General features: G+C 40.2%; 39 protein-coding genes and 1 pseudogene. 17 read left to right on the top strand and 23 right to left on the bottom strand.

Annotation, left to right across the window (positions count from 1 at the left end):
- Window positions 1–233 precede the first annotated feature (233 nt).
- The 7 genes from IG80_RS0108470 (at window position 234) to IG80_RS15140 (ending at window position 12,849) form a co-directional block, all read left to right on the top strand.
- Window positions 234–3,122, top strand: a complete 2,889-nt coding sequence (locus IG80_RS0108470; protein WP_198027325.1) for a leucine-rich repeat domain-containing protein — start codon at window positions 234–236, stop codon at window positions 3,120–3,122.
- 42 nt (window positions 3,123–3,164) lie between these two features.
- Complete coding sequence (locus tag IG80_RS0108465; protein ID WP_032113643.1) at window positions 3,165–5,459, top strand: leucine-rich repeat domain-containing protein; 2,295 nt, start codon at window positions 3,165–3,167, stop codon at window positions 5,457–5,459.
- 97 nt (window positions 5,460–5,556) lie between these two features.
- The gene (locus IG80_RS0108460; RefSeq protein WP_032113642.1) at window positions 5,557–8,271 is read left to right on the top strand and encodes a hypothetical protein; all 2,715 of its coding nucleotides are present in this window, start codon (window positions 5,557–5,559) and stop codon (window positions 8,269–8,271) included.
- Window positions 8,272–8,287: 16 nt separating this feature from the next.
- Window positions 8,288–10,972, top strand: a complete 2,685-nt coding sequence (locus IG80_RS0108455) for a leucine-rich repeat domain-containing protein (RefSeq protein WP_232224379.1) — start codon at window positions 8,288–8,290, stop codon at window positions 10,970–10,972.
- Window positions 10,973–11,007: 35 nt separating this feature from the next.
- On the top strand, window positions 11,008–12,474 hold the full coding sequence (locus IG80_RS0108450) for a hypothetical protein (RefSeq protein WP_032113640.1): 1,467 nt from the start codon (window positions 11,008–11,010) through the stop codon (window positions 12,472–12,474).
- Window positions 12,471–12,647 (top strand): hypothetical protein, encoded by a 177-nt coding sequence (locus IG80_RS16265; RefSeq protein WP_156962137.1) that lies wholly within the window; start codon window positions 12,471–12,473, stop codon window positions 12,645–12,647. The genes IG80_RS0108450 and IG80_RS16265 overlap by 4 nt, the downstream gene beginning before the upstream one ends.
- A gap of 55 nt (window positions 12,648–12,702) precedes the next feature.
- Window positions 12,703–12,849: a hypothetical protein gene (locus tag IG80_RS15140; protein WP_156962136.1), complete on the top strand. Its 147-nt coding sequence runs from the start codon at window positions 12,703–12,705 to the stop codon at window positions 12,847–12,849.
- A gap of 165 nt (window positions 12,850–13,014) precedes the next feature.
- Here the strand turns inward: IG80_RS15140 and IG80_RS0108445 are convergent, their stop codons facing one another.
- Complete coding sequence (locus IG80_RS0108445) at window positions 13,015–13,839, bottom strand: SDR family NAD(P)-dependent oxidoreductase (protein WP_052046278.1); 825 nt, start codon at window positions 13,837–13,839, stop codon at window positions 13,015–13,017.
- A gap of 171 nt (window positions 13,840–14,010) precedes the next feature.
- Here IG80_RS0108445 and IG80_RS0108440 point away from each other — a divergent pair, with 171 nt between their 5' ends.
- The gene (locus IG80_RS0108440; protein WP_032113639.1) at window positions 14,011–14,904 is read left to right on the top strand and encodes a LysR family transcriptional regulator; all 894 of its coding nucleotides are present in this window, start codon (window positions 14,011–14,013) and stop codon (window positions 14,902–14,904) included.
- Window positions 14,905–15,118: 214 nt separating this feature from the next.
- Here IG80_RS0108440 and IG80_RS0108435 read toward each other — a convergent pair whose 3' ends face one another.
- From IG80_RS0108435 to traU, 3 genes and pseudogenes are all read right to left on the bottom strand, one after another.
- On the bottom strand, window positions 15,119–15,919 hold the full coding sequence (locus IG80_RS0108435; RefSeq protein WP_032113638.1) for a hypothetical protein: 801 nt from the start codon (window positions 15,917–15,919) through the stop codon (window positions 15,119–15,121).
- Window positions 15,916–16,211 (bottom strand): annotated as a pseudogene (locus IG80_RS16840) (TrbC family F-type conjugative pilus assembly protein). The gene IG80_RS0108435 and the pseudogene IG80_RS16840 overlap by 4 nt, the downstream one beginning before the upstream one ends.
- A 284-nt stretch (window positions 16,212–16,495) precedes the next feature.
- Entirely contained in the window at window positions 16,496–17,488 is a 993-nt protein-coding gene (gene traU, locus IG80_RS0108420; protein WP_032113635.1) for a conjugal transfer pilus assembly protein TraU, read from the bottom strand.
- A gap of 44 nt (window positions 17,489–17,532) precedes the next feature.
- Here traU and relB point away from each other — a divergent pair, with 44 nt between their 5' ends.
- Window positions 17,533–17,757 (top strand): type II toxin-antitoxin system RelB family antitoxin, encoded by a 225-nt coding sequence (gene relB / locus IG80_RS0108415; RefSeq protein ID WP_032113634.1) that lies wholly within the window; start codon window positions 17,533–17,535, stop codon window positions 17,755–17,757.
- Window positions 17,744–18,025: a type II toxin-antitoxin system RelE family toxin gene (locus IG80_RS0108410; RefSeq protein ID WP_232224378.1), complete on the top strand. Its 282-nt coding sequence runs from the start codon at window positions 17,744–17,746 to the stop codon at window positions 18,023–18,025. Before relB ends, IG80_RS0108410 begins: the two co-directional genes overlap by 14 nt.
- Window position 18,026: 1 nt before the next feature.
- Here IG80_RS0108410 and traW read toward each other — a convergent pair whose 3' ends face one another.
- From traW to IG80_RS0108395, 3 genes are read right to left on the bottom strand one after another with little or no spacing between them, the layout of a single operon-like run.
- Entirely contained in the window at window positions 18,027–18,632 is a 606-nt protein-coding gene (traW, locus tag IG80_RS0108405) for a type-F conjugative transfer system protein TraW (RefSeq protein WP_232224381.1), read from the bottom strand.
- 4 nt (window positions 18,633–18,636) lie between these two features.
- Window positions 18,637–19,686 (bottom strand): TraG/VirB4 family ATPase, encoded by a 1,050-nt coding sequence (locus IG80_RS0108400; RefSeq protein ID WP_052046276.1) that lies wholly within the window; start codon window positions 19,684–19,686, stop codon window positions 18,637–18,639.
- Between the two features lie 11 nt (window positions 19,687–19,697).
- Window positions 19,698–20,321 (bottom strand): recombinase family protein, encoded by a 624-nt coding sequence (locus IG80_RS0108395; RefSeq protein ID WP_032113579.1) that lies wholly within the window; start codon window positions 20,319–20,321, stop codon window positions 19,698–19,700.
- Window positions 20,322–20,459: 138 nt separating this feature from the next.
- Between IG80_RS0108395 and IG80_RS0108390 the strand changes: the two genes are divergently transcribed.
- From IG80_RS0108390 to IG80_RS0108380, 3 genes are all read left to right on the top strand, one after another.
- Window positions 20,460–23,477 (top strand): Tn3 family transposase, encoded by a 3,018-nt coding sequence (locus tag IG80_RS0108390; protein ID WP_032113580.1) that lies wholly within the window; start codon window positions 20,460–20,462, stop codon window positions 23,475–23,477.
- A 129-nt stretch (window positions 23,478–23,606) separates the two neighbouring features.
- Window positions 23,607–24,452, top strand: a complete 846-nt coding sequence (locus IG80_RS0108385; RefSeq protein ID WP_052046275.1) for an alpha/beta fold hydrolase — start codon at window positions 23,607–23,609, stop codon at window positions 24,450–24,452.
- Window positions 24,453–24,701: 249 nt separating this feature from the next.
- Window positions 24,702–25,865 carry a WH2 domain-containing protein gene (locus IG80_RS0108380; RefSeq protein ID WP_032113633.1) on the top strand — a complete coding sequence of 388 codons (1,164 nt, stop codon included), beginning with the start codon at window positions 24,702–24,704 and terminating at the stop codon, window positions 25,863–25,865.
- 254 nt (window positions 25,866–26,119) lie between these two features.
- On the opposite strand, the gene IG80_RS0108375 is transcribed toward IG80_RS0108380, so the two are convergent.
- The 7 genes from IG80_RS0108375 to IG80_RS0108345 all read right to left on the bottom strand — a co-directional run bounded on the left by IG80_RS0108375 (window position 26,120) and on the right by IG80_RS0108345 (window position 32,027).
- Window positions 26,120–27,250, bottom strand: coding sequence for a Fic family protein (locus tag IG80_RS0108375; protein ID WP_032113632.1), 1,131 nt, complete (start codon window positions 27,248–27,250; stop codon window positions 26,120–26,122).
- 218 nt (window positions 27,251–27,468) lie between these two features.
- Window positions 27,469–28,215: an IS21-like element helper ATPase IstB gene (gene istB, locus IG80_RS0108370; RefSeq protein ID WP_032113631.1), complete on the bottom strand. Its 747-nt coding sequence runs from the start codon at window positions 28,213–28,215 to the stop codon at window positions 27,469–27,471.
- Window positions 28,208–29,686: an IS21 family transposase gene (gene istA / locus IG80_RS0108365; protein ID WP_198027322.1), complete on the bottom strand. Its 1,479-nt coding sequence runs from the start codon at window positions 29,684–29,686 to the stop codon at window positions 28,208–28,210. The genes istB and istA overlap by 8 nt, the downstream gene beginning before the upstream one ends.
- A gap of 237 nt (window positions 29,687–29,923) precedes the next feature.
- Entirely contained in the window at window positions 29,924–30,259 is a 336-nt protein-coding gene (locus IG80_RS0108360; protein WP_032113629.1) for a hypothetical protein, read from the bottom strand.
- 16 nt (window positions 30,260–30,275) lie between these two features.
- Window positions 30,276–30,599, bottom strand: a complete 324-nt coding sequence (locus tag IG80_RS0108355) for an HU family DNA-binding protein (RefSeq protein ID WP_032113628.1) — start codon at window positions 30,597–30,599, stop codon at window positions 30,276–30,278.
- A 129-nt stretch (window positions 30,600–30,728) separates the two neighbouring features.
- The gene (locus IG80_RS13390; protein WP_052046274.1) at window positions 30,729–31,337 is read right to left on the bottom strand and encodes a ProQ/FINO family protein; all 609 of its coding nucleotides are present in this window, start codon (window positions 31,335–31,337) and stop codon (window positions 30,729–30,731) included.
- A 78-nt stretch (window positions 31,338–31,415) separates the two neighbouring features.
- Entirely contained in the window at window positions 31,416–32,027 is a 612-nt protein-coding gene (locus IG80_RS0108345) for a phospholipase D family nuclease (protein ID WP_232224377.1), read from the bottom strand.
- Window positions 32,028–32,297: 270 nt separating this feature from the next.
- Here IG80_RS0108345 and IG80_RS0108340 point away from each other — a divergent pair, with 270 nt between their 5' ends.
- Window positions 32,298–33,422 carry a Fic family protein gene (locus tag IG80_RS0108340; protein ID WP_032113627.1) on the top strand — a complete coding sequence of 375 codons (1,125 nt, stop codon included), beginning with the start codon at window positions 32,298–32,300 and terminating at the stop codon, window positions 33,420–33,422.
- 201 nt (window positions 33,423–33,623) lie between these two features.
- Here IG80_RS0108340 and IG80_RS0108335 read toward each other — a convergent pair whose 3' ends face one another.
- The 4 genes from IG80_RS0108335 to IG80_RS0108320 form a co-directional block, all read right to left on the bottom strand.
- The gene (locus tag IG80_RS0108335; RefSeq protein ID WP_032113626.1) at window positions 33,624–41,306 is read right to left on the bottom strand and encodes a hypothetical protein; all 7,683 of its coding nucleotides are present in this window, start codon (window positions 41,304–41,306) and stop codon (window positions 33,624–33,626) included.
- Window positions 41,307–41,391: 85 nt separating this feature from the next.
- Complete coding sequence (locus IG80_RS0108330; RefSeq protein WP_198027321.1) at window positions 41,392–42,111, bottom strand: hypothetical protein; 720 nt, start codon at window positions 42,109–42,111, stop codon at window positions 41,392–41,394.
- An 86-nt stretch (window positions 42,112–42,197) separates the two neighbouring features.
- Window positions 42,198–43,739, bottom strand: coding sequence for a right-handed parallel beta-helix repeat-containing protein (locus IG80_RS0108325; protein WP_032113624.1), 1,542 nt, complete (start codon window positions 43,737–43,739; stop codon window positions 42,198–42,200).
- 2 nt (window positions 43,740–43,741) lie between these two features.
- Window positions 43,742–47,395 carry a fibronectin type III domain-containing protein gene (locus tag IG80_RS0108320; RefSeq protein ID WP_032113623.1) on the bottom strand — a complete coding sequence of 1,218 codons (3,654 nt, stop codon included), beginning with the start codon at window positions 47,393–47,395 and terminating at the stop codon, window positions 43,742–43,744.
- Window positions 47,396–48,039: 644 nt separating this feature from the next.
- Here IG80_RS0108320 and IG80_RS16585 point away from each other — a divergent pair.
- Window positions 48,040–48,606 carry an alpha/beta hydrolase gene (locus IG80_RS16585; RefSeq protein ID WP_198027320.1) on the top strand — a complete coding sequence of 189 codons (567 nt, stop codon included), beginning with the start codon at window positions 48,040–48,042 and terminating at the stop codon, window positions 48,604–48,606.
- A gap of 10 nt (window positions 48,607–48,616) precedes the next feature.
- Window positions 48,617–49,018 (top strand): alpha/beta hydrolase, encoded by a 402-nt coding sequence (locus tag IG80_RS16580; RefSeq protein ID WP_198027319.1) that lies wholly within the window; start codon window positions 48,617–48,619, stop codon window positions 49,016–49,018.
- Between the two features lie 843 nt (window positions 49,019–49,861).
- On the opposite strand, the gene IG80_RS0108310 is transcribed toward IG80_RS16580, so the two are convergent.
- The 5 genes from IG80_RS0108310 to IG80_RS0108290 form a co-directional block, all read right to left on the bottom strand.
- Entirely contained in the window at window positions 49,862–50,203 is a 342-nt protein-coding gene (locus IG80_RS0108310; protein ID WP_032113622.1) for a hypothetical protein, read from the bottom strand.
- Window positions 50,200–50,841 (bottom strand): hypothetical protein, encoded by a 642-nt coding sequence (locus tag IG80_RS0108305; RefSeq protein ID WP_032113621.1) that lies wholly within the window; start codon window positions 50,839–50,841, stop codon window positions 50,200–50,202. The genes IG80_RS0108310 and IG80_RS0108305 overlap by 4 nt, the downstream gene beginning before the upstream one ends.
- A gap of 587 nt (window positions 50,842–51,428) precedes the next feature.
- Window positions 51,429–51,716 (bottom strand): GapR family DNA-binding domain-containing protein, encoded by a 288-nt coding sequence (locus IG80_RS0108300; RefSeq protein WP_084756311.1) that lies wholly within the window; start codon window positions 51,714–51,716, stop codon window positions 51,429–51,431.
- A gap of 33 nt (window positions 51,717–51,749) precedes the next feature.
- The gene (locus IG80_RS0108295; protein ID WP_032113587.1) at window positions 51,750–52,070 is read right to left on the bottom strand and encodes a conjugal transfer protein TraD; all 321 of its coding nucleotides are present in this window, start codon (window positions 52,068–52,070) and stop codon (window positions 51,750–51,752) included.
- Window positions 52,063–52,419: a hypothetical protein gene (locus IG80_RS0108290; protein WP_032113588.1), complete on the bottom strand. Its 357-nt coding sequence runs from the start codon at window positions 52,417–52,419 to the stop codon at window positions 52,063–52,065. Before IG80_RS0108290 ends, IG80_RS0108295 begins: the two co-directional genes overlap by 8 nt.
- 182 nt (window positions 52,420–52,601) lie before the next feature.
- Between IG80_RS0108290 and IG80_RS0108285 the strand changes: the two genes are divergently transcribed.
- Window positions 52,602–57,671 (top strand): AAA family ATPase (locus IG80_RS0108285; protein WP_156962134.1); only part of this gene is annotated, 5,070 nt, incomplete at its 3' end.

The following is a 57,671-nucleotide window of genomic DNA, read 5'->3' as shown; positions in this document are numbered from 1 at the left end:
AATAAGTCCAGTAATTGTAAAATAATGTGATATTTAAGGATTACTAGTTCTTTTGCTTGTTGTTTTTCTGCTTAAGATAGTTAAAAAAATTAAATATCTCCTTACTTCCCCTTTACCAATAAAGCATCTCTAAAAAAGCTATACTCATAAATCTAAGCTTTTAAGCACGTTCAGGCAAAAGGCTGCGTAAGAAATAGTGAATGTATATTTTGAGAAACAATGGGAGAACAAACATGCAGACCTGGAGCAAGGTTGGAAAATGGACAAAAAGGTTCAGCTTAGTAATGTTATTAGGGGCTCTTCCCGTTTGTGCGATGGAAAAGCCAGATGACTGGGAAGAAAAAGTAAATAGTCTTTTTACTGTTATAGGGCCAAACTCTGAGCTGTCCCAAAATACAGTTAAGCTTAATGATTACCCCTTAGCTAATAGAGGAGAGCAATTGGCTGGTGCATTAAGTCGTAACTCTAACTTAAGCCGTTTAGAATTGTCTCGCACCGGCTTAAAAGGAGACCAGCTTCATTTGCTTTTACAAGGCCTTATAAACCATCCAACTCTTTCCACTCTTCTGCTGGCAAAAAATAAAATTACGGATGCCAGTACAGCTTCTCTATTTAGGTTTTTATTAAAGAATAAGAGCTTAGGTTATTTGGATTTAGAAGATAATAAACTGACGCATAAAGGAATAGGAATCACACCTGAAGGAAAAATCTCAGAGGAAGTGCCGACATTATTAGCTGCTTTTCCGACTAATGAGAGTTTAGTTTGCTTGAAATTAGCAGGCAATTACATAAGTGACGTAGCTTTAGAGGCAGTAAAGTCATTTATGCTAAGGCAAGCAGAAAAAAGTTTAACTTTACGACGTGCTGGCCAACAAATCCAAGATCCCCATCATAAACCGCTTAAAAGCTTGATAACTAAATACCTGCATTCTCTTATTAATCGCAGCTCATACCCTAAAGCTGAGTTGCTGCTTGTTGATAAGCGCATAAGTGAGTTTGAGACAGCAAAAATAAGGTTAAAGGATAAGGAATTCTCTAAAAGAGTTACCCAAATCCTAAGGCTTTTGGCTGAAGTAGATCCTGAAACTCAGCATAGTTTAGATTTGAGGAGGTTGCTTAGTTTAAGTCTTGGTATGCCAGATAGTGAGTGTTTAGATATTTCTTATGGTAACCTTTTAAAAGAAGAAGCTTTTCCTATATTAACTCAAGCATTGCAAGGCAATACCATTCTTGAAACGCTGATTATTCGTGGTCAGCTGCTTGGCCATGACAAGGGGATAAAATTTTTAGAAAGTTTAAAAAATCATCCTAAGTTAGGCAAATTATCTTTAGCCAGGGCTGGCTTGCAAGGATCTACTCATGTTTTTTCTTTGATAGAGCTTTTCCCTACCTGGTCAAACTTAAAAGTATTATGTCTGTTTGGAAATGACCTTTGTGATCAAGGTGCGTTAGCTATTGGTCAATGGTTGGAACAAAACCCCCCATTGCTTTCCTTAGGACTAAATGATACCAAGATCGGCCCTGAGGGTGTGGGCTGCTTAGCAGAAGCGCTGTTGCGCAATACTATACTCACTGAGCTTCTTCTTTCAGGTAACCCTATGGGCGATAAGGGAGCAATTTCTTTGGCCCGGGGTCTGAAAGGGAATAAAGGTTTAACAATTTTGGACCTTTCAAAAAATTATATTAGAGACATGGGAGCAAAGGCATTGGCTGAAGTGCTTCCCCATCATCCTATGCTTAAATATCTCTATTTACATAAGAATTTAATTGAGGAAGAGGGAGCTAGTGCATTTCTGGAAGCCTGTTTTGAGGGAGGATCTCAAACTAAAGTATCTTTAGGTGGGAATCCTATTTCTAAAGACGTAATAGACCTTGGATTAGTGGATAACCATTTCGCTCTAGAAGAGATGAGGGGACTCTTATCTAACCTGCCAAAAGCGGTGAGAGAAGAAGAAAGAGAATTACCCAGCTATTGGGAGGTTGCTTTAGATGAAGAGGAAGAAGAATCTTCTTTAAAGGAAGATGAGGAAGGGCGGGTTGAAGTTGTTAGTAATTCAGAGAGCCCAAAGGGAAAGGAAAAAATAGATAGCCCTGAGCTGCAAAGAAGCCCATCTCCGACTCTTGTGGCTACGAAGCAGGAAAATAATTTAGGAAATTTATGGGGTCTTCTTTCTTCCTCTTCCTCTTCTCAGCCAATCCCCCGTCATCATGAAAGTTTAGAAGATAGACAGACTATTTCTCTTTCTGAACTTGCACAAGATTATAGTAAGCTACCTAGTTCAATAAAGAATATTTTTTCTTTAGAAGAATGCCTTGGAGTGGCACAAAATGACCCTAAAATTAAAAAGCTTGATTTTTCTCATCAAGCTTTAGGATCTAAAGGTCTTGAAATATTAGGGAAAGCCCTAGAGCTTAATCATACAATAGAAACGTTGAATCTTACCAATGTTAAAATGAAAAATAACGATGCCTTCAAGTTAATAAATTTCTTAAGAGATAATCCAAGCCTAATGGAATTATTGATAGGGGAGAATCCTTTAAGTAGCAACGCGTTCATAAATCTTTTAAGGAATTTAGCTCATAAAGACTTGGCATTTCTCGATCTGCATAAGATTGGTGCGATAAAATTAGCAGGGATTCAAACATTTGCAGATCATTTATCTAAGGGAGCCCGGATCAGAGCTTTGGACTTAAGCGACAACAGATTGGGAATAGAAGAAGCTCAAGCCTTAGCTAACGGACTTCAGGGTGAGTGTTTACTAGAAGAGCTATCTCTTTCACAGGTAGGTTTAACGGATGCAGAAGTGAAATTTCTAGCTGAAAACCTTGTGCACAACAGAAGTTTAAAAACCCTTATTCTTGAAGGAAATAAGATTACTGATATCGGGGCTGGTTATTTGGTAGATGCTTTAGCCTACAATACTGATTTAGAAGCTCTTTTTTTGCAGGGAAACAACCTTACAAATGATAGTGCAAAGAATTTTTTAAATCTTTTTAAAAATCAAAAAAATAGAACTTTATATACTTTGAGTCTACCTGATGAGGGGATTGACAGAGAAAACGTGGGTAAGCTGGCTATTTTTCTGGGTCAAAATAAGTTATCTGCCTCTCTGAGAGAGTAATGAGAAAAGAAATAAATAAAAAAATTAATAGGGGGACTTAACATGCGATTTTTACCGACTTTTTCTCTAAAACCTAAGACATCTATTCTTGCACTTAGTTTATTGCTTTCCTCTGTGTCTAGCCAAGCCATGCAGGCGCCATCTGATGCTTCTTCCAATCGACTTACGGATGATTTATGTTTTGATTTAAGTGCCAATAAATACCAACAACCTAGATTGGAACTTGCTAATCATCCGATAGAAGACATTACCCCTCTAGCAAATGCCTTCAACTTCAATACAACAGTACAATTTTTAGACCTTAGCGGTACTAGTCTTGAAAAAGAATCTGTTGAAACCTTTCTAACTAGCTTACATAGGAACAAAACTCTTAAAATTCTTTACTTGCCTCACAACGCCTTAAAAGATGATTGTATCCATGCAATCTTCCGGCTTTTAACAAAAAATACCTGCCTTACCGATTTAAATCTCAGCTATAATAATTTTTCCACCGATGCAGCTATTAAATTAATTGATGCTTTTCCTACCAATACTTCTTTAACCCGGCTTAATTTGGAGGGAAATCTTGATTCACAAGGAAATCTTATTAATCCCGATGTACTAAAGAAAATTGCTGATTTAGTTAGTGGGAACATGCCTAAGGAGCCTGAAAATTCATCGGGATTTTGGAACATCTTTTTTAAGAAGAAACAGGAGCCATCAGACTCTTTAGATCAATCAAAACCACCGCTTTCCCCCGTTCTTTTGGATCCTAGAGGACGCACTTGGTCTTTAAAAGCACAAAGCCTTACTGAAGACCCTTTAATTAATGGATTTGCGGTTTATCGCGCTCATTTAGGTGACCAACAATTTGTCAATAAGGTAGTTGAAGCTTGCCAAATTTTCAACGATTTACCTCTGGCCTTAAGACAAAGACTGCCCTTGGAAATGCTCCTTAATTTAAGCTTTAATGCGCCCCAAATGAACAAGCTGGCAATCGTTTATGGAAAATCTCCCTTAAAAGCAACAGGTATAAGAGCTCTTAGCACTATTATTTCTTCCAATACTGTCTTGCAAGAATTAAGTTTCCAAGGGCAGGAAATGGGAATGGAAGGGCTAGAAGATCTTACCCGCAGCCTTAGAAATAATAACAATTTAGAAGTTTTAAGGTTAAGAGGCAATGGGCTAGGTGGAAAAGGAGTAATGCTTCGACTCCTTTCTTTAATAGGAAGAAATGGTACCCTTAGAATGTTAGATCTTGCCAGTAATGGCTTAACAGATATAAATGATACCCTTTTCTTTGAGACAATTTTCGAACAGGGGTGTTCCCTGACAACTTTGTGCTTGGATGACAACTATATTCGAGACAGAGGGGTGCAGCTTCTAACCAACGGTCTTGGGCATAGTAATAATCTTACAGAGCTTTATTTAGCAAATAATCAGATAGGCGACGAAGGGGCTAAAGCTTTTGCTAACCTTATTGCTTCGGGTTCAAAACTTAAAATTCTGGATTTGTCTAAAAACCTGGTTAAGGACGAAGGAGCAGAAGCATTGGCTGGGGCTCTTCCTCAAAATCCTGACTTTGAGAAGCTTTACTTAAATAAAAATATGATAGGTCTTGCTGGGTTAGAAGCCTTTGTTACTGAGTGGATTTCTCAACAAACTGAGATTGTAGTCGCATTGGGGGGTAATGCCTTTGAAAGGGAAGATGTAGAGGCAGCTTATGGGAGAGGAGCTCAAACACAGAAAAGTATGGATAAAGGTAAAGAGATTGAAAAACCTGATGAGGCAGAAGACATTTCAAGTGCTGAAGAAGTACCTTCATTAACCCTGCAGGCAGAAGAATTTATTGGTTCTCTCAACGATGATAAAGGGACATCTTATAATTCCTTAACAAGTCTCAAACTAAATGGTTCCGTAGGCCGTATGAGTAATCCAAACCTGGAGGAAGAAGAAACAGAGGTAGCTTATACTTATGGTTTACACATTCTGGCCAATGCTTTAGCTCCCGGAGGATGCCTAGAACATCTCCAGCTGTTAGACCTATCTCATAATAATATTACCGCAGAGGGACTCGGCGTTTTATCTGAAGGGATTAGCCTAAATACCTCCTTAACAAGCCTCAACCTAGATTACAATCCTGTTTTTGATTTCCTAGAACCAAATACAATTGGGTTGTATAGTTTGGCTTCTGCAATAAAAGATAAGCCGGTTCTTCTAGAAAACCTTTCTATCCAGGCTCCTAAGATGTCACTCAAATATGAAGGCATCGTCCGTAAATTAGCCTTAAAAATGAGAGAGCAAACACCTGCCTTGCCGGAGGAAAATGGGGAAGGACAAGTTGAGGTCCTTCAATAATCCTCTATCAGCATTAAATAGACAAGAGGATAAACAGCTCTTTCAAAAGCTCTTTATCCCCTTAACTTAAAACTCATAGAAAAAGAAAGCATAAAAAATGGCTTTTAAGAATTATTGGAGAGTGTTGCACCGATTAACTTCATCCTTAATGGTAGGGACTATTCTAACGAATTCTTTTATCCCTCTTGCCCAGGCCATGGAGCAGTTGGAGCAAGAAAGAAGGATGGTTCCAACTCCTCCACAAACTCCTTCTGCAAGAGAGGAAAACCTTCCTGACCAGCTCATGATAAAGCATCAAAGGCAGTTACAGGATCTTTATCAAAAAATATTACGTGCGGCAAAAGTAGAAGGGGAGAGCGATCCTGTGGAGGAAACCTGGCTATTTCTTGGCCAAAAGAAGGGGAAAAATAGCTCAGAAATAGACCCACGTTTAACTGAAGAGCTAAAGAATATTCTTCAGGCTCCTGAGATCTTGGCCTCGCAGAACCGATTGGAGGAAACTCTCAGAAAGTTGCAAGAGCCCCCGATTTTAAAAATCTTGCCAGCTGAACTGGTTAATAGAATTAAAACATTTTACAAAAGTTATGCTGATAAGTTCAAAAGCGCCACTCCTGAAAAACAAAAAGCTCTTTTAGAACCTAAGGCAGTTTTAACGCTTGATACCTTAGACTCATACCGTCTTTCCCAAGCCAGAGCCCGAGAGATTCTGTCCATGTCTGCTGAGGGTGTGATTAGCAAAAAGAACCCAGATGGCAATCACCCTGTAACTGAGCTGGGAGAGGTTTTCTTTAAAGGGGCGGAAGACTCTAAGATGCCATTATGTCCTACCTTAGAATCAGCTATGGGAGCGTTCCAAACCTTCCTTACAGGACAAGGCATGACTCCCAGCACGTTTTTAACGCTTAAAAATGTTGGTACTTTTCCTCAAAAAATTTATCCTCTTCAAGCGGCTCCCAAGGTTAATGGAAAGTCATTTGCTGCACACTATCAAAAATTGAGAGGAGACTTGTCTAATCTTAGCTCATCTAGTGTGAGTGCTTTGTTCTTAACAAGCCTTCTCACCAATCCAGAAGATGGGAAAGCCGATAATTTCTTTGTAGATGAAGACTATAATTTAGTAGGCATTGATAACGATATGGCTTTAGCCCCCTCAATTTTGTGGAAGGTTAATCCTTATGAAAAGGAAGAAAGCCATTCTATTGGGGTAAAGACTATCCTTTATCTTCTTCCTGGTCTTGAAGATCGCTCCTTAGACTCTGAAATTCGAAAAAGGGTATTATCTTGGGACCCTGGTCTTTTTGTGACCCAATGGTTGGGTGGCCTTCAAGCCAGGAATAAATCCTATAAAGCCCTATTTGGGGGCCAACCTATTCCATCGGAATTTCTTGAGGGTATTCCTCTCCATCTTCCTTCCTTTTTAAGTATGGACCTTTTTAAAAAAATTCAGCAATTGCAAGGTTATTTAAATAATCATGCAGATGCCAAACTTGAAGATATCTTAGCTTTTATGGATCCCCTGGTTTCCCAATATTATGGTCGTTTGAGAAAACTCAATAATAATCCTGTAGAAGCTTACCGCTACCTTGTGAAGGATCAGGATTCCAACTCCTTGACTCATGAGGTTCTTTTGGAAGAGATTCTATCTCCACGAGCTGAAGTGCTCATCCATACAGAAGACAAAAGCTTGCAAAAATCCTTGGTCTATCAAGCATTGCGGCGTGAACAAACAGATAAGCATGAGATGAAAGAGATTCTGGGACAAAACTCTACCAATGTCCTTTCTCCGCAAAAGCAAGTCCAGGCTCTTTTCAAGGAAATAAATTTTCAAGAACTCTCTTCATTGCTTCAAGGGCGTTACTTAATTACGTTGCAAAAGTTTTTTCCAAAGGTATTAAAAGAAGTTCCAGAAACTTGGCGATTAAATGATCTAGCTCAAAAGATTTTAACAGAGTCTTTTTCTTTTGAGGACCGCCTTCATCTCTATCCCGCATTAAAAGCGCTTGGTATTGCTTTGCCTGAGGATCACCTATATAAAGTTTTGGCACTCAATGGGCAAGATGAAGACAAGGCTGTAGAGGAATTAAATGCTATTCTCTCCTTTGGGGTTTTGCCAGAAGCTCTTAATACTTTAAATTCTTTAGGAAAGTCACCCCTGGATTTAAGTTTGGAGTATGACTTTGAGAAAGTCTTTCAACGCCTCATTGATGCAGGTGTCTATAAAATCCAGGCAAAAAAGGCGGCTTCTTTTTATGTTAAGGGGAAGCTTGGGGAACGAGATGAAGACGATGCGACTCTCAAAGCCTATCGCAGGTTAGAAATAAAAAACCGAGCGGTAGAGTGGGAAACAGCCCTAGAAGTGCTTATGCCCATCTCTGAGGATGAGAATGCTCCTATCAGGACAGTAGATGGGGATAAACGAGAGATGCCTGAGAACGTACGCGGTGCGCTGTTTCATGAGGTAACGGGAAAGATTAAAAAGGTCAATGAGGGGAAAGGCCGCAGCGCTGTAGGTAGAGTTATGCGGGGACCCTATGAGCTTTATTTTAAGGAGTTTCCTGAACTACCGGGAACGGAGGAGGCGGTCCGGTTACTTAATCTTGCTATAGCTGGTCACGATTCTTTCTTTAGTAAACTCATCCGCTATGGGAATAAACCTTACCTTGTCTCTCTTGGCGTGAAAGGAAAAAATCTAGCTGATATTTTTGAGGAGCATGCCAAAAAGGTAGAAAAGGTAAAAAAACTTAATCCTCACCAGGCAGCAAAGCTTGTGCCTGAAGGGATAATGAATCTGGATCCTAAAAACGACGGCTGAGATAATTCTCATGGCGATGCTTATCAATCCAGAAGATGGTCAACCGGCAAATTATATCCTGGAAGAACTCCCACCGTCTTCTCCCAACGAGCCTAAAAGATATCGATTGATTGGCATTGATAATGACCATTCCTTTGGTGTGACCGTTGCTAAAAAAGAAAATGAGGGTAAGAAGTCTTTAAAGTTTATTGAGGTAAAAACGCTTCTTTTTTGTTTAAAGGAGATGAATGAGATTTTGCCAGCCGAAGTGCACCAGCATTTTAAGAATATTGCTTTTGAGGAAATTTTACCGAAATGGTTGGAGGATCTAGGTGACCTTGAGAAAGGTTACCAGGCTTTGTTTACATCTGAAGAACGACAAAGTTTTCTTCCTCTGTCTGAGGAAGAAAAAAATTCTTGGGCTCAATGGTTCAGAAAGAACAATCTGGATAACGTACCCCCTCCTGAGAATAAGCATAGCTATATTGGAGTCGCTTTTAATCGAGAAACCATAGAGCGGGTATATAATAAGTTTAAGGGGCTGCAAAATATATTAAAGGATAACCGTGAAATTAAACCATTGGAGATTTTAAAAGAATTGGAAGCTCCTTTAGCATCTAAGTATGACAAGGGCTTTGCAGTATATCCAAGAGGCCAAGATTTATATGAGCGATTTGATTTAGTGGATGGAGAGGCATACCACCGCCCTCAAGGAGGAGGATTTTACACGTCTACCCGATTAGGTCCTTTTTTACGGTCCTCAGATATTCCTCTTGCCCAGACAGTCCAAGATCTTATTCTGCAGGGCAAACAGCAGGGTCCTGCACAGGCTTTAATAATCCTTGAGCGATTATTACAAGAAGATGCAAAGCAAAATCATCTTTTATCAGATTTTAAAAATCTTTTAGGAGCCAGAGCTAGGGAAGAATTCTTAAAGAATTATAACTTTAAGAATACGTCTCCTAAGGACCAAAGAGACTTATTGAATGACATTAAAAGCCGACAGGGGACAGAAAGAGGTGCGATTCGACGTCTTAACTTGAAGTATTGTTCAAGCTTAACTGGAGAGTACTTTAAAGGGTTTGAAGGCAAGTTTGTTACTTATTTAGGTCTTCAGGGATGTTCGAGGTTGACAGAAGATGACCTCTTTATCCTTGCTCAAGGAGTACCTAGTCTGCGGTGTTTAAATCTAAGCCACCTGCAGAAACTTGTCCGATTGGGCAACTCAACCCCCCTGAGAGTTACAAATAGGATCTTTCAACTGCTGCAGCTTAAAACATTGATAATAACAAACGCTAAAGCCTTTGAAGAAATATATATTAATGGACCACAATTAAAGGAAGTAAAGCTCCAAAATTGCCCAAACCTGCAAAAGCTGATCCTTGAAACGCCCCAGCTTCAAGACTTAGATCTGCGAGGAAACGCCTCAATTACCGATGAAGCCCTTAATAAAACAATGCGCTTTATACTCCAGTTAAAAAATCTTTATATTGAAGGTTGCGACAGGATTCAAGAGAAAGAGTTTGCTCAAACGAAGAGTTATTATCCCTTTGCTGTATTTAAAATGCTTCCTTCAGGTAATAAAGAACACTTGTTGAAACTTTTAAGAGGAGAAGAGACGATTGCAAAGGGAGATGGTGCCACTCAGTTGGTGAATTTAAAATATATTCCAACCTTGAGAGGTCTTGATATATCTTCCCATCCTTTAGCCTTATCCACAATTAATATATTAGCAGAATACCTTAAAAAAAATACAACACTTACTACACTTAACTTACTTGATACTAATATTAACTCTCTTCAGGCACCAATCCTTATAAAATCTCTTCAAAGTAATCAAACTCTTACAGAACTAACTTTGGAAAAAAATCGCATTGGCCCTGTAAGCGCCATAGCGCTTGCTGGAGTCTTTAAAACAAATACTTCCTTAAAAATATTAAATTTGAGAGATACTGACATTAGAGATGAAGGTGCAGAAATCTTATTACCTGCTCTTCAAGATAGTCATTCTCTCACAGAACTGGATTTGGGAGGTCTTAGTTGTGGAAGTGGGGCTAAGAGTGCTAAAGCGCTTGTCCAATTTCTTAAAAGTAATAAAACCCTCACAGCCATGCATTTAGTTCGAAACGCTGTTTGGTTTGCAAATAGTGAAGCTAAAAATTTTATGGGGGCCCTGGCAGCAAATACAACTCTTAGGACATTGAACTTGGGATGGACATACGATCTGAACCCACTATATGTTTTTAAGGACGAAGATATTCAAAGATTGGGAGAAAACTGTTCTCTTACCAGCCTAAGTTTGAGGAAGGCTAATATAAATACGTCCGAAGCTAAAATTCTAGGAGAAGCTTTTAAAAACAATACGACTCTTACCGAATTAGATTTATATGGTAACAGGATTGATGACATAGGAGTAGCAGCTCTACTAATACCACTCTTTCAAGTCAATAATACAACTCTCAAAAAATTAGATTTAGGGGATAATGGACTCCTTGGCTCAAGACCATTTGCTGATCTCTTTATAATAAATCAAAGCCTCACTACCTTGCGCTTGGATCATAATAAATATTATAGTAACTCTGGCAACTTAGGATCTTTGTTGTTTCTCACGCTAGTACTACGAGAGAATAAAACTCTTACTGAAATTAGTTTATGCGCTAATCACATTAGCGATGCAGATGCTTTAAACCTTGCAGCAGCTCTCAAAAAAATAAAACTTTAAAATCGCTGGATTTGAGAGGTAATAAAATTAGTAATATGGGAGCGGAAAGCCTTTTAGAAGCTTTATTTTTTAATAATACATTAACTGACTTAAACTTGGAAGGAAATAGAGTTGATAATGACGTACTTAAAACGATTAAAGAATACTTAATACACAATAGCAAGCTACCTAAAAATAATTTTAATACAGTCTCTTTCGGACTAGCATCAAATCTTTCCTCCCAAGTTTCCATTCGACAAAATACTCAAGATCTATATTCGGAAGGAGAGATAGGCATTATTTCGTCTAAACATGAGAAAGAAAGGGTTGAAGATACTTTAAAAGATAACCTTTTGATTGAAGGATTTACGACTTTAAAACAAAGTGAGAAAAATATCAACAACGCTCTGATTTATATTAATAATTCTTTAGGGGAGGGCCAGACGCCTTATCGGAATGTAGATGAAATTGCCCAAGCTTTGGATAGCCTTAAAGAGGAAAATCCATCTCTAGCTAAGCTAGCATTTAAGACTCTTTATAAGGATTACCAAGACCAGATGCTGGCTTATGGGCAACGGAGTTCCAACGAAGAGGAAGCTTCTCTTATTCCTCCACAAATAGAAACCCCCCATGCTGAAGTCCCTTATTCAGTAGCCAATGAACAAGAAAGCAGAGGCTTACAAAGTTCTACTGAAGGTAGGTATCCCTATGTTTCTCGCCACTTGCAAAGAAACAATCGACGCATTTCTGTATTATCTCTAGATAGCAGCGATTCTAAAGGGACATTTTTCCAGGCATTGTACCTTGAGCAGCTGGAAGAGTATACTGGCAAACCAGTCTACGAGCTCTTTGATGTGATGGGGGGAGTTGGCATGGGAGGTATCTTAGCTTTAGGGTGCGCAGCCCGTAGCCCTCATGGAGACAAGCCTCTTATGACGCCGAAGAAATTTAGGGAACTACTGGAGAATACCTTTACGTCTAAGAAAAAACCTAAAGAAGAAGACTTTGTTGACATCATAATAAATCTTTTTGATGCTGAACTTTTGTTAAGCGACACTTTAACAGATTTATTCCTTCCTGTTATTAGGTCAGAAAAAGTTGAGAAACTCAAAGGTCGCAAGAAGAAAATTTATTATGAGGAAGAAACTTACCTCTTTAACAGCTTCCTTGCCCAACGAAATCGATTTCATGATTTCTCAATGAGGGACATAACCAAGGTGATTCTAAGTCGAGAGTTAGTCTTAAAAGAAGAAAAGGGACTTAAACTGGATTCTTTAGGAGATAAACTTGTCCTTTCTAAGCAAGGAGGAACCGCTTATTATGCCATTCCCGATTCCAACCCTGGTAGTGTTCTTAGAAAGGAAATTAACCTTTACTTTGGATCGCAAACAAGGCCCTTTATTTTCTCCTTAGGTAAAATGAGTAAAAAACCTGATAACCGTGAAAGTTCGGACGTTCACGAGGAGATTATTGCAAATTATGCAGCCGGTCTCGTTCGTCATACGGACAACTTTTTTTCGTGAGCGAAAACTATTCTCGTTTTACTCTACCTCCTGCGCAACTTAAAAGCTTCACGCTGCCATCAGGAGAAGATAAAGATAAAATCCTTAAGGAAATAGTACAAGGAAAGGAATTTAACAAAGTTGGAGATACTTTAAACGAGAACGCTGATAAAAAGCGTCCGGGGGGGAGCTAACTCCTTAAAGAAATAGGGCATCAACTCAGAATTACAAAAAAATAAGGAAAGAGTAATGACGAGAGAACTTAGAAGAAAGAAAGCAAGAAAAACAGCTGCATCACAAAGAATAAAGAAGTTCACTTGCAGCTTAATGATCAATGTCATCCTTCTTGAGTCATTGACGCCTGTAGTACAAGCAATGGAACAGGAAGAAGGTTGATAGCCTTAACTTAAACTAATAGTACTCCCCTAAATGATAAATAGGTAACTCTCAGAGCAAGTCTTAAATTTTATATCTAGATTTATAGAGAGGCTTTACATCTTTTAGATGTAAAGCCTTAGAAAAAGCCAGTATAGTTATAAAACTCTTATGGCTTAATTTAAATTATTCTCTTCCTTCATTTTTTGTCTGTCCCATGGCAAGAAGGTCTTCAAATGGACTGAGATCTCCTTTAATGACAATTTCTTGGTCAGTTCCTTTTTTGTAGCCTTCATATAATCTATTTGCTAATTTATAGGGGTCCATAATCTCATCATTAGCTTTAATAAACCCAGCGATACAAAAAGCCATTGCATGTACTCCACTTTTTTCTGCATTTATTCTTTTTGCATAATCGTGAAGGACAGTCATTGCCATTCCTAAATGTGGAAGCTCAGGAAATACAGGGTTTATAGGAGAATCACCTGTTGTATATATTATAGTCCCTTTACCCTGCTCAATCATTCCCGATAAAACTTGGTTGGTAACTCCAATCGCTGGAAGTGTGTAAGTATTCATGATTTCCATTAAATCATCTGTTTTCAACTGGGCCATAGGAATAGAACGAAAAAGTGATAGCGGTGGGGTAGGACTGAACTCAAGAACATCTATTTGACCAAACTTATCTTTAATCTCTGTAAAAGCCCTCTCTACTTGATCTATTTTTGTAAGGTCAGCAGGAAAAGCAGCTGCTTCCACTCCTTTTTCTCCGAGCTTTGTAACATACTCGTCTAAAGAATCTTTATTCCTGGAAATCAAGGCTACTCGGAATCCTTCTTGGCCAAACTTATCTGCAATTGAAAATCCTAACTGAGGTCCTACCCCTGCTATAGCTAAGACAGGCTTTCTAGCTGCAGAATTCATTTCTAAACTATCTTCAGCAGCAATTGCTGCGATACCACTAACTTTTACAAGTGATAGGATAAAAGCAAATTGTAAATACTTTCTCATTTCTTTCTCCAAATTAATATAATATTCTTTACATATTTTTTCACAATCCACCCATTCAAGTAGATCTACCTTTTTACGTTTACTAAAATTCCCAATAAAAGATTAGATGGTAAATTTGAAAAATATATTTCAATATATGGGAAAATTGTTTTGCTTAAATAGAGAGATATTATGGGATTACATAATGATATATCCATTTTCGTAAAAGTAGTTCAATGTAGAAGTTTTAGTGAAGCAGCTAGAATTTTAGGTATTCCGATTTCTACAGCAAGTGCAAAAGTATCACTATTAGAACAAAAATTAGGGATCACTTTAATACAGCGCACAACACGAAAATTACAATTAACTGAAGCAGGACTAATATATTTTCAAAGATGTTTGAACGCTTTAAATGAAATAGATATTGCCGAAAATGAGTTAGCAGACCTCAAGCAAGAACCTCAAGGGACATTTAGAATTTTAACGCCAACAGATATAGGACACTATTTAATTATTCCCATCGCTCAAAAATTTCTTGAGAAGTACTCAAAAATAAATATAGAATTTATACTCATAAATAATATAATTAATATCATCGAAGAGGAAGTCGATTTATCTTTACATATTGGTGATTTAAAAGATTCAAGCTTAATTAAGAAGCTTTTTATAAATGCAAAAGCAGGTTTGTGGGCAAGTCCCCTATATCTTAAAAATAATAAAGTTATAAACCACCCCTTAGATCTAAAAGATCATAAATTTATAAAATATTCTACGACTCAATGTCCTAAAGCTATTGAATTGACAAGAAATAGTGAAGTCCATATTATAGAACCCCAAGGAAAAATTGAAGTTAATGACATTGAGAGTGCAAAAATCTTTGCTCAACTAAATCAGGGGATTGCCGTGCTTCCCTCATACTTGTGTGAAACTGAATTTAAGAAGGGTGAATTAGTAAATATCTTGCCTGATTGGGATTGGCAAAGCCTTCCCATATCGTTTGTTTACCCTGCAAAAAAATTTATAGACCTTAAAGTTAAACTATTTATTAAGTTTGCAGAAGATGCCTTTAAAGCTATGTACACATAAAAGATAGGATAACAGGGAGATTTATATTTATTCTAGATAGTCATTTTATAGCAAGCTAGTAAATTCTCGTACTGAAATTATTTAAGAAAGATAAATTACTGGAGCAACCCTACAAGAGGGGGGTTATAATCAGATCAACTTTAACGAGATACTTCTTCATAAAAGAAGTTAAACTCATGCTTAATATAACTTATCAATAAATCTTATTATTTTTTTATGATTTCCCATCACTATTCTTAATGTGTTTGGCAGAGATTATTCTATTCGTATTAATACGGAAAACTTGACCCGAAATGGCATCGGTTCCATTAAAAAGAACTTTGAAAGATTCTATCACGCTAGGAGAGGTAGCATCTTTTTTCCACTGAGGATTTTCACGGTCATTGCTAAACCAGAGAAGATATGTTGGATACAAAGTGGTACCTTCTTTCCGACTGTCTAGATGAAAGTCTTTAATATAGAAAGGCTTCTTAGTTCCTTTAACATACACGTGATCAGTTCTAACTTCTTGTTTGGTCCCATCTTGTTTAGGGACTTTTGCCAGGCGACATCTCTTTTCAAAAAAGTCATAGCCTTTGGTGCATTGATGGCGCGTTACTTTGATTTCTGTCGACTGCTCATGACCTCTAACTTCTAAGATCTTTTCGGGATTTGCGATGATGTCATCAGCATTGGTAAACAGAGGATCTGCTTTTACATCAAAATCAAACTGTGGTCTGGTATTATACGTTTCTTGGATTAAGGCCGCTTCTTGGTTTTCTTGTCTCACCTTTTTCACTTGAGAATCTATTGTCGTTTCCTTAATAGACGTCTGAGATAGCGTTGAGGGGTCCTGATAACCAGGAACTTTAGACGCATCGGTTGGTCCAGCTATCTTTAATTCTGGATTCTGGCTTAAGGCTTGCCCTTGAGTATAATACTCTTGAGTATAATAGTCATTCATGCTAGGATCCGCCCTGCTTGCGATGGGATAAATTCCTAAAACAACTACAAGAACTTTGATTACTCTTCTCATTGACGAGCCTCTTTCATCCCATCCAATAGTTTCTTTGCCTGTTTCTTTAGCTCTCCTTTACTTTTGATTTGGAGCATGGCTTGCTCAAAAGAAATATTTCCTTGAACAATATCAAAAGAATCACCCTCTCTTAAAACAAAGCTTGGAACTTGGGTAATCTGATAGTCGTCAAACAAGGGAGGATTAATATCAGCGTTTTCTTGAAAGAATCCCCGATTAAGCCACGAAATACCAAGGTAGCTCCCATCTCTTGCGCTTGGATAAAAAGGGATTTTAGAGATTCTCCTGGCATGCTACTGGACACAAACACAAGGAGTTTCTGGTCACTCTTTTTTGTTTGTGCGGACGCGTTTTGATCTTTCAAAAACCCTTTATCTTGACAAGAGCCGCATAGTTTTGTCTTATCTTTTGGAAGCAAATCCGCCACCTCTATAAGATGGTAGGCTTTCTCGCGTGCCTCTACTTCTTCAGCTTTTGCTTGAGACATTATTTCTTGAATATTAGGAGTGTTGGCGAACCCGGCTGATGCGAAACAAGTTATTAACATATTGATTTTAAACATTATTATATCCATTTTTATAAGAGGCAGCAGTCGCGATTGCGCCAAATCAAATACCCAAAATCCGACCCTTTATAAGGAAACTCTTTACCTCCCTGCCATGTTACTTCCGAGTGTCCCATGGGGTAACAATCTCTGGCCGTGGGAAGGGGATAGGTCATCTGAAAGCGATACATATTTTTTTTGATAATGGGCATGGGGTATTTGTCGCACAGACCTTGGACTCCATAAGTCCCCCACAAAAGACCTTCCCTGTGCAGCTTGGCCATGAACTTTCCTGCTACCAGTAAGCTTGCCTGCACGCCACCCATATGGTCACGAATTGTTCCCGTGAAGGGGTAGAGACCACCCTGGCAGCCAGAGCACCAAAACAGCTCATTTCGAGGTAGATCTGCTGTTGCTGCAACACAATCAGCAGCACAAGCTGCTTGCGCAAGGGGATTACCAAACAGCACGGCTTCTGGGTTCAAGATAAAGGATTTCTCATCATCATTCCAAAGTGGGTCAAGCTCAGTCAAATAGGCTAGATCAATAGCAGATGATTCTAAGCACAAAAAATCTGTAAGTATTTCTAGCCAATAGGTAATCGGATAAAGATACCAATGCACATGGTAGAAGCTGTGATGAGTGCCATCATCGAGATCTTCTGTAACATCGCCGCGCCCTCTCACGCCGGTGTTGGCAATCTGAACCCCTCCCATATTAACAAGGCAGTAAGGGGTACGCGTTACATCCACTAAGCGTACCGGCTCCCAAAAGCTAATGGGAATGCCCGGAACAGGGAAAGGGAGAGGTGGACGTTTACATAAGCAAAGAGGTTTACGCGATGTTTCAGGGCTGGGATTACCCTTCACCACGGTCACGCCAGCTATTTTAAGAGAAAAGATGCATTTCCAACATATATCGATTACTGGATTAACAAACCGGCCGACGCACTTAGATTGAGAGGGATTAAGACTCAAAATAAAAACCAAAGCGACAAAAACATACTTGTAATATTTGTAATACATGTTATATTTTAAAATAGAGATACGTTTAAAAGAGGAGTACTGAAATGTTAGCTGTTCGTCTTTCAGAAGAACTTGATCGTCGTTTAAAGACAATCGCGAAAAAAACACATCGAACAAAAACCCATTACGTCGAAGAAGCCATAAAAGCCTACTTAGATGCCCACGAAAGGGATTTGGTTGCAATTGCAGAGTATGAAGAACAGCGTCGCAATGGGACCTTAAAAACTTATTCTTTAGCAGAAATAAAGGAACGTCATGGCCTCGACTAGTTCCTGGCATCTTGCAATGACAAATGAGGCTGACAAAGCTTTTAATAAGCTGGATAAGCCAATTAAACAGCGAATCATAAAATTCTTTGAAGAACGTGTTCTTCCTCAGCCCAATCCACGTCAGTTTGGGAAAATGTTGGTAGGAGATCTTGCGGGGTATTGGTCGTTTCGCATTGGAGATTACCGTGCCATTTGCGACATTCGTGATAACGAGTTGATTATTCTTATGGTCGACATCGATCATCGACGTCAGGTTTATGATACTTAAGCTATCCATTAGCGTTCCCTTTATAAAGAGGAACTGTTTCAATTATTAGTTTATTTTCTTTTTGTGAGACACGGGCAGGCACCTCCCCTATTCCAAACTTTGTTGTTAAAACGCTGCCCTGATCAAAATAGAAGGTTCGCTTGTACGCTTTCTCAAGATGTAATGGGGCACCATTAATGAGAACAATTTTACCCTGCTGCTGAAGTGCCCATTGAACTTGAGAGGTATCATCGCCATCTATAAAAACAAGGGGAATACCAAAAGACATGGAATCAAGAGGATTAAAAGAGCTTCCTTTTTTAGCGATGAATTGGCCTTTGTGATCCTTAATATCTTGGCTCACCACAAAAGTTGGATCATAGTCTCTTAACTGATATTTGGTGGCCTTGATAATGCCGCCTACAGGCACTGGCCGCTCGACGCTTTTACTCATTTTCTCTTGTAATTCTTGTTGATGCAGGGCCATCTTATTGCTCGACTGTAATCCTTTCAGGCGTTCCTCAATCACAGCTAATAAACTTTTCTCAACGATCTCAAAAACGGGACCATGAACCCCTAAATTCTTGGCTTGTACTTGTGCATTCCCTAAGACCGCCAATAAAAGCATCCTTTTAAACGGCATAACGGCTACCCTCTTTTCGCATATGCGTTTTCTGCATCTCCATCACCAATTCAATCGCTTCTTCAATAGAGGCGCCTTTATTGGTAAACTCTTCAATCAAGCGGTACTCTTCCGCATTGGTGGAGTATAAAAGCCTGCTAAATGGATCAAGGCGCAAGCGCCCGACAATGCTATTAATCTGCGGTCCAAACAGGGCAATCTCTGAATAATGGGGTGGCTTTGAGTGGATCGACTTTAACAAAGCTTCTTTGTATTCGGTATCGACAAATCCCTGAAGTTGCGGGTGATGCTTCAAAGAGGTAATCACATCTAATTCTTGATAAAGAATGCACTTCCAGGCTGAGCAGTTAAATGCTTCTGTGGCGCCAGGAGATTCTGGCTTGAAATAGTCTGTTAAATGTTGGGTTCCAAGAACAATGGAGCCTTTGTATTTACGGGCTGTTCTTGTGACTTCAGAGATAAAATCAGCCGTGTTCTTGCCACTAAGGAGCTTCCAGGCCTCATCAATGATAATGAGAAAAGGCGTGATTCGGTCCCCTTTGGCCATTTCCTGATTGATCTGAATGATCAGCATCTGGACCACAACAGCCATGAGACTTGGGTAATTTCTTAAATGATCCGTTTCAATGACAACCAGTCTCTCCTTAAAACTGGCATTAGCTGGTTTATTAAAAAAATGTCCATAAGACCCTGAACCTGAAAAGGGATAAAGGGTCTGACCGAGGTTGATTGCAATCCGATCTTCATGGTTATCTAAAAACTCTTTTACCGTATCGACTGAGCTTTGATTGCCATATTTCTCCCAAGAAATGCGAATGGCTTGCTCAAGATAGGAGTTTTCTAAATCTGTTGTTCCGTGTTTTGGAGCCGCCATCACTTGGAAAATAGGAGCAATCATCGCCAACATTTCTTCTCTTGCTACTAAGCTCGCGGCATCATTGGCTTGGCTAATTTGTGTAAAAGGATTGAGGCTAATAGGAAGCGTAATATCAAACTCAATATGGCATTCCAGGCCCAAACCCCCGAAAATTCCGAGCAAAGTGAATCAAGTCACGAAATAGGCGGATTTCTTAAGTTTCTTTTCCTTACATAAGTGTTGAGAGCAATATGGTTTGTATAGCCAAGAACCTTGGCAATTTTTCTTGTTGAAAGACCATAACCCAAGAGTTCATTGATTCTTTCAATATCTTTATCAAATTTGCTTTTTTGGATTGTCCCTTTGGGTTTTCCTAAAACTTGACCTTGTCGCTTTTTGGAAGCCAAGGCTTCTTTTGTTCTTAAGCTAATCAGGTCTCTTTCCAATTCAGAAAACAAAGAGAACAAGGTCAAGATAACCTTTGAATTCATATCCTGGCGACTAATATCCAGATTTTGTTTGATTATAATAACCCGAACATTGCGCTCAGCCAGAGAATTAACCAGGGAGATTACTTCAGCTGTACTGCGTCCTAAACGGCTCAACTCTGTTACGATCAAAGTATCAGCTTCATTGAGTTTTTCTAGAAGTTCATCAATACGTCGTTGTTTGGTGGTTTTGCGAGAAGAGATGGTGATTTCAATAAATTCATTAATTGTCAGTGATTTTTTTCTAGCAAACTCCAAAAGTTCCAGTTTTTGATGATTGAGATCCTGTTTGTCAGTAGAAGCCCTTAAATAAGCGACTATTTTACCCATTAAAATGGCCTGTTCTGTATTAACCTAGTTTTCGTTAAAAATTAAACCACTTTGTATGATTGATTCAACATATTTTGTATTTACAGAATGTTAATAGTATAACGCCCATTAACAAATAATCAAACTAGATCATATTTAATGAACTCAATAAACAAAAGACTTTCCATCTTATCACCTCTGGAAGAATTTGCTTTTTATGGCTTCCCAGATTTTGATAAAGAACAACGGGCAACATTTTTCGATTTTACAGAAAAAGAGTTGGAAATAATTTTAAGACGTCCTTCTTTTCATTCCCAAGTTTACTGCGTTGTGCAGATTGGCTACTTCAAAGCCAAGAAACTTTTCTTTCGTTTTTCACTTGATAAAATACCCAAAGATGACCTCCAATTCATTCTTTTGTGTTACTTCGATAGTAAGGATTTACTTTCATCTACAGTGACAAAGCATGAATATTATCTGCAACGTAAATCAATCAGCAACTTATTTGGTTACCAACTCTGGTCACGCCATTTTTTACCTGAACTAAACAACCGGGCTGAGCTAAGCGCAAAGCGTGATACGGCGCCAAATTTTATAACCCATGAAATTCTGGATTTCTTACAAAATCAAAAGATTGTACGACCCGGCTATACAACTCTGCAAACTATTGTCAGCCAGACTTTGACACAAGAGAGAAATCGACTTAAATGCCTTTTGAAAAACCAGATTACAGACTCTCATAAGCAAAGCCTAAATCAACTTATCCAGAAGGAAAATACTCTATCGGAGTTGGCAGCCCTTAAACAAGATGCCAAGAGTTTTGGGGCAACACTGATGGGACTGGAGCGCAAAAAACATAGCATTTTGAAGCCCTTATACAGTATTGCTCAACAAATTTTACCACATCTTGATATTTCCCAACAGAATATCACCTACTATGCAAGCCTGGCTCATCATTATACGATTTATGACTTGGGCCGATTTGAGGAGGAACAAACCTACCTTTACCTTTTGTGCTATGTATTTAAACGTTACCGCCAAATCAATGATAATTTGGTTGATGCCTTTGCTTTTTGGTTAAGAAAGCTGGAAAACGAAATTAAGGAAAAAGCAAAGAGCCATCTTGTTGAAAATGTTGAACAATCCGATCAAAAGGTCGGGCGCCTTCTTCTCATGTACGTTGATGATAATCTGAGTGATACGCTCACATTAGGGCAGGCACGTCAACACGCATTCGAGATTCTTCCCAAAGACACGATCCGGTCTCTTGGAGAGAAGATGGTAAAAAAGCCTCAACGCAGGCAGGAGCTTCAATGGGAAGAACGAGAAAAAATGGCTTCCCGCTACAAACGCCACTTACGACCTTTATTTATGCATATTGATTTTGAGAGTCGACTCCTGGATAACCCCCTGCTCAAGGCGATCGATTGGATGAAAGAAGTGTTTGCAAAAAAGCAATCTCTATCACAGCAACGTTTTGAGATATTTCCTCGCAATTTCATTTCTTCCAGGCTGGAACCTTATCTATTTACATTCGATAAAGATGAAACCCCAATTATCCAGGCAAAATGCTATGAAATCCTTGTCTATCGCCAAATTATAAAACAAATGGAAACCGGCGCTCTCTATATTAATGATAGCGTTCAGCATCGGCCTTTCGCAGATGAGCTTGTTTGCTTAACACAAAAATCTACCATATTGAAGACTCTGGATATTCCTTGGTTAAAATCATCCTGCGAAGAACAGATTAACTCACTTTTCAGCGAACTGGAGACGCTTTGGTACCAATTCAATCATAGGCTGAAAAAAGGCCAATTAAAGCATCTTAAATATGATCCTCTTAAAAAAGAGATCATATGGACTAAGCCAAAATTTATCAATGATGACAAGGAGAGTGACCAACAAGATTTTTACGATAAACTGCCCATAAGTGAAATTAGTGATGTCTTAAGTTTTGTGAATAGCCAAACCGGGTTCTTGTCCGCTTTTACTCCATTACAACCTCTCTATAACAAACAAAAGCCTGATGAAGAGCATCTGATTGCTGCCTTGTTGTCCCATGCCACAGGGGTAGGGGCCCATAAAATGGCGCAAACAAGCGATATTTCGTACAATATGCTTGATACGACTTGTCAGCAGTATATACGTCTGGCAACGTTAGAAAAATCTCATGATTGTATTGCCAACAAGATCAGGACTTTAAGTATTTTTCTGCATTATACTTTTGATCTGGATATTCTTTATGGCAGTACTGATGGCCAAAAATACGAGGTCACCACCTCCACAATTAAAGCACGGCGCTCACGCAAATATTTTGGCAAAGGTAGCGGTGTTGTTGCGTATACATTATTATCCAACCACGTTCCAATACAGACTAAACTTATTGGGGCACATGAGCATGAAAGTCATTTCGTATTCGATATCTGGTATGGCAATACCTCTACCATTAAACCAACAGTTATTACAGGGGACATGCATAGTATCAATAAAGTCAACTTTGCTCTTTTACACTGGTTTGGCGGCGAGTTCAGACCAAGGTTCACCAACCTCAAAAAAGAACTTGATAATATTTATGGAACGAAAGAAATGCCGTCTTATCAAAACTTTCTGGTACAACCAGCCGGTCAATTAAATCGGCAGCTTATCATCGATGAAAAAGAAAACATCGATAGAGTGATTGCAACGTTAGCCTTAAAAGAAATGAACCAAAGTACTTTGGTAAGAAAGCTTTGTTCCCTGTCACCCCATAATAATACACGTAAAGCCATCTTTGAATTTAACAAACTCATTCGCAGCATCTATACATTAAAATGTATCTTGAATCCCAAGATCTTATCAGATGTCCACCGCTCTCAAAACCGGCTTGAATCCTATCATACCTTACGAGCTGCCATTGCAAAAGCTGGTGGAAGAAAAGCTTTGTCAGGACGAAGTGATATTGAAATTGAGAAGAGTAATCAATGTGGTCGCCTTATCGCTGGAGCTATTATTTACTATAATGCCTCAATTCATTCATGTTTTCTTGATGCTAATCCCCATAACCAGAAGAAATTGAAAATTGTTAAGAAATCATCACCTGTTGCTTGGCAACATATTCACTTCACAGGAAGATTCACCTTCTATACCAACAAAAAACCAATTAATCTCAGGCATCTCATTGAATACATTGATTTATAGCTCCTCGTTTTTCCAAAATAATCAATCTTTTTGACTTGCTCAGAATTTTCGGGGGTTTGGGCCTGGAATGCCTAATAAGAAAAACACCAAAAGTAATTACTATTTAACGATCAAGAGGTATGAAGTGCAATGAGCTATCGTAAACAGCAAGATATATATACAAAGAGTTTCGTCGATACCTATGGAGGTAAAATAGCTTACGCAATTTCTGAAGGTAAAGGAACTCCTATTGTTTTAATTCATGGTAATTCTTCCTCGAAGGAAGCCTTCAAAAAACAATTTGATACCTTAGGGAAAAAATATAAGGTTATTGCATTTGATTTACCTGGACATGGTAAGAGCGAAAACGCTCTAAATCCTGAACAGGTTTATTCCTTTCCTGGTTATGCGCAGGTAATTATTGAAGCACTGGAAAAGCTAAATATTTCTCAATCCATTTTTTGTGGGTGGTCGTTGGGAGGGCATATTGCTACTGAGCTATTAAGTCAACGATCGGATCTTGTTGCAGGTTTAGTTATTACAGGGACACCTCCTATTCCTTTAACTGAGGAAGGATTAACAAAGGGATTTAAAGTGTGTGATGTATCTTATCTCACGGGTCAAAAAGAACAATTTTCTATTCAAGACGCTTATAGATTTCTTGCTCATGGTGGATTTACCCCAGACGAGGTGCCAGATCTTGTTGAGGTAAATATGAGGGCCGACGGCAATGCACGCCATTTTATGATTAAATCAGTGAAAGACGGTATTGGAGCCAACGCGAAAGACATTCTAGAACGCACGAATACGCCAATTTCAGTTATTATAGGTGAAAAAGACCCATGGATAGAAAATGGTTACATTCAGAAGGAAATTAATTATAGCAGCTTGGTAAGTATGCATCATGTTGATTGTGGCCATGCTCCCCATTGGGAAAAGCCAGAATTATTTAATGGCATTATAGATGATTTTGTTCAAGCAGTCTCTATCCACTAAAAGCTCATAAGAGTTGGCTAGAAAGAGACTATCCAAAAGGGGGCTGCGACATTAGATCCAAGCTTATCACAGCTCTAAATCTAGCCATTCTAGAGCAGTAGGTGATAACTAATCTATAAATAGAAATGCAGATTTAAAGCATTATGGCCCCTAGAGGGAGTAAAAATTTTCTTATATTTTAATCAGACTTTAAGAAGTTGTTTATTAGACTTTTGTTAGAAAATATCCCTGAATAGGTAAGTGGAATAAATGCGTAAACTATCCATAATTATTGCCACCATCAGTTTAATCCTTGCAATATCCTCTCCTATTTTTGCGGGGCCAAAACTTTCTATTTCTAAAGATGCCAAGGCACGAAAAGAGTATATCTGTAATGGTGGCTTTACAAAGGACGCCCAGTTAGGTGAAGGTGTTAGGAAACTCCTTAACAACAATATGATTGAATTAAAGAAAAGGTTTTGTGACCGAACGACCTTTCACTGTACCAATAGTGGCTCTTTATTTGGCCGAAATACTGGTGTTTGTGATGCTGCGGATGTTTGTCAGAAAGATTATCTAAAAGTTGCGTGCCAAATTGCATGCATAGACAAGCGTAGCCCAGATCAAAAATCACAAAAAATTCTTAACAATCTAAGTAAATGTCTTGTTGCACAACCTCAAGAAACAAAAACTGAAACCCAGCAGAATAGCTGGACACCTACTCACTCAGGGCAAAGAGCGAGCAGCTCTTTGCGACAAGATACCAGCGGGACACAAAGACAGCATGGTCAAATAGGCGCCTCAAGAACACACAGCCTTAATGAAAGGCCCGTTCCGCCCGTACCATCATCATCCCTGAGTGAAAATCCCATTCCTCCCATACCATCAAGCATAGAGATAGCGACTCCTGAAACCATACCCTTAACGCCTCTCTCTCCAGAACCTTCAGTTAAAAGAAAATTTAATGAGCTAGAAAACCCCTCCTATGGTAGACCGGCCCCTCACAAAATTCCAAGAATCAATGAGGATAATTATTTGAAGAGCAGGCTCAATGCTATCCGCAATGACGTTGCTGCAGATGAAGAGGATGAAGAAGAAAATAATGACTATGAAATGTATGATGCTCCGGCAGCTCCAGACTCTTCATTACGAGCTTCGGTAAAAAGCCGTTATAGCATTAGAACAGACTCTTCTCAGGCTAATGGGCAACCAGAAGCAGAAAATCGTAATGCTCTTCATGAACAAATTCGTGAAGGCAAACAATTGAGAAAAGTTGAGAGAAATTCAACCAAAAATATCTCTTCTAATATGGCAGGTATTTACGGCCAAATGGCAAAAACCATAGAGGCACATAATAACTCCCATACAGACCAAAATACTTCAAAAGAAAGTAATGATAATGAATGGTTAGAAGAAAGTAATGGTAATGAATAGAAAGATTAAGTTAAATCTTTCTTTTTCAAAGAGAGTATTCACCTAAGTGTGCCAGCGGTTTTAGTTAAGCTCTAATTTGAGCCTTCCTTCAAAAAGGCCTAATGTGTACGTCGGTTTAGGACAACATTAGTTCCCATTTGAATATTGAAGTTGTCATTATGATCGTTTTCGCCTATGTTCAATCTTAATTTTAGGCTTTTTAGCTGGTAGTGAGGGGGCAAGAGTTCCGCCTCTGTTCATTTTGGGAACTTCTATTAGAAAGTCATTTGATATCGTGTTCCTGCGCCCTGCCCATATTTTTGGATAAGTTTGGATTCTAAAAGTTGATTTAGCCCATAAGCGATTGTACGTTTGGAAATATTTGTTTGCTCTGCAATTTTTTTATTTGTGAGCCGCATTTCAGGATAATTCTTAAAACATTCATATATGATTGATGCGGCCTCTGAGAGTTTTTGGATATTCATAAAATGTTGATGATAAATTTCAACATCTCCAAGGGCTTCTTTTACTATTTTGATCATAAAATTTAAAAAGTATTGGATTTTGTATTGCTTGGGGTCTTGTTGATAGATCCCATCTGAACATCTATTTAAAGTAAAATAATATTCTTCCTTGTGTTTTTCTATATGGCGATCAATAGCTATGAGGGGTATGATTGATTTCATAGATTCTTGGTTAGATTGCAAGAGAGCCAGCATAAACAAGCCTCTCCCAAGCCTGCCATTTCCATCTTGAAAAGGATGAATGGCCAAAAAACGAAAGACAAACTCACTAGCAATAGCCAGAGGCCATGGTTCTTTTTCTATGGCTACCCCATACCAGCTAATTAAATCAGACATAGCAGCCTGGGTAATAGGTCCCGCCTCAGCTGTTTTAAAAACAACCCTGGATTGTTTTGTTACGTTGTTATACTCAACTACATAATTGGGTTGAACTTTGTATTGGCCTATAAAAGGCCCTGCTTGCGAATAAGGACTCATCAAAGCATAATGCAACCCTCTCAAGTCCGCCTCCCGAAAAGGCTTCATTTGTGAGTATTGTTCAAAAAGGATCTGTAGCATTTGCCTGCAACCAGCAACTTCCTCATAGGAACGCTCACGATCTTTTGATAACTTATTCTCGATAAGAGATCTGTTTTCTTCAAATGCACTAACATGGGGGCTCGTTTCAAGAAGAGTATCTAACCAGTTCACTTCTTGGTCTGTTAAGAGGGCATTTTCAATTCTGGTAGAAGCTCCGATCATACTGGCTTTTGCAAGTTTATGGATAAATAAAAGTTCATTCTCAGAGAATGTCTGAATTTTTCCATAGATCTTGACAAGTTGATTGTCTAGGTCCTTTAGAACTGTAGTAAAAGGCGTAACATCAAAACTCAACATAATCATGCAATATTAAGCAATTTATATAATTTAATATTGCTCAATATTGCACGAATTTTCAAGCCATAATTTAATCGTCTCATAATGACAACTTTAATATTCAAATGGGAACTAATGTTGTCCGAAAAAGGGGTATGCAACGACAAAAAATATGACCGGTAAGCGTCAGAAAATATGACCGGTTTTGAGATGGCTAAATAATCATAAGAAAAGCTCCTTTTCAGTTAGATGTTTTGAAGGGAATGGGTTCGTCTGTAACTTTCTGCCGCAATCTCAATAATAGTGGCGTGATGAACCAAACGGTCAATGGCGGCCACGGTCATTGTTATGTCAGCAAAAATGCTATCCCACTCACTAAAAGGTTGATTGGCAGTCACAATCAAACTGCCTGATTCATAGCGATGCGCAATCAGCTCGAAGAGGGCATGAGTTTCGGCACCATCTTTACGAACATATCCGATATCATCCAGAATCAGAACTTGATAAAGATCCAGCTTGGCGAGCGTCTGTGGTAAGCACAACTGCTGTCTTGCAACTTGAAGTTTCTGGACCAAGGCTGTCGTCGAAGTAAACAACACTCGAATTCCTCTTTCAATCATACCATAAGCAATAGCGGCTGCCAGATGGGTTTTTCCCACACCGCTTGGGCCGAAAATCAACAAGTTTTCCTTATTATTAACCCACGTCGTGTTCTCGGCCAGATCTTGGATTTTTGCCTTATTCAAGTTTGGCGCATGGCTAAAATCGAATGTTGATAGGGCCTTACCTGCAGGCAATTGCGCTTGCTTCAGGTTCCGTTTGAGCTTGTTTTGTAAACGGGCCTGGATCTCATGTTCACACAGATTCGCAAGGTAACCGACATGGGACCAATTCTCTTCAATCGCTTGCTTGGAAAAAGGTTCCCATAGACTCTTCATCGTTGCAAGGCGTAGTTCTTTCAGAAAAAGAGGCAGTTTTGCAAAATCACGCATGAACTTCCTCCTTTCCTAAACAGGGCAAAAACTCATTATAAGAAGCCAAAGATTGTTGCGACATAGACAAATGCGGCACAGATAACGGTTTGATTATCTTCCCATAACGATTTTGCAATGCTCCTAAATTGGGGACTTGGCCTTTTTCTAGCAGTCTCAAAACCTGATTCCCTAACTCTTCCTCACACGCATAATCAGCCGCCAGTTTAAGGATTCCCACCATAAGCTTGCATGCTTGACGACCAACACATAAGCGATCAAGGGATTGCCATATTTGTTGATAGACAGGTGAAGGTAACAATTCATCACGCAGCACACTATAGCGAAAAGCTTGAGGTTTACGGGATAAACTGTCAATCAAATGACGATAATTAATACAATACCGGCGCTTGCCAGGCATTGTTTGAAGACGCGGCAACTTAAAAGCCAATTCACTTCCCAAGTAGCAGGAAAGATAGTCATGATATAAATGGATACCCAAGCGCTGACCAATAAGGCGTGACGGCACGCTGTAAACTACATTCTTGACTATAATGGTACTCGACGTTGTCACCCGGGCGGTTGTTTCTTCAAAGTCAATCGTTCGGTGCTTTGGTAGGTCTTTTAAAAGCGGTTTTTCTTCGTCGATTTGCTTTTGATGACGCCGATTGTGACGCCCAACAACAACGTCAATAAAGGATTGATACGCAGCAATGGACTCAAAATCACATGATCCTCTTAAAGCCAGTGCTTGAGCAATACGCCTCTTCAGATGGCCATGTGGCCCTTCAACACTGCCGTGTTCATGGCTTTTTCCTGGATTATTGCGGGTAGGGATCAGCTTGTAATGTTGGCATAATTGCTCGTACTTAGCCGTAAAATCTTCTTGGTCAGATAAGTTTTTATACGCCGCTGACAAACTATCAGTCCGATGTTCTTGCGGGCATCCACCTAACTGCCAGAGGGCATTTTGTAACCCTTCAGATAAAGCCTGAAAGCTTTCTCCTCCTTGAACCACTTGGATAAAAGACCAACTGCTATAAGCCAAGCGGAAATGATAGAGAAGATGCTTAAAAGGCTTGCCTTGGATGGTTACTTGAAAATTTTTAGGCACCGTAAAATCAGACAATCCTTGGAGCCCAGGTTGATGCACCTGGCGGAAGATAATTTCTTTCTCAGGCCCGTGTAAAGCACGCCATTGTTGCATGAGTCTTTGCAAAGTCCTCAAATTGCTTGACGAATACTTGCCTGGGTACAGATCCTGTAGATGCTCTAATAAAACGATTGCCGATAAAAATGGCGTTGCTTGAATTAATGGCGTAACGACGTCATCCCAAACGTCAGAAAATAGATGAGCGCCAGGTTTTCTGCCTCTTTTAGGCCTTTGAGAAGGCAATATACCTTGTTTTTCTAAACGTCTGCCTGTTCTTTCGCTGATCCCAGCTTTAGCCGCTGAAACTTTTTGCGTATATCCTGATTTCCTTATTTGCATGTATAGCCTATATTGTTTGTCCGTTATTGTTTTCCCAGGCATTGGAACCACTAATTTTTAAGGTTCTATGCCTTCTTTATAATCCGGACATGTTTCTTGGCGTCATGCGGCTATATTATCTGGCGTTGTACAAAGGGGTGAACGTACACATTAGGCCTTGTAGGTGGGGGGACTTATTTCTATTCTTATTTCTCTAATTTGGCTAAATGCAGGAAGAGCACATGTTAACTAGTACAATTAAATCTTATTTTGTTGGATCAACTTGATTAACTTTTCAGGTAGTGTAGGTAGTAAATGAGAACTATCAATGAAATGCGCTGTAATACGGTAATTAGTTCCTAAACGCTTATGCGAAGAAAGTCGTTTTTTTAATATTTGAATCAACATACTAAAGAGGGGCTCACATGATTGAAAAGGGTAGGCTTTAATGTGAGAGATTTTATGAATTCTCCCATACGCGATGGTTAGATTCCACATCTCAAATAAATCTTTTCCGACATAGATTTCATATTGGCGGAAAATATTCCGTTCATCATTAATTGCCTGAAGATGTATGGTGATGAGATTGATCATCTATTAATGTTATGCGTCAGTCTTCAGTATTTAACCTCTTATTCTGAGTACTATAATCTAGAACTGCTTTTCTAAGTTGAGAAGAGGGGATGAAGCTAACAACCTGGCGAGCAGAAATGATTGCTGAAATTTTTGTACGTGGATTACGTCCTACTCTTTGTTTTTTCTTCTGTACATGAAAAGTTCCAAAAGAAGAAATTTTTACACGATGTTCTTTAAACAAAGATTTTTGAATTTCTACTAAAGTAGATTTTAAAACACTTATTACTAGTTGACGAGATATATTCATTTTGTTGGCAATATTGCTAACAATATCTCTTCTAGTTATTGATTTTTTCATCCCTCAATTCCTTATTTAATATAAAGTCCCCTCAGAGCCTTTTATCCACAGATTATGTGGATAAGGTTGTTGTTAACTTTTTGTTAACCTATGGCTTTGGCTACTCTCCTCATGGCTCACACCTTATGCCTATTTATTAGGCAAGTCTCTTTGTTGAGAACCAACGTCCTTTTGATTGTCACAAGCCTTCTTTTCTTTCATTTTCTGTTTCCAAGCTTGTCGTCTTTCTTTTTTCTCAGTATAGAATCGCTTTTTACGTTCAATGTATTGAAGGAGCTGTTCTTCTGCACGCTGTTGATGCTCTGGTATAACTTCCTCGACAGGCTCTCCTCGGAGGTCAAAGCGGTGTTGGGATTGTGAAAGGGCATCTAGATATCTTGGTGCCCCAACGTAATAGGCAATAGCCCAGCGGATAGCAAGTCGAGGGAAGGGCAGATCTTCGGGTAAAGTAGCAAAGATATCTTTTTCAATGCGTTTTTTTAAAGGTTTGGGTTCATCCCAATTAAAGCAGTTTGGATAGGTATCATGCAGCCAGCCAAGCGCATTTTGTGTCTTCTCAGACCGTTGCTGTCTGGCCTCTTGCTGTTCTTTCTTTATTATGAGCGCGTGTTGCTTGGCTTTAGCTGCTTTTTCTTTTTCTATCTCTTCTTGTGTTTTTTTGGGCGGTTTACTTGCTTGAGGTTTTTGTTTTTTAGGCCCTTCGAGGTCGGGGGGCTTTTGGTGAGGCGCCCTTATCATACAAGTTTTTTATCTGCTGCAATTTTTCTTGCAGCTGAGTAGAAGGCTTTAAGGTAAGAGTTTTTGAGGTGTCGTCTGTCATTGTTGTCTCTTGATTAAATCTGCTGGGGATGGTTTGAGACTACGATCCCACCGGTTTTGCCAATTAGCAATATATTGTTCAGCTACTGTTTTGTCATGAATAACTAGTAGGTTTTCAGCGTTTTTCTTGAATGCTGCGGCGCTAAAGTTGTAGCTGCCTGTCAAAACAATCCGCCCATCAGTGACACAGACTTTGCTATGAGCCAGACCCTGAGGTTTATCGATCCTTACATCAATCTTTTTTTCCACAAGCTCTTTGAGAAGAGGATTGTTGGCTTTGAGGTTAGAATGATCCAAAATAACCTTTACATCAACATTTCGTTGACGAGCTTCAACTAGAGCGTCAGCTATATCCGTGTCAGTGAAACTGTATGCCATTAAGTGAATAGATTCCTGAGCTTCGTTAATATTTTGGATAATGAGTTGCTGACACCTTTTATTAGGAGTAAAGCAAGCTTTCCAAATACCGTCTATATCATGATATGAGTTGTGGTGTTGGTATACCTCTGCTCCAAAATAAGAAGCTCCAAAAATCAGGCTACAAATAATGGCAACTGTTGGAGAAACATTAATTTGGAGTGTCTTTTTTCTTTTTGGGGATGAAGCCATTAAATCCGCACATTTGATCAAAAATAGAGGAAGGTACTTAACTTGCATTCTAACTCATAACAGGTTTAGAAGAAAGATATTACCATGTATTGAGCGTCATGGGAGTTGTATTCAGGAAACCACCAAGAGTGCAGTAGGGGAAATCTAAACTGAAATTGGTTATATAACTCATCACTTGAATTTCATTTAATCCATTAATATTGAAATCAATGTACTTATCTCCTATAATATATTCAGTTATTTCTATTAAAATGAAAAGATGGAAACACTATGCGCGTAACGGGAATCTATCAGCGGTTGGGTGATTTAAATTATTTTATACCTTATCCACTACCACCATCCAACCCCCCGTTTGAGATAAGTGTTGAGATTGTATCCCTATACGGGGAGGCCAGCTTTGCTCTTGGACAGCTCAACGAAATGAGTATGAGGCTTCCAGATCCAAAGCGTTTTATTAAAGCCTATGTAATTAAAGAAGCTTTATTATCCTCTTCCATAGAGGGAATTCATACAACACTGATTGACATATTTACGTACTCCCTCGGCGAGTCAAAACCCACCAAAGATACGCAGCTTGTTCTCAATTACACAAAAGCTTTAGATGTCGCCTTAATGATGCTCAAAGACGAAGGAATCCCTCTCGCCACCCGCGTTATTTTAAAAACACATGAGGCATTGATGTCCGCTGGAGAGGGAGATAAATCAACACCAGGATTTTATAGAAAACAATCTGTTCGCGTTGGTGAGCATATTCCCCCACCAGCAGCAGAAATAGAAATTCTTATGAGTGCCTTTGAAAAATACATCAATGAATCTACTGATCTTCCCCCTCTTATTAGGGCAGGACTTGCGCATGTTCAATTTGAAACAATACATCCTTTCTTAGATGGCAATGGAAGAATCGGAAGGCTTTTGATCGTTCTTATGATGATTGATAGTGGACTCTTGCATTTGCCAATTTTATATCCATCCTATTATTTTAAAAAACACCACTTGGAATATTATCAAACATTAGATAGGGTACGCACCCATGGTGATTTTGAATCATGGATTGTTTATTACTTAAAAGCAATAAGAGATAGCGCTTTGGATGCTCATACGCGTGCAAAGGAAATAGAAGCATTAGAAAATAGATTGAAAGACCTTATACAAGAGGGGCCACATTTTGTGAAAATGAGGGAAACGGCAAACCTTGTCCTTGATTATCTTTTCACGCAGCCGGTTACGGGAATAGCAGAAATAAGCCAAAAATTGGGTAAAGCTTATAACACTATTAGTCACATACTTAAACAATTCGTTAAACTTAACATTGTTTCAGAAAATATCATCCATAAAAGAAATAAACTTTATCGTTTTGAATTGTATCTTACTCTTCTTGAAAAGGATTATTCATAAAGTAACTTATTTAGGATTTTGTTTTATAAAGAGACCCCCCAGTTTGGGATGGTCTCCAATTAGGATTGAGCTTCTCTGATTTGCCAAAATATTTTGAGCGTTGGTATCCAGGATTGAGAGGAAGAGACGGAAAACATTCTCTATCTCCCTTGATTTTCCTCAATACCCTTTGGTTTTGTATGGTCTCCAATCTCTGCCTTTTCAATTATTCCAAGGCACATCAATTTGAGTAATCTCTGGCGAGCTGTCGTCTTGTTGCGAGAGTTTTATGATGGTTGGATCTGCCTCTACTTTTCGATGAAAAGTAAATTTCAATCTATACTCTCCATTGTTTAAGCGGAGATTCGAAGCCTCTTCTGCGGAACCCGTTAGAATAAAGCTTGTTCCATCGGCAGCTCGCAGTATAAGTGGTGACACAGGCGTATAAGCTGCATCGCTTAAGAAGCGGCGCCTATGAACCACCTTACCCGTGTCCGACACTAGTTGAAGGTCAACCCCTTGAGATGCAAAATGAGGATTGAATGCTGCTGGATCAGTCTCTTGAAAAAGGCGTATCTCCCCTGGCCTGCTTGATACCGGTTGATCATCCGTACTTCTCCCTGCAAGGACTTGAAGACGTTTTCCATCTGCAAATTTACTTGATGAGAATTCATGCCATTTTCCCCACTGAGGGGCAGCATGCACCACAGAAAAGGAAGAACTCCGCGCCTGTCCTTCGCCACACATCAAACCTACCAATCCTGAAGTTGAACCTTCATCAAATACTTCAAAAAGTTTCTCCCCCTCTCTCCAAACTCTTATGCGAGTCCCCACAGCTTCTATAGTGATGTTATGCATAGCATCTGCAGAAGACTCACTAACAATATCCCTTAGAAGTGAAACCACCCCATTTTTAACACTCAGCAATTGCCATTTATTTTGCATGGGATCCAATAGAAACCGGTAGTGGTTGCGGCTGTCTGCGTAGCGCCATATAAGCCCAACTTTACCTGCCCCTACAGTGCCTATATTAGCTGTTATTCGGACATCTGACCAAGAAGCAGAGCCATTTAAAATAAAACTTCCTGCAAGCTCAGAACCTGAGGACTGAAGGGCTTTTTCTTGTATTAATTGATTGTCTTGTATAAGCCACTTTGAAACTCTATTCATTCCTATGTCTTGAATAACCCAGGATTCAAGGTGACGAGAAAGAATGTCAACACGGGCATGAGAGAATTGAGCTAAAGGACGACCCCACGTATAGAAGCCGACACAGCCGTAGGTAAGATCCGTATCACGGACTGCGAATGATACTCTGGTGTTATCTAGGGTGTTATCTAGTCTCACAGTAATACGGCTGCCTAATATTTTTATTTCCAGATCGTAATTGGCTCCGAAGTTATAAGTGAATGGTTTAGAAAAAAGAACTTTAATGTGACCATTAACACACTTTACTAAATGATACATGCCACGCACTATGTCTAGGGAAAAGCGATAGTAATTAGACTCATTTTGGTATCGAACAAGTACACCCATGCTTCCCACATCTTGGTCGAGTGCCGAATGCTGTGATTGTAAACGAGTTTTGAAGATAATATCTTCCCAAGCTAAATTTCCCGCAATTGCATGTGTGCCACATTGAACAGGATTAGCTCTTGTTAAGGGCTCAGGTATAAGAAAGTTTCCTGTTTGAGATAATATACCTCCCTCGGCTCCCCAGCTTGGGTATCCTTGTCCTTGGGAAGAAATAACTTGAACTTCCTCTAGACTATTGAACTGAGGCTCCCAGGCCTTGGTTCGCCTGAGAGAAGCTTCTAATGTAATATCGGTAAAGTTCGAATCAAAGAGAATATCTCCATCAGATTGATCAGCAGTATTAGGGGATGGCAATGTGCGGTATTCTATCCGCCATCCTTTTAATTCTCTTGCTTCATCCATTAAGATCGTTACAGATTCTTCATTGGGATTAGCATTGGAGTTATTTGGAAAGCTAGCTGCGATGAGACGTGGACCTAAAGCAGGAGAAACAATAAGAGGCTGCTCTGCAGCCCTCATGACTTCAAGTGATATACGGCGCCAATCCAAAGGCTCACCCGTTCGAACAAGAAAGGCTAATGCTTGGTTGCCATGTTCAATACGAGTTATATCTACACCAGCTATTGGCTGATAGGCTGCTGTTCCAAGAGCTTTAACAGCAAGTGTATTATATGCTCTTGCTTCCGTTTCGGATGGCTTTTGACAAGCAATTGAGTCATTTATACTAATAGCCTTCCCTATGGATTCGCTGACATCATTCAAATCTGGCAGCTGGGCTGCAAAGACCCTACCTGAGAAGCTATGAATATGATGACAAAAATCAGTAAAACGAGAGGTTATAAACTTGAACTGATACAGAGGCGCTATCGTATTTCTCAAGTCATCTATTCGAATATCTGTAAAACATGAACCAGCGTTCTCACTACAGTAGAGGGCACAGCGGCCTTTTTTAAAGGCTGCATCTCGTACATCAAAAATAAGCTTACCATCAACAAATACACGCAGCTTATCACCGAGAGCTTCCAATACGACGTATACATCAAAGTTCGCTAAATAACTTCCAGTCGTCTCTGCTAGGAGAACACCTTCACCGTTGGTGAGTTGGACTAACCGCTGCCGATTCCTCTCACCATCGATATAAAACAAATACCCATTGCGGTCGCTCATACGCACCCCAACCCCCATAAGGCCATTATCCGATGATCTGAGATACGCACTCAGACGATAGTCCGTCCAATTTCCTGGCTGATCATGATGATCACTAGGAAGCTTAGGATTGTAGGCAGGAAGCAGCACTGTACCTCTCGAATAGATTTGCTCTCTTAATTCTGATCCATCGGATATATTACTTGTTTGTTCAATATAATAAGATGGCTGCTCTTCACCTACTACCCAACGTACTCGTACTACCCAGCGAGAGGGGCCATCCTGTGTTCCTTCGTCCTGTACATACCACCCACCTGCCAACCCGTCGCTAAGGGTTCCTTCTGGCCCTATCGCTTCAGTTTCTAATGAGTATGATGAAAACGTTTCATGGAGAAGAAGCGGCTTTAGGCGCGCTTCATATAGCATATCTGACTCTAGAAGATGTCCTTCTGTTGTAACTTGTTTGTTACGAGGAAGCGTTGGAAAAGAAATTGGTTTTTTCTCTATACAAGTAGTAGCATTAATATGTCGAATCCATTGTAGCTCTGACTCAGTCAAAGTGAGCGTATCTTGCCGACCCCAAAGGTTGGGAGGATTAAGAATACGACCTTGATCATCGCGTGCCAGCTCATCATTATTGTTCAATAGATAGAGTGACAAATCACGGCCTACCATGCTATACATTTGATCTACATAGTTTTCATTGAATTGTATGCCCACATCATATGCTCGATAGACAGGCTTGGGCAGAAGTGGCTTTTCCCCCTCTTGAGAAGGTACTGTTGCTGGTATCGTTTGAGCAACGTAGTTTGATAGGTCTTCTAAGCCACTTTCAAAATGAGGGACGACTTTGGGATCACTACTTGGAGGATCCTTTGTAAAGGGCGAGTTAACAGGGACTGATAATAGTGTTAAGCCGGGAGGCCCTTCCGTACGGAAATAAGCAAATTGAGTAATTGACCGTTCCCTATTAAAAGCAGGATCAGAAAAGTCCTTAACATCTACGGTTGTTTTTACTGTGAGCCTTAAGATGGACCAAGCAGGTAATACTTCCCCTTCTGCCTGCCAAGTAGCCGTTTGTGTGATAATATGCCTTAGCATATCCTCTCGTAATTTACGTTCCTCTGTTTCAAGCCCTTTGGTGAGACAGATTCGTACCAAATACCAAGGCGCATTCCCAGCTTCTAGATATACTTGGTGCACCGATTGACCGGGAATTTCAATCAGACCTTGTTGTTCTTCATATACTCCTTGGACATTGCCATTGGAATCAACAGCTGTCGCAATCAGCCTACTAGCCCTTCTAAAACAAACCTGATGCAAGAAAGCTTCATTTTCTAAGCCACACAAAATTATCGTCTTAATAATATCTTTATGAGAGGGGGTCGTTAGACTCAATGGTGCTAGCTCTGAACGAAGTTGTTTAGCTTTGGCGACAACTTTACCTTCTTCATTATACGCACTGACTTCAATAGGCCGAGTTTTTGAACTTATCATTAGCTCCACAAAAGCAGCAGGAGTTGGCAAGGTTATTCTTAATTCCTTTCCTATATCCATTCCGCTGAGCTCACCTATAGGAGTAGTAACTGTTACAATCTGACCCTCAGACATCGATGCCCCTTGTGCATTATGCTTGTCAAAAATGAAACCTTGTTCAACTCTTGGATTTTTGAAGGTGCTTTCTTTATCTTTTCTAAAATCAAAACACTCTAATATTTTCTTATCTTTAGAAACTGCCCCAAAAATTTGAATATGTTTTGTGGCTTCTTTCAATGTCACAACGGCCTTGCTTTCAGCTGAAAAGGTCAGCATATGCACAGGTTCCCCAATTAAGTCGACATTTTCTCTAATATCTGGATTAGGTGGCGTATGCCATCCTATTGTAATTTCTGGATGTACAGCACATGACCAAGGAGGAGTTAGATAACTACCTAGCTGCTGTGCAGCAAAATCACAACAAATAACTTCATCTTCAGGAATATTAATGCATGGGTAGTTAGGATACTGCTCCGTAAACCATTCGTCCCAATGTCCACCTGTGCGACGCGTATAATTGAAAGGAGACTTTGACCAAAGCCACAGCTTAGTATTTGCAGTAGGTCCGGGTTCAGCCGACATTGGAGTCCCTGCGGAAAGTTGCGGCACAGGAGCCCACGAGCCAAAAATCTTCCTTACACCATCAGGGTTTAGGCTATCTTTGGGGGTGTTATCAGGATTGTCCTCTATTCTTTTACGAGCAATAATTTGCCAACTCATTTTATTATCATTCCGCCAATCCTCTTCCCAATTCCGCCAATCCTCTTCCCAATTCCGCCAATCCTCTTCCCAATTCCGCCAATCCTCTTCCCAATTGTCTCCCACAAAACGATGGAGCCAAATGCCGTCGAGCGAGATCTTAACCTTGGCTAGGACAGCCTTTCTTTCCTCAGGATTTCCAATTCGTTCCCATTCTGGATCTGAAGGATTTAGACCAATCAAAGCAGCATCATTTATAGAGCGGATAAAGGTAAGGTGAGGCCGAGCATCCAGCGGGACTATGGGTAGGTTATTAGAAGGGAGGTCAATTTCAGCTAACGGTTTGGAGGGAGTTGGCTCATCGTCAAAAAACCCATCATTATCCTCGTCAAAATGGGGTAAGAGAAAAGAATCAGAGGGTAAAGAATCAGAGGGTAGAGGCCAGGAAGTTCTGACCTTGAAATGTTCAATGGAGATTTCCTTAAGAGCATATGGAAGTAAGGGTTTTTTGGGTTTGGGCCCCCATTCCAGCGGAATTTTGAGTTTAATATCTTTGATTGGCCTGGGTAAGTTGATTTCAATACTTAAGTCTCCCACAATATGGAAAGGATTAAATACACCTGCTTTTATTTGAGCGTCCGCCCCGAGGCCGAAGCCCTTCCCGTATATCTTTGCCTCAACTTTTCCATGTAACCATAAATTCCCCTTAAAATAGATGGGTTTCCAAGAAAGCGCCGCCCCCCCTTCCATCCAGGCTTGTAAAATTATTTTTAAAGGACCAAATTTCCAATCATTATCGTAGCCAATCCAGGCACCCGTCCTTAAACCGCGGTTATCCATCATAAAATAGGCGTTTGCCTCAAAAAGCTTAAATATTTCCGCGCGAATACGCCGTTCCTTAGGCTCATCCATTCCCAAATATAAATGCCAATTGGGGCTTTTGAAAAATGCTTCAGTTGCTCCCCTAATTTCAATCAATCGACCTTCGTCGTCGTATTTGTAGTGAGCATCTAGGTTAACAAGCATTGAGCCTTCACGCTTATCAAATACCGCATGTGAGCGAAATATAGGTTCTTCGCCATTAAGGCTAGCTCTTTCCTTCAGTATGTTTGCTCTGCCTTCAAGTAATATAATGGGACCTGGGAAAATGATGGCGAGCAAAAAGCGCCCAGCAAATGCATATCCATTGTCAAAAACCGTGGCAAGAGTTATACCCGCGCCAAAGGCGAGACTACCCTCACTTCGTTTCCATTTAGTTTCAAGATCCATTATTCCCACAGGGGGTTTGTGATACCAGCTATTAGTAGGGTCATCAATAGCATACCAAGGCTGATTTTCTGCTTTACTGGGCTCCATTTGTAAAGTAAAGAGTCCAGCCATTCCATAGATACCAAGGCCCGTCGCACATAAAGGTATACCTGCGGGCCACTCCGTTGCTAAATAGATGGCAAGAAAGGTGTAGTCTTCTTTAACATCATAGCCAACAACAAGCTGGCCTTGTATTTCAAGATCGAGAGCAACAATATTCAAGGTGATGTTTCCATCAAAACGATATATCCCCTCCTCGGGCTCGGTCATTGCGATTTCACCTTTGAAGTAGAGGGCATTTGGCACTTTGAACTCAACGCCAACACCATTGAGCGTAAGATCAACTTCTTTTGTACCCGGTTTCCATAGAATTTTCATTCCTTCGACCGAAGCACCAGCTGCTAACCCCTCGACAAGTTTTAACCCTCCATTCAAACCTATCCAACGTCGACCATCATCCGTTGACCCAAAGCCAATTTTGCTAATTTCTAGCTGAAAGCCATGAAATGCCAAAGTATATTGCTCACGCAAATTCAACCAACCGCCCTCAAGACGGACATTCCCTTTTGAATCAATGGCTAATTCCTGGATGCGGAAAGCTGGCCAATCTAAGTATTTAACATGAGGTTTGATTTCACCGCTGAGGGCAACAGTGAAGATGCCTTTGTCATAAGCAAATCCTATGCTTTCCACAGTCAAGCTTAAAAGATTGTCTATATCGTGCTTTATTAGGCCATTGTGATAAGTAGGTTGAGTAGCTGACAAGGCAGCTACGAAGCCCCCATTTTGGCTAATCCCTATTTCAATTCCTACTGGCACATCAAAGAAGGGTAGTGTAAGCTTACCCTGGATGTTGCAGGCAACAAAGGAGTTTTGTTTAATATCTAGTGTGCACTTTATTAATTCAAAATCAATTTCTCCTAATGTCCCATGAGGCGCATTTGTGGGAAACTCAGCAGCTACTCCCCCTGTGAAGCCATCCCCCCCAATAGAACAATTTACAAATTCTAAGGATTCAGGCATCATAGGAAAATCTATAGCAGGAAGATGTATGCGAGCATGGGGGATATGAACGCCCTGCCAACCTGGTGGATACCCCGTAGGGGTGCCTTCTCGGCCTATTTGAAGAGAGATAGGCTGGTCTGCTTCAACGATCACTCCCGTTTGACCGATCATAAAGGCCCCTAAGTTTAGTGTAGGTATACCAGTAGCGAACTGTAGCGAGACATCTCCATCTTCTCTAACTTCGAAAGAAATATTTTCTAAAAAAATTTCAAATGCAGCTGGTTTGTCATCTACAGTCAAACGGGGTTGCCACTCATTACTCTCACTGCGGCTTACGGGAATGAGTATCTCTTTGCCGAGGCGCAAAGCGATGTCTACATCTTTCAACCTGAACACAACCACAGGGCGCACCTGTATTTCTAAGGGAATCTCTGAACCCCTTCCGTTAGCTCCCAGTGCAATCCCAAATCCCTCGAGACCAGGAAGGCTGATTAAGAGTTCATCTTGAAAAGCAAGCGTTAAGTGAACGCTTGTCTCAGTAAGGGTGTCTGTTATATCGAAATTTGTAACACCTATACGGTTAAGTATATGTGCTTCACCGAATAGGGGGAAATCAACTGGAGAAATAAAAGATATGATGTCACGAAGCGGAATAATATAGTTTTCGCTACTCATGTATTAACTCCTATTTCTTAATCCATTACACTTCATATTTATAAATATTCTCAAATACCAAGTAATCAGAAATAAATCATTTAATTTATGGGCTTAGAGTATTCCTATAATGAGATAAAGGTGATAAGGAACCTAAATGGCTATCATTAATTATCGAATCTGGAAAATTAGAAGCATCTTCTAAAACAACATTTTGGTTTTTCTGAGGGATGGGGTGAGAAGGTAAATTAGCCCCTAATCTGGAATTATCGATCTGAATATCTACGTCATATTTAATATAAAGCACATATAACCCCGCCCCAGCTGTAGCAGAATTATTGGTAATGGTGACATTATCTAGCTGCAGTAATGCTTTTGAATACCCATAATTTCTAAGCGCCTCCTCAAATAACACACCGCTTATCCCTCGTCCTTCTTCGGACGTACTAACAAAAATACCTCCGCCTCCCCAACTGTGAGTGGAGTTTCCTTCTATAGTGCAGTTTCTGCATATTAAACGACAATTCCTAGCTGCAATACCTCCACCGCCATTTGCCTCACCTCCTACATTCGCTTGATTATTGCGAATTGTACCCCCTTGAATTTCAAGTTGGCTTCCAAAAGAAATTCGAATTCCACCCCCATTAGCTTTCGCTTGGTTTCCTGAAATTTCAGTGTTACTTCCACTAATTTTCAAAAGAGCCTTTGCCGTGCCATAGATTCCACCTCCATCATCTTCAGCAACATTATTAATAATACGACAATCAATGATTTCTATAACTTGATGTAAATTGGCATTTCTCTCTGATATGGAAGTATTATTCACTGCAATGCCCCCTCCATCACCTCCCCCTATCTCCGGGCGGGTTTTATTACCCTCAATTCTATTTTGTATAAGTTTTCCCCAACCTCTTACATAAAATTCAATTCCCCCCCACAATGAGCTTCGTTATAAGTAATTTCATTTGCTACAGAAAGTATACCAGTCTTGAAAACACCTATTCCTCCACCCCCACCTTGTGGATTGTCATAAATAGCCGCATCTTGAATTCCTAAACGATTTCCAGTAACCCTATTTCCTTGTGCTGCAGTTGTGCCGCCAATCTGATTTCGTAAAAAAGCAATTTCAATTGCTGGATCATTGACACAAACACCCCCTCCAAAATTTGTAGCAGTGTTGCTGTAGATAAAGCAGTCTTCAATACTTACATTGGTGGAAGATCCTCCAATATAAAGACCCCCTCCTTGGCCCTTTACGCCCTCCACATCATTTACTTGATTGTTATATATACGGGAGAAAGAAACACGAACCCCACGAGAGTCGAAAATACCGACGCCTCCTCCCTGAATAGCATGATTTCCATAAATAAGATTTTGAGCAATTTCAACGTTCTGTGATCGGCGTATAACAATACCCGCTCCAGCTACTGCAGCCGTAGCCTGTGTAATTTTGAATCCACTGATATGAGTTGGATCTTGATTAAGATTGTCAAAGGCTACTATTTCTGCATAATTATTTGTATTAGAATTGGTCGGTTGAGAAAGAGTTGGCAGATCGCTTGACTCGCTTGGTTGCCCAATATTTCTGAGGATTCCAGCACTCGTAAGTGTTACACCCCTTTGCATGAAAACACGTTCTTGGTACGTAGCGTTATCTATAGCACACACAATATCTCCAGCTCTAGCTGCATTCATCGCCTCTCCTAATGAATGAGCAGCAGTATCTGCAGTAGTATAGGGACTAGTCGGATTAGAAGAATTTTGACGAACAAACAAAATTCGATCTTTTGTTGGAAAGAGGTGCCCATGCTGCTGAGACTTCAATTGTGAGAGCAATGGATGAGTTTCGAGTTCTGGGCGAAAAAGAGGCCAGCGATACAAATAATGGGCAGGATTCAAATAGATTCCTTGGTTAATTTGTACTGCAAGATCCAGCCGCCTGCGTCCTCCTAAGCTTGGATCAATAGCAGGCTTACCAATGACCATTCCACCCTCTACTGTTAATGATCGGTTTCCTGACATAAACTCTATGAGTTGGACGGGCCGATCAGCCTCGCTAATAGGAGCATTACTCAACAATATCTCCGCTGCAGTTGCCACTGAAGAGGTGTCTACTCCTCTATAAATAAATAAAAAAGGAGGAAGAGAATTAAATGGTTGTTTACCAAGTTGTAAGCTATCAAAAGGGAAGGGCCGAAGCTCTATACGTGGCGAGTTTTCATCAGGGACATAACGGATAACCCCTCTAATCACAGCATATAAGAATGACACAGGTTCTGTATTTGGAACTGAGATAGATAAAAAATTTGAAATCGAAGGTAAATTTCCCGCTTGAGCAATAAGCCCATAAAGAGATTCTATGTGAAAAGAGTCACGAAAAGAGGAGAAGTCATTAGAAGCATTAACGCCTAATGGCATTTCAACTGATATCGACAAATTATCAAATATACCCATCTTTAAAACACCTCCACTGGCACAGTAAGTATCTCAGATACAGACCGTTTACCTGCTATATCTGCTGCAAATAAGCGATATTCATAAGGCACCCCACTTACTACTGGTTGATCAATAAATTCCCACTCAAACGGAGGTGTAGAAGGTTGAGATATTGAAACAATATTACTCCAAGCATTATCCTTGCCAGCAACTTGACGCTGTAATATACAAGCTATTTCAGGTTCATCTGTGCGCCAAGCTAAACGAATAACGTGCTTTTCATCATTTGCTTCCCATCTAGCAGTAATCCACACGGGTGGGTTCGGTGGTGTAGTGTCAGTTGCTCTGACTTTTAGAGGCTGGCTAGGCACCGAGACATTCCCTCCCCCACCTCTTGAATCCTCTAAATCCGGACGGTCAACCGCAACAACGCGGTACCAAAAATCAACAAGACCAGGGACACCCTCATCGGACCATTCCACGGATGCCGGGCGACTATCAGGATCAGGCTCTGCCGAAATAATATCGACTTGGCTCATTAACCTCAGATCTTGGGCAGCTTCTTCAGAATCGGCACGATAGACCCGATATTCCATCAAATCCGGTTCGCGATTGGAAGCCCATGCAAGCGATATCCTTCGCTCCCCTGCTAGGACTTTGGTTATCGTTGGTGTACGAGGAGGCACCACATTGGGTAAGCGAACAGGCGTACCTGCCAAACCAGGGCTGCTACGATTATGAGCGCCATCAACATAAACTATCCGGTAGAGATACCGATTTGTAGATTTACCATCCAACGAGTCAAGATAAGCCCCAACATTAGAGCGCTCATCGTAGCCAGCAGGATCATCAGGCCCACGTTTGTCAGGGTAAAGAAGCAATTCCTCTGGATCAGAAGTTTCTTCTCCTGGATTTAGTTTTGCCCTAAGAGGCTTGGTTGTAATTTGAGAGAATGCTTTTTCACAACCAGGGAGGTTGGCAAGAATCCGCAGCGCATCATCTGAAAGGGTTCGGTAAGCCTTAAAAGCCTCAATCTTACCATTTGACTTATCAAATGCGTTTAGAATATCGCAGATTTGTTGACGCTTGGCTAGATTCCAAATATCGTCTTCTTTTGGAAAGAATTCTGATTTATCCGGGGTTAGAAAAGGCCCATCTGTCTCATTAGCACGAGGCCGTTTTTTCCAGTCTGCTAAGAATACCGCCTCATCCATTGCCCTCAAGATATGAACTTTTATATAATCCTGTGCTTGCCAGCGAACCGTGTAATAAGATCGCCCCTGCCAATCTGCAGGCGTTGCATACACACGCGCTCCGTCAACAATAGGCTCAGGCGCCTGTGGAAGCTCCCGCCGCACTCGGAGAACTTTCTGTGGGGCCGCAGGATTGCTTTCATTTCCCACTCTATTCCCATAGACACCGCCGCATAGCCATTGGTCAGCCCTTTGTTCAACTCCGTCGGCTGCAGTAACTGTCACATGAGCATATACTATCGGCTCCTCCAAACTCGGTGTTAAAGGAATACCTTCAGCAAAGGGTTCTGTTGGGTTATTTAAGTCTGCTGGTAAAAAGACTTCATAAAAACGGTTATCTTCTTGTATAATTTGAACAACGTTACCTTCACTATCTTTTACTGTTTTGTCTTCCGTTTGAACGGTAACATTCTCCTCATAAGGACATACAAAACAACGAGTTTGCCAGTTGGCAACCCTCTCCCATCCTTCTGGTAGTATTGAACCCTGGTTCCAATAGATACGAAATTCCTGTGTATCAGGTGCTTGGCGTTGCTGGTCTGCCCTCCACCACCATTTCACCCGTAAACCAACAATTTCATCTCTTTTACCAGTGGCTGGTAAGCTTCCATACCAAGTGTTATAAGCACTATCTTTAAGTAAAAAAGGGTCTTTTGGATCGAGGGCAAACGCCTCAACCGCCATTGGCGGAGGCGGAGGTGCCATGTCTAAGATACGCACAGAGCTTGAATTGACCATTCTATCTCCGGGTGGATCAATATAATACCAAGGCTTGGGATTGGGCATTGGTTCCCATTGCCACCACTCAGCGAAAGCGCTTTTGGGACTAAATCGACCGAATAAATCGATGCCACAAACCTGATAACCATACCACCCAGGGTCGAGAGAAAAATCAATATAACGTAAAGAGAATTGTGGCCAGTCAGAAGGAAATCTAATGGGCTCATTTACGATCTCAGCGGGCGTCGATATTAAGAGAGGACTATCTTTTGTAAGGAGCTCTCTGGTTTCTGTATCGGGGGCAGGTTCCTCTGCATTTCCTTGAAGTGCACGCCAAACATGAAACATTACCGATTGATCAGGAGCAAGATAACCACTCATAGTTCTATTTATATCCCAAGTAACCCCTATATTTCCTTCAGCATTGACCGATTCTGCTATGCCTGGAACGTGATAAGACCCCCCTGTTAAAGCATAAGCACGCACATTCTGGGGAGGGTTTAAAGGCTGTGAGCCTCCTAAGTGTTTTTCAAACGTAATCCAAGCATCAACATTGTCAAAGCCAACATCCTGAATATGTTGGAGCATCTTTCCTACATTACCATGGGCTACATCGTTATGATCAGCAACAATAAGATAATCATAGATTCCATTAGGTGCTAGAGCTTCAGCTTCAGCTTTATCTACGCAATAGAGACCTACCATTTGAGCAATAGGAGGGTGAAGACTCCCCATCAACACGAGATCAAGGGGATGTAAAGAGGATAAGTGAGGAACGTCTGTGCCAGGTTCTGATACTCCCGGTATGCCCTTAATGTCATTCATTGCCCGAGCCTCGTGAGCCATGCCTCGCTCAGGTGGTCCTGGTGGCCCTTTTAAGACCAGCGCAACAAGGTGCTCACGTAAAGATTCAAATGGATCGCCAGCCCAAAAATCTAAATCACCATATACAATGCGTTGCCTAGCTTTTCGCCAGTCATTGTCGATATTTATTGACCCTCTATTAAGAGGGTAGTCCTCATGAGTTAAAGGAAAAAGTATGGGTTGTTCAACACCCCCTACAGGTTGCCAATTAAGGGAGGCTTCCTCATCCACAGGATACCAACATAAGCTTACTAAGGCTGATTTTTCTGCACCTACTATTTTTATGGCCGTGATTCTATCGAAATCCAGTCGCGTTGAAACGACTTCGTCTTGGCGCCCACTGATCTCTGTTTGAACAACAGGAATTTCATTATCTAGGGCTATCAGGGTAATACTGCTTTCGCGTGAATGAGTGCGAGCAAACCCAAGTTGCAGCTCTATCCGAAACGCTAGCTGATGGGGGGGAAGATCGAAGCGCAAATACGTGCCTGAATATAAAGCAAGCTCAGGTTCAGCTGGATGGCCAAAGTCATTTTGTAATACCAGTTCAGCATCGCTTGTGAATGTTCCTTCCTCTGTTTCTAAAACTGTTATCCCTAAGGGTCCCACTCCATGTGCTGGAATTTTTAGGTTTGCACATCGAGATCTGCGCTTGTCAGGGACTGGGCGTCGAAATAAATAGTAACCGTACCACGGAAAACCCATATCCCTTTCAAACATCCAACGAAGATGTATACCTTTTTTTAGGGTTGGTAAGGGGGGAGTTGCTACAAACGGAGGGGTGCTGTCCTGAACTCCTAAGCCTATCATCACAAGTTTATCTGTTTGTAACCCCATAAGAAGATCCTTTTATAGTTGATTCTCTCAAATGACTGCCATACTTGCTGTTAAATAAACCCTGATTTTGTCATTTTCTTCTCCATAATTTATTGTTACCCATTCGTTTAACCGCTCACACTTAAATTCTTAATGCTAAGTCTTTAGTGGGATTCAATGTTATTTAAATTACGCTATAGAAAACATTGGGGGAAGTTGAAAGATAGACATAACTTCTCACATACACCCCGGCACCGTCATCAACTTGTCTATTTGAAATGGCTATCCTCAAGCTTTCCAAAAAAATGGACATTACTTTAACCTCGTTGGTAGTCCAGTAAATGGAGTAAGTTGATGTTACGTAAACAATATAGTGGGACGCTCAAGGAATAAAGCAGAGTAATAATTACATTTTCAACCAGTAAAAAAATATTTGAGAACTGGTTTTTAAGTTAAAACCTATGAGTTACAAGGATTAAAAAATTTAAAAAAGGAGATTTTTATGCCAAATCCAAATATAGCGCCTTCCCCTTTGAACAACTCTAACAATCTATTGTCCAATTATTGTTTGAATAATCTCATCATTGCTAACCCCCATATGATATTGCCAAGTCCAGCTTCTGCTATTAAACAAATCCATTCACTTTAAACAAAAGAGATAAAAAATGCTTTTTATCACGAATCGGTCTTTTTATGAAGGTAGTAAAACTGTCATTAATAGAAAAGTTACCTTTGATCTTAATAATAATGCACCTTCTAACTCTGTCTACTGTTGTATAAGAAACAGCAAGGATGATTACACGGAAATTGGAAGTCAAAATTTTATCAAAACCGTACAAAAGCTAGAGTATGAACAAATTCTTCTTTTTATCCATGGGTTTAACAGTCTACCTGAAGCAAGCATTTTTCCAAATGCAGAGTTATTACAATTATTATTTGATCAACAGAAATCGGGTTCTATTCTTTTAATCCCTATCATATGGCCATGCGATAATGATCTAGGAATAGTAAAGGATTATTGGGACGATGAAAAATCAGCTGACATGAGTGCATTTTCATTCGCAAGGACTCTTGGTAAATTCACTGAATGGAGTGCATCCCAACCAAAAGAAGATTTATGCTTAAAACGAATCAATATCCTTGCCCATTCTATGGGAAATAGAGTTTTAAGAGAAAGTCTAAAGATATGGAACCGCTATGATCTTGCCCGGGGGGGTTCCGCAGCTTTTTAGAAATATCTTCATGGTAGCAGCTGATATAAATAACACCTCTCTTGAAATAGGAAATGCAGGAGAGCATATTTGCCGGGCAGCTAGAAATGTATGTGTTTATCACGCTAATGATGATTGGGCTCTAAGATCAAGTAAGGTGATGAATCCAAAAGAAAAAATTGTATCTCGTCGCTTAGGGCATACAGGACCTGAAAACCTTAACAAAGTCACGTCAAATGTATATGTTTTTGATTGTGATAACTTTAATAATACTTATGATACTCCCCTTGGACATACTTACTTTATGACAAGAGACAATACAGAGGCTAGCAGCCCTGGCCTTTTATTTCAGCATATATATGATAGTTTACAGACTGGACGGGTCTTTGGGTTAAATGCAACTTCTCGATCAGGAATATTGGGAGTTACTTAGATTAGAAGCTTTAATTAAGGATTTTGTTTTATATTGTTATATAGCTAAGCTCGTAACTGCTTTTTTTCTCCATCTTTTTATGACCCATAAGCTTGGTAAAAGAAATGAGAAAGAGCAAATATGTCTCCAAATTCAAATCCTGATCGATCAGTAAATTTCCATCGCACACAAATTTTAGGATCTATTTCTACTACCTGCATAAGGCCCACCAATTTTTGTTAATATTGTCTCTTTTTTATAAAATAACATACGTAAATATTATTTAAAAATTATATTTAGAATATATGTAAAATATTTAAGAATGATTTATAGAGGAAAATTTTGCAAGATATATAGAACTTATTGATTAACTAAAGAAAGATGTCAGTTAGAATAAAGACTAGTTTTGCCTTAAAAGCAGCATATTCATTTTCTAAGTGCCACGCGTGTGGCACTTTATAAAGTGTGATCAATAATAATATTTAATATGGGTATGCAGTTGACTGGCATGTTCCCATTACTTCCTCCAGAACTTCGACCTTCTCCCACAGCAAACGAGATCGGCAGTCAACAATTCCCCACACAGAAACTTCAGTGTGGAAGCGTCTTACGGGGCTGTAGGTATTCGCTTCTGTTCAGACCTCCACATTTGCTCGCCACCCTGGTTGCTCACACTATAAGCTTCCGCCTAAGCGTTCGGTGACTTTTACTTCCGAGCAGAACACGGGTCGTTACCTAACCGTGCATCGGATATACTAACCGCCCGAATGAGAAATTGGCGGTGTGAAGACTTTCACTTCACTAGATCGTCAGCCTTGCTGTCTACGCTTAGTTCCTTTGTTACCTTCGGATACTCAAGACTCGCTACATGGTGAGGCTGGCTACCTCTTCCATGACGGGACTTTCACCCGCTAAATCAGTGCGACTTTTCTTGGCGCACTTCATAAAATGAACATGAAATTTTTTTGACGTCGCTGCCCCCCCGTAGTACTGAAAGGGCTCGTCCCCCACGGCATACATGCACCCTTTTTCATATAAATTATCGATAGAAAGTTCATCATAGTTTTGCGTCGTTAGATAATCATACCATGTTAAATCGTCCCATCCTCCCCATGTCCAGAAAATGCCGACCGGTGCTTTATCGCTCCATTTGCCAAAAATACGTTGAAAATGACCTGCGGTAGTCGTTAGTTTCTTTTCGATCAAAAACCACGGGGCCAACCATATCTCGAGCTTTTTTTATTTTCCTGTTTCTTCCCTTTACGATAACCTGTCGATATACTCAAATACTTACCCACATTCCCACACTGCGATAAATCAAACGTACCCTCTAACGGATTCCCTAATTCTGATATCCGCATCGTTATCATACCCACTTCGCTTCCCTTTTGCGGCCTATAAACCAATACACCCTTTAAAAATCTTTCATAAATTTCTTCATGTCCTGGTACGCCATACCATGCTTCCTGGCAGATCTTTTTTACGGTCTTACCAGCGATGAATTCTTCCTCGATCAGTTTTTGCCATTCTCTGCAAACAAGTAGTATGTTAACTGGACTACGATTGTTTAAACATTCATCAATAGCAGCAAGATGTAAAACCATAGCCGTGATTTCTTTTGGACACCCATTGAATGGATTTTCTCGAATCTCTTCGCCTCTCCTCTTTTTTTGTTCGAGATCTTCAGTAATATCAGAGACACTTGAAACCCTATGGGCGAATGGCCTTTTTACGCCTTGTCCACCACGCTTTGAGAAGTCTTCCATGCCGTGAATCGCTTGGGGCGATGCAAAGGTTAGGGCGATAATTAAAGATGAGATAAGGACTTTCAAGTTTTTTTTCATAAGAGTTCTCCTTGAGAGTAAAAGGTTGAGGATGATGGTGTTTTTTGGGGTTATTTTGGGTGGGCTAATCTCTGTGAAAGTAGAAGTTTGGAAAAACGCTGGACAGATTCTTTCTAACCGATTCGAGAGTGTGAGTATACCATTATTTTTCGGTAGCGTTTTCGCAATTAAGGTAGGGGCTTGTTAAAAATAACGTTAACAAATCAAGTAGTTCAGGCGAACCAACGATACCTTCTCAGGCATCAAATTTCCACAAATTATCCCGCTTATTTTGCGATCCCCAACCCCTCCCATACAGGAGCCAGGGCGGGTTCCAGATAAAACAGATTTTGGCCAGGCGTATTTTAAAGAGATATGAGTAACATGCGGCATCATCCGGAAACCATTTTACAAATTCGCCATAGGTTTTGGGGTAGGTAGACATAGCTGAATACTAAATCTAGGGAACATGCCAGTCAACTGCATACCCATAATATTTAAATATTGTGGAAATATTCTAAAAAATAAAAAAATATATTTTTTATAGAATCTAAATTTATTACATAAGCAATTTAAATGGCCTTTATAAGTTTGAGCATTTTTTCATATTAAGGGATGCAGGCAGAACCTTCCTTATTATTTTTCCATTTCAAAAGATGATTGTATAACTGATGAATATCATCATTAGGAATAGGGGCCTCTCTTTGCACTTTATGAATTTTTAGAATTTCATTTAAGATATCCTTATCAAGCCCAACTGTTTTTGCTTCTAATAGGATCTTGTGTATTTCTTCACAAATATAGTCTTTTTCTGCTTCAAGTTTTTTCAATTGGGAAATAATTTCTTCTAACTGGTTCTGAAAACTTTCTTCCATTGAATTATTGTCTAGTTTCATTTTTTTCTACTCAAAAATAAGTGGTCCAATTATTTATAACCGCTTTTGATATTCTCTCATCTTTAAGAGGCGTATCCCTTTATCTCGCCATCTTTCTTGCTGAAGAGGAGAGGGGGATTCACTCTCCATTATTTCAGATATTGCCCCTAAAAGCATGGCCGCTTTATCTTTAGAGATGAGGTCTGATTGCAGATCATCTCCCTCTTGAATATTGAGAAGAGAAGATAATCCAGATATTGATACAAGATTTCCTAATTGAATTAATGTGCGTGTTCTTGCTTTACGATTTATAGAATTTGATTTTGTCATTTTATAGGATACGGCTGACATCTCAGCATTCTTTCTATTAATCATGATGCGTATTTGATGCAATTGTTTTATTATCTTTTGAATGTGGTGAGTTTTGATTTTTAGGCTTTTTAGAGGACTTTTTTCCTTGAAGAAATGTCGCGCCTGCTTGCTGCCATTCTCCTATCGCTGGGGTATTCTCTTTGTAAGATTTGACGATATTGAGAATACCACCCACTAAGACATCGTGAGGGACACAAAGAGCATCAGTGTTACTTAAGACTGAACTAAAGTTGATGGCAATTTCATTTTGCAAAGCCTTTTCTTTTTCTTGAAGCTTTATAATTTCTAGTTGGACATCTGTTAACTTATTTTGATTACTTAGCACTTTTTTGATGGATAGTTTTTTGGTCATGAATCTCTCGGACGTTAATAAAGTTGATATAAATCTAGATAAATTAAAGCATGGATGAATAAAATAAGCAATTCTAATCCACCGTCATTTGGAACAAATGCGCACTTATGTGCTATTAGCACTTGTGCTTGCCTGGCCGGCGGCTTATTATTGTAGTTGATTAGTAATAGGAATTTTCATCTTTGGCCATTTGTCATTATAGCGTTAGTCATGTTTCCAGAAGTACAGGGTGCAGTTCTGTGCAAAGTGCTGCCTATATTACAGGAGAAAAGCTACATGAAGAGCGGCGTAATTTAACAGCAAACTACTCAAATAGAGATGATGTTACTTACTCAGGAACACTCGCTCCTGAATGGGCAGGCGATGAATTTAGAGATACAGAAAAAGCTTGGAATGCCTTTGAAAAGCAGGCTGATGAGTTTGCAACAAGATATTATAAAACTAAAGAAACTCAAGATAAATTTAAAGCGTCTGCCCAAACAGGTATGAAAGTTGTTTTGGCTTTTCCCAAAGAATTATCTGCAGAAGAGCATAAAGAAATCCTGCACAATATTATGCAAAAGTCCTTTATTTCTAAAGGTCATGTGGTTACGTTTGGTGTTCATGCAGAAGAGGGAAATCCTCATGCGCATTTACTCGTTTCTCATTGGACGATTGAAAAAGATGGCACCATATCCCTCTTTAAAAATAGAGACCTTTATTCGAGAGCGGGGTTAAAACTTCAAAGAGAAATTTACGCAAATGAAGTTAATTATGCTTTAGAAAAAAAGGGATTGGATGTCCGTATTGATCATCGGAGCTACAAGGATCAAGGCATTGATTTAATACCAACTATTCATGAAGGCTGGTATGCAAAATCGCTTGCTGATAAAGGCCTTCCTTCACGCGTTGTAGAAGAAAATAAAAAAATTCGAGAAGAAAACCAACAACGAATTGCTCAGTATCCCGAAATTATTTTTAACGAATTGACGTCAAAAAAAGCGACCTTTAGTGAACTGGATGTTTTAAAAGTTGTCCAGAATCGAACGTTAGATCATCCTCATTTAGCCCAACATGTTTTTGAAGAATTGATCAATAAATCGGTTCACATCGGTCATGGATTTGATCGTCATAAACGATTTACGTCGCCTGAATATCATCAAAAAGAAACTGAACTCCTTAAAGGCATTGAGAAGCTATCCACGATCACTGTGGATAGGAAAATTGATCACTTATCCATTCAAAGTCAGCTCAATTATCGTCGTTCTTTAAAAGATCAAATCAGTGACCAGCAGGAACAGGCGGTCCATACGTTGTGTAAGGATTCTGCCTTTAGCGTATTGGTCGGAAGGGCAGGAACAGGGAAAACCACCGCAGTGTTAAAGCCAGTTGTGAAGCTTCATCAAGAAGCTGGTTTTAAGGTGATGGGCATGGCTTTGGCTGCCGAAGCGGCCAAGAACCTGGCCGTAGAGACGGGATGCCACGCTGAGACCATTGCTTACTATACTCATCGATGGAAGCAGATTCCGAAACTTCAAGAGGCCCTTTTAAATGAGAAGTTATCGGATAAGGATAGAGGCAAAGCGATGAGAGATCTTGATTCCTATCAAAGGACTCTGCCCACCAAGGATACGGTGATCATCGTTGATGAAGCCGGGATGGTAGGCACAAAAGATTGGCATCATCTTGTGGCTATGGCCGATAAGACCGGGGCTAAACTTATCGTTTGCGGTGATGATCATCAATACAAAGCCATTGATGCGGGAGATGTGTTCCGTAAAAGTATTGAAGTGGCCGAGGCTCACGATTGCAAAGCAGAGGTAAGCTTTATCTTCCGTCAGAATGAAAATTGGATGAGGCAAGCTTCCATGAATCTGGCTCAATTAGAGACAACGACAGCCTTAATGGCGTATGAGAATAAAGGGCATGTGCGTGAGTCACATACTTCTAGTGATATGATCACCACTATTGCTCGTGACTACCTCGAAAAGGTCAAAAACACTCCTACTCACTCAGGGTGTGTACTCACCTCCACCAATGACATACGTCTGGCTTTAAACAAGGAAATCAGGCAGCAACTACAGCTCCATGGGCTTCTTGGAGAAGATGCGGTTCAGCATCAAGGAAAAGGCTTGGCTTTAGGAGAGAAAATTGTCTTTCTCGCTAATGACCGACGTCAATACCATGTTAGCAGTGAGTCTGGTAACTTTGCTGTCAAGAATGGGACGCAAGGAACTATTGAAAGTATTAAGCCAGTGGTCATTCCTGAAAAAAGAGGAGAGGATGGTCAAGTCGTTGCCAAAAAAGAAATGAGCAGCCAACTAACTGTTCGCGTCAGTGATACAGAGAGAGTGACGTTTACTTTAAGCGGCTATAAAGATATTGATCATGCTTATGCTGTGACGGGTCATAAAGCGCAAGGCCAAACAGTTGATTGGTCAATGGTGCATTTAAGTAAGAACCTTGATGCGTATGGTCTGTATGTGATGATGACGCGTCACCGTGATGACGTAACGCTTTACCACAATAAAGAAGAGGTGGCATCGTTTAGTAAGTTTGCTGACAATATCCGGGTTGGTTATAAGGATCTTGCCGTGGATTACACGATTAAGCCTGAGAATTATGAAGCTTACTTTAATGTCGAAGATTACAAAGCTCTTGGCCGTGAGATCATGCAAGTCATTAAAGATAAGGGAACCAAAAAAGATACTATCCCCGATCAAGCTTTTTCTTCCTCTCCTGAAAGCCTGTCATTGGCGGCTCCTTCTCTGAGTGACCTGTTAAAGGAAAGAAAAGAGTTAGCTCGCCTGATTGTTGAAGAAAGGGATGACCATAAGCTGTACGTGATGCAGGCGGGTCTGACCTTTGAAAAGCTAGAGATGACCGCTGGTCTTAAAGAGCGTCCATTAACGCTGATTGAGCAAAAAGCCCAACTGACAGTTGAGCAGTATGCCATGGTCGCCCTTGAGGCAAGAGAAACTTGGCGAGAGATCCGGAAAACTTCACCTGGAAGCTTGGCTAAAACACATCCTGATTATCCAAGGTTTGATGAACTACGGCAAGAACGAGGCAGCCTTGCCAATATGATTGTTGAGTCAACGACTCTTCATCGTCCTTTTATTAAAGAAGTCTCTGAATCTTTGGGATACGGCCTCTCGACCATTCAAAAGCAAGCCATTGATTTCCAAAGCACGCAGTTACAACAGACTTTGAAGCAAGAAGGGCTAGACCACTCAACTTCTCAAAAACTAGAAGTGTTGGCAGCATATGTCGACGCCAGAGACCTGTTTGGTCAAACATGGAAAGAATTGAAGCCGCAGTTGAAGGAAGCAGAAGGAACGTTGCTGAAGTCGACATTAGACGCCCAAGTTCAGTCTATGCGCAACCTTTCTATGCAACGCGATAAGCTTGCCTATCAAATTGTCGACCAGTTCGAAGAGTATCACCCGTTAGCGAAGTCACTCCAAATCACTCTTGATACCTCTAAGCTGTTCACGCAAGCAGAAACCGGGCTTCGCCAAACCTGTATTGAGCAATATCAACAGAGCAATAGTCAATTGGCTAAGTCACTAGCCGCTTATGAGCTGAATCATTTATGGCAAGCCGAAAAAGAGGTCGGTAGTAAAGCAACAGTTAGAGAACTGCTGCAGAATAAAATTAATTTGTTGGAGATCAAATCCGAAGCGCAAAACTTTGAGCGCATCCAACTGCAAGGATCTTTAACAAATGAGCAAGATAAGCAATTGTTTAAGGATCTGAGTCACTACCAAGATATTAAGGATACAGCTAGAGATCACTACAAGCTTTGTGTGGAAGAGGCAAATGATAAAGGCATTAAGCCTTGGGAAAGTAGTTATTATCCCGCGTATGCAGCTGTAAACAAAGAAAAGGACGCAGCTGCCTTTACGCTGATCAAACAGTCCTACCCATCTGTTGAAGCTATGGCTGAAAAGATGTCTGTTTCCTTGAAGAGCCTTGATCAAGAAGCACATCGCCATGACTTGCGTCAGATATCGGATGTTTACTTAAGCGGAATGGGGGCTCACTCTGCCGTAGCAGCTAAGGAGCTGCGTGCTTGGCTTGACTTTGATCGGGAAACCGGATCAAAGCAGACATTTGGGATGCTTGCTGAATCAAAGATTCTGCCCCGAGAACTGATCACCCATATACAAGAAAAGGAATCTCAATTTAAAAAAACATCCTCTTCTAATATGAATCAGGATACAGTATCCTCCTTCACACAGGAATCACCATCTCCCGTTCAGAGTAATCTGGCCAGCCCACGCCAGCCTCATAATAAAAGCATCAACTTTAATGTTTCCCAAAATATCCACGAGTCATTAAAGGAACGGATAGGGGAATTAAGTAAAACGTTGCTTGGGGATCCTTCCAGTCGCAGTGCTTATCAGCATAGATACGGACGTAAAGGATCAATTTCTGTCATGGTAAACGGATCTAATCAGGGACTTTACTCCAACTTCGAAACGGGTGTTCATGGTGGTCCATTAAAGATGATTGAGGATAAGCTTCAGCTCTCCCCGAAAGAGGCCACTGGTTGGGCAAGAGATTGGTTGGGGCAAACGCTGACGCCAGCTTATACATCATCTCTATCATTGCAACAAACGCTAGCAACCGAAAAAGAAAAAACCTGGATGCCTATATTGCCGGTACCTGCTGGAATTATGGCTCCTGATGTTAAAGATAATCCTTATCTATCTTATATGACCAAGGATAAGGAAGTAACATCCCTATATGCCTATAAGGATCAGCAGGGACAGACCCTCGGGTATGTCTCCCGCCTTGAGGATAAGGACGGATCCAAGATAACGCCAACTTTAACCTATTGCCAGAATGAAAAAGGCCAGCAACATTGGCGTTGGAAGGGCTTTGGCGATAACCGCCCTCTATACGGCCTAGACCGCCTTCAAGACAATAAGCCTGTGTTGATTGTTGAAGGAGAGAAGGCAGCTGATGCCGCTCAAAAAATCCTTCCGAGTCATGCCGTTCTCAGTTGGCCAGGTGGGGCGGGCGCTGTCAATAAAGCAGACTGGATGCCACTGGTTGGTCGCGAGGTTACTATTTGGCCCGACAATGACGTGCCAGGATTTATGGCGGCGGAGAAGATTACTAATATTTTAAAGCAATTACATCATGACCAAGGTATTAAATGTGCTGTCAAAACAGTCGATCTTCCAAAAGTCTTACCGTTAAAATGGGATCTGGCTGATAAACTTCCTGATCATTTAAATATTGAGAATATTCGAACATTAATT

Origin of the sequence: Candidatus Paracaedibacter symbiosus (assembly GCF_000757605.1) — a bacterium.
GTDB classification, from domain to species: Bacteria; Pseudomonadota; Alphaproteobacteria; order Paracaedibacterales; family Paracaedibacteraceae; genus Paracaedibacter_A; species Paracaedibacter_A symbiosus.
The sequence above is the reverse complement of the archived record's forward strand: the minus strand, read 5'-3'. Positions and strand labels throughout refer to the sequence as shown.

Coding starts and splice junctions, on each gene's coding strand:
- IG80_RS0108470 (WP_198027325.1), top strand. CDS start 234: ATGCAGACCTGGAGCAAGGTTGGAAAATGGACAAAAAGGTTCAGCTTA.
- IG80_RS0108465 (WP_032113643.1), top strand. CDS start 3,165: ATGCGATTTTTACCGACTTTTTCTCTAAAACCTAAGACATCTATTCTT.
- IG80_RS0108460 (WP_032113642.1), top strand. CDS start 5,557: ATGGCTTTTAAGAATTATTGGAGAGTGTTGCACCGATTAACTTCATCC.
- IG80_RS0108455 (WP_232224379.1), top strand. CDS start 8,288: ATGCTTATCAATCCAGAAGATGGTCAACCGGCAAATTATATCCTGGAA.
- IG80_RS0108450 (WP_032113640.1), top strand. CDS start 11,008: ATGGGAGCGGAAAGCCTTTTAGAAGCTTTATTTTTTAATAATACATTA.
- IG80_RS15140 (WP_156962136.1), top strand. CDS start 12,703: ATGACGAGAGAACTTAGAAGAAAGAAAGCAAGAAAAACAGCTGCATCA.
- IG80_RS0108445 (WP_052046278.1), bottom strand. CDS start 13,839: ATGAGAAAGTATTTACAATTTGCTTTTATCCTATCACTTGTAAAAGTT.
- IG80_RS0108440 (WP_032113639.1), top strand. CDS start 14,011: ATGGGATTACATAATGATATATCCATTTTCGTAAAAGTAGTTCAATGT.
- IG80_RS0108435 (WP_032113638.1), bottom strand. CDS start 15,919: ATGAGAAGAGTAATCAAAGTTCTTGTAGTTGTTTTAGGAATTTATCCC.
- traU (WP_032113635.1), bottom strand. CDS start 17,488: ATGTATTACAAATATTACAAGTATGTTTTTGTCGCTTTGGTTTTTATT.
- relB (WP_032113634.1), top strand. CDS start 17,533: ATGTTAGCTGTTCGTCTTTCAGAAGAACTTGATCGTCGTTTAAAGACA.
- IG80_RS0108410 (WP_232224378.1), top strand. CDS start 17,744: ATGGCCTCGACTAGTTCCTGGCATCTTGCAATGACAAATGAGGCTGAC.
- traW (WP_232224381.1), bottom strand. CDS start 18,632: ATGCTTTTATTGGCGGTCTTAGGGAATGCACAAGTACAAGCCAAGAAT.
- IG80_RS0108395 (WP_032113579.1), bottom strand. CDS start 20,321: ATGGGTAAAATAGTCGCTTATTTAAGGGCTTCTACTGACAAACAGGAT.
- IG80_RS0108390 (WP_032113580.1), top strand. CDS start 20,460: ATGAACTCAATAAACAAAAGACTTTCCATCTTATCACCTCTGGAAGAA.
- IG80_RS0108385 (WP_052046275.1), top strand. CDS start 23,607: ATGAGCTATCGTAAACAGCAAGATATATATACAAAGAGTTTCGTCGAT.
- IG80_RS0108380 (WP_032113633.1), top strand. CDS start 24,702: ATGCGTAAACTATCCATAATTATTGCCACCATCAGTTTAATCCTTGCA.
- IG80_RS0108375 (WP_032113632.1), bottom strand. CDS start 27,250: ATGATTATGTTGAGTTTTGATGTTACGCCTTTTACTACAGTTCTAAAG.
- istB (WP_032113631.1), bottom strand. CDS start 28,215: ATGCGTGATTTTGCAAAACTGCCTCTTTTTCTGAAAGAACTACGCCTT.
- istA (WP_198027322.1), bottom strand. CDS start 29,686: ATGCAAATAAGGAAATCAGGATATACGCAAAAAGTTTCAGCGGCTAAA.
- IG80_RS0108360 (WP_032113629.1), bottom strand. CDS start 30,259: ATGATCAATCTCATCACCATACATCTTCAGGCAATTAATGATGAACGG.
- IG80_RS0108355 (WP_032113628.1), bottom strand. CDS start 30,599: ATGAAAAAATCAATAACTAGAAGAGATATTGTTAGCAATATTGCCAAC.
- IG80_RS13390 (WP_052046274.1), bottom strand. CDS start 31,337: ATGATAAGGGCGCCTCACCAAAAGCCCCCCGACCTCGAAGGGCCTAAA.
- IG80_RS0108345 (WP_232224377.1), bottom strand. CDS start 32,027: ATGGCTTCATCCCCAAAAAGAAAAAAGACACTCCAAATTAATGTTTCT.
- IG80_RS0108340 (WP_032113627.1), top strand. CDS start 32,298: ATGCGCGTAACGGGAATCTATCAGCGGTTGGGTGATTTAAATTATTTT.
- IG80_RS0108335 (WP_032113626.1), bottom strand. CDS start 41,306: ATGAGTAGCGAAAACTATATTATTCCGCTTCGTGACATCATATCTTTT.
- IG80_RS0108325 (WP_032113624.1), bottom strand. CDS start 43,739: ATGGGTATATTTGATAATTTGTCGATATCAGTTGAAATGCCATTAGGC.
- IG80_RS0108320 (WP_032113623.1), bottom strand. CDS start 47,395: ATGGGGTTACAAACAGATAAACTTGTGATGATAGGCTTAGGAGTTCAG.
- IG80_RS16585 (WP_198027320.1), top strand. CDS start 48,040: ATGCTTTTTATCACGAATCGGTCTTTTTATGAAGGTAGTAAAACTGTC.
- IG80_RS16580 (WP_198027319.1), top strand. CDS start 48,617: ATGGTAGCAGCTGATATAAATAACACCTCTCTTGAAATAGGAAATGCA.
- IG80_RS0108305 (WP_032113621.1), bottom strand. CDS start 50,841: ATGAAAAAAAACTTGAAAGTCCTTATCTCATCTTTAATTATCGCCCTA.
- IG80_RS0108300 (WP_084756311.1), bottom strand. CDS start 51,716: ATGAAACTAGACAATAATTCAATGGAAGAAAGTTTTCAGAACCAGTTA.
- IG80_RS0108295 (WP_032113587.1), bottom strand. CDS start 52,070: ATGATTAATAGAAAGAATGCTGAGATGTCAGCCGTATCCTATAAAATG.
- IG80_RS0108290 (WP_032113588.1), bottom strand. CDS start 52,419: ATGACCAAAAAACTATCCATCAAAAAAGTGCTAAGTAATCAAAATAAG.